The following is a 42,546-nucleotide window of genomic DNA, read 5'->3' as shown; positions in this document are numbered from 1 at the left end:
CTCGCTTCCCTGCCCCGCCTCCGCAATCACCCGCAGCGGCAAGGGCGCGCATCTTGACCCCCTTTCAAGGGATTGGGAAGTCTTGATTTCCTCGGCTGAATGCGGCTATCGCGTGCGCATTCAGGCAAATCGCCGCGATCAGCCGGCCTGCAATAGCCGCACGCGGGCAAAGTTGCGCTTGCCCACCGCCAGCACGCCCTCGAAGCCGGGCGCGAACAAGCGCGCCGCGTCCTCGAACACCTCGCCGTCGATGCGCACCGCGCGCTCCTTGAGCTTGCGACTGGCTTCCGAGTTGCTGGGCATCAAGCCGGCCGCGACCAGCAGCGCGGCGATGCGCAGCCCTTCGGCCGGCACCGCCACCTCCTGCAGCGGCAGCGCGGAGAGGTCACCTTCGCCACGCACCGCCGCGTGCCAGCCGGCGATCGCCTGCTCGGCCTGGGTCGCGTCGTGGAAGCGCGCCGCCAACTCGCGCGCCAGGCGCAGCTTGACGTCGCGCGGATTGAGCCCGGCCTCGACCTCGGCGCGCAGCCGCGCGGCCTCGTCGATGCCGATCTCGAAGCTGAGCAGATCGATCCACTTCCACATCAGCGCGTCGCCGATCTTCATGGTCTTGGTGACGATGTCGATGGCCGGCTCGGCGATGCCGATGTAGTTGCCCAGCGACTTCGACATCTTGTTGACGCCATCCAGACCTTCGAGCAGCGGCATGGTGAGCACGATCTGCGGCGGCTGGCCGTGGTGCTCCTGCAAGCCGCGACCCATCAGCAGGTTGAACTTCTGGTCGGTGCCGCCAAGCTCGACGTCGGCCTTGAGCGCCACCGAGTCGTAGCCCTGCACCAGCGGATACAGGAATTCGTGGATGGCGATCGGCTGCTGCGCGGCGTAGCGCTTGGCGAAGTCGTCGCGCTCGAGCATGCGCGCCACCGTGTGCTGGGCCGCCAGGCGGATCATGTCGGCGGCGCCCATCGCGCCGAACCACTCGCTGTTGAAGCGCACTTCGGTGCGCTCGCGATCCAGCACCTTGAACACCTGGTCCGCGTAGGTCTGGGCATTGGCCAGCACATCCTCGCGGGTCAGCGGCTTGCGGGTGACGTTCTTGCCGGTGGGGTCGCCGATCATCCCGGTGAAGTCGCCGATCAGGAAGATGACCTGATGGCCCAGCTCCTGGAACTGGCGCATCTTGTTGAGCAGGACGGTGTGGCCGATGTGCAGATCCGGCGCTGTGGGATCGAAGCCGGCCTTGATCCGCAGCGGCCGGCCGCTGTTCGTCGAGGCGGCCAGCCGCGCCGCCAGCTCCTCGCGCTTGAGGATTTCATCGCTGCCGCGGGCAATCAGGTCCAGGATGGGCTGCAGGTCGGCAGGGGACTGTGGGGACACGGGCACTTCTCTCCAGCGGCGAGCCTGTCGCCGCATTCATGTTTGTGGCGGACCACGTTAACCGCGCGTTAAACCGTGAGCTGGAAAAACATTCGAAGATTCAACGGGTTGACGCAGGTTCCTAGCATGCCTATGGTAGCGCGTTGACGCTTTCTACACAGGCAGGGGACGATCATATGACGGATTCGAATCACGACGCCGTGCGTCGCGAGAATCTCGAACGTGCCCGCGTCAACGCGGACCGATCCGTCTCCACCCCTGGTCTTCCCTACGGCGGCCGCTGGACGCGCCGCCATTGGGCGCATGCCAGCGTCGTCACCACCATGGGCGTGCTGCTGGCGGCGATCGTGCCCGGCTTCTCCAGCGTGCTGGAGCATCCCGGCGACATGCAGATGCAGCGGATGACGCTGGCGCTGTCGCTGCCCAAGCTGGACAAGCGCGCCGCCAAGAGCACCGACGACCAGTGGCAGTCGGTCACCCTCAAGCCGGGCCAGACCCTGAGCGGTGTGTTCGAGGAGCTGGGCATTCCCTACGACCAGCTGGCGCGGGTGATGCAGCACCCGAAGATCAAACCGACCCTGCGCAAGCTGCGGCCCGGCACCGAGCTCAGCTTCAACCTGCCGGCGGACGGCAGCGTGCGGGCCATGCGGCTGGAGGCGGGCCCGGGCATCGGCGATACGCCCATCGAGCTGGAGTTCGCCGGCGACACCCTGCGCGAGCGCGCGGTGCCCGTGGAGATCACCACCCGCACGGTGGTATTGACCGGTGAAGTGGGCAAATCGCTGTTCGCCTCGGCGCGCAAGCTGGGCCTGGGGAGCGCACAGCTCAACCAGCTCACCGACGAGATGTTCAAGTACGACATCGACTTCGACTCGGATCTGGGCGAGGACGACCGCTTCAGCGTGGTGGTCGACCAGACCTGGAAGAACGGCCAACTGGTCAATACCGGCCCGGTGCTGGCTGCCACGTTCACCGTCGACGGCAAGCTCAAGAGCGCGTTCCGCTATATGCGCGACGGCAAGCCGGAATACTTCACCCCGGACGGCCGCTCGCTGCGCCGCCCCTTCATCCGCATGCCGATCCCGTATGCGCGTCTGAGCTCCGGCTTCGGCGGCCGCAGGCATCCGGTGCTGGGCCGCTTCCGCCTGCACAAGGGCGTTGACTACGCCGCCGGGACCGGCACCCCGATCCAGGCCGCGGGCGACGCGCGCGTGGAGTTCGTCGGCCGCAAGGGCGGCTACGGCAACACCGTGATCCTCAACCATGGCGGCGGCAAGACCACGCTATACGGGCACATGTCGCGCTTCGCCAAGCTGCGCCCCGGCCAGCGCGTGGCCCAGGGCACGGTGATCGGCTACGTCGGCAGCACGGGCATGTCCACCGGCCCGCACCTGCATTACGAATTCCGGGTCAACGGCGTGCACATGAACCCGCTTAAGATGACCCTGCCGCCGCCGGCGCCCCTGTCCGGCAGCGCACTGGCCGCTTTCAGGAGCGAGACCCACCGTGCGCTGGAGAAGATCCGCGAGGTCGAGGACGTGGTGTTCCAGCTCGATGACGGCAGCCGCGTCGCCAGCGCCGCCAAGCCCACGCCGGCACGCAAGAAGGGCTGAGCCCGCGCGTGGCGATGCGATACTGCATCGCATGAACGAACTCCCCAGCGGCCGGACTTTCCTCGGCCTGATGTCGGGCACCAGCGCCGACGGCATCGATGCCGCGCTGGTGCGCTTCGACGAGGGCGACGCGCACGCAGCGCCCATCCTGCTGCACGCTCGCACCCACGCCTGGCAACCCGCATTGCGCGAACGCCTGCTGGCCCTGGGCCAGCAGGCGGCGATGCTGACCCTGGACGAGGTGGGCGAGCTGGACGTACGCATCGGCCAGGCTTTTGCCGCAGCGGCGCTGGCGACGCTCTTCGAGGCCGGACTCACGGCGCGCGATGTCGCCGCGATCGGCTCGCACGGGCAGACCTTGCGCCACCATCCCGACGGCGACGCGCCGTTCACCCTGCAGCTGGGCGATGCGCACGTGATCGCCGAGCGCTGCGGCATCCCGGTGGTGGCGGACTTCCGCCGCCGCGACGTGGCCGCAGGCGGCCATGGGGCGCCGCTGGTGCCGGCCTTCCACGCCGCCACCCTGCATGACGCGGGGGAGGACCGCGCGGTGCTGAACCTCGGCGGCATCGCCAACCTCACCCTGCTGCCGGCCCGGGGCACAGTGCGAGGTTTCGATACCGGCCCCGCCAATGGATTGATGGATGCCTGGTGCCAGCGCCATGTCGGCACGCCCTGCGACATCGGCGGCAGGTTTGCCGCGCAGGGGCGCATCGATGGCCCACTGTTGGCGCGCCTGCTGGCCGAACCCTGGTTCGCCGCGCCGCCGCCCAAGTCGACCGGCCGCGACCGCTTCCACCTCGATTGGGTGGAGGCCGCCTTGACCGGCACCGAAGCGCCTGCCGACGTGCAGGCCACGCTGCTGGCGCTGACTGCGCACAGCGTGGCGGCGGCGCTGCATGCCATCCAGCCGGGCACGCGCCGCGTCATCGCCTGCGGCGGCGGCGTGCACAACCCGATGCTGATGGCCGCGCTGGCCGAAGCGATGCCGGAAGCGGTGATCGAATCCAGCGCCGGTCACGGGTTGGACCCCGATTTCGTCGAGGCCATGGCCTTCGCCTGGCTGGCGCGCGAGCATCTGGCCGGCCGGCCCGGCAACCTGCCCGCCGTCACTGGCGCGGCGGGGCCACGCGTGCTGGGCGCGCTCTACCCTGCCTGAGCGGCGGGGCCGGCGATGCGCATCCGCCGCGACAGCCACAGGCACAGCAGCAGCGCCGGCAACCCGGCCAGCGCGGTGCCGAGGAAGAACAGCGCGTAGCCGTCCAGCAGCGTGCGGCCCACCGCGAGCTGCTCCACCGCAACCCCGGAGAAGCCTTTCAGCAGTTTGCCCAGCAGCGCGTAGAAGGAGCTGAGCAGCGCGTACTGGGTGGCGGTGTAGCCGATGCTGGTGAGGCTGGACATGTAGGCCACCAGCGCGGTGCCGGCGAAGCCGGTGGAAAAACCGTCGATCGCCATCGCCGCCACGAACACCGCATGGTCGCCGCCGGCATAGGCCACCCAGGTGAACGCCGCGTTCGAGCCTGGGCCCAGGATGGCGCCGGCCAGCAGCGTCGGCACGAAGCCGAAGCGCACCGCGCTGATGCCGGCGGCGGCGATGCCCAGCAGCGAGGTGGCCAGCCCGATCGACGCGCGCACCTCGCCCACGAATGCCTTGCTGATGCCGATGTCCGCATAGAACGGGTTGTTCATCGGGCCCATGACGAAATCCGGCAACCGGTACAGGCTGATTGCCGCCAGCATCAGCAGCGCCCACTGGCCGTGGGTCTTGAAGAACGCGATGAACGGCCCGGCAATGGCGTCCCACAGCCCGGAGACGGTCCACATCGGCGCGTGCGCGGCCACTTCCGGGCGCTGCGATGCGGACGGCTCGCGCGCCAGGAACAACGCCGCGCACAGGCCCACGCCCATCAGCGCCGCCATCGCCCAATACGACAGCGCCCAGCCGGCGTAGGTGGCCAGGATCAGGATCAGCGCGTCTGTCACCAGCAGCGCGGTGCGGTAGCCGAACTGGGTGCCGGAGGTGAGCAGGCCCAGCTCTTCGGCGTCGTCGGCGATCTCGATGCGCCAGGCATCGATCACGATGTCCTGGGTGGCCGAGGCGAACGCCGCGGCCAGCGCCAGCGCGCCGAACACCAGCAGGTGCTCGATGGCGAAGCCGGCCAGGTGGAACTGGCCACCTTGGGGCTGCACCATCGCCATCCCGGCCAGGCCCAGCGCCACCACGACCTGCGACAGCACCATCCAGCCGCGGCGGTGGCCAAGCCGGCCCAGCAGCGGCACGCTGGTCTTGTCGATCACCGGCGCCCACAGGAACTTCAGCGTGTAGGCCAGGCCCACCCACGACAGGAAGCCGATCGCCGACAGTTCGCTGCCGTTCTCGCGCATCCAGTAGCCCATGGTGTTGCCGACCAGGTACAGCGGCAGGCCGGAGGAGAAGCCCAGCAGCAGCATCGCCAGCACCTTCGGCCGGCGCAGCGCGCGCAGGACGTCGCGAGTGGTTTTCTTGGGAGAGGCGGCGCTTCCGGACATCGGGGTTCCTGTGACGGCGCCTGCCGGCGCGACGACGTTGCGGGTGGGTGATCGCGCCGAGCGACTACGCGCCGTAGTCGACCAGCACCGGCGCGTGGTCGGAGAACTTCGGCTCGGGGAAGATCTCGGCGGCGCGGGCGGTGGCGGCGATGCCGGGGGTGGCGATCTGGTAGTCGATGCGCCACCCCACGTTGTTGGCGCGCGCGCTGCCGCGCTGCGACCACCACGAATACTCGACCGCATCGGGCTTGACCACCCGGAAGGCGTCCTTCCAGCCGCGCGCGGGCGGCGTGATCAGGCCGTCGTGGCAATCGTCGGCGATCAGCCCGCTGAGCCAGGCGCGCTCGTGCGGCAGGCATCCGGAATTCTTCTGGTTGCCGGTCCAGTTCTTGATGTCGTTGCGCGCGCGGACGATGTTCCAGTCGCCGCACAGCACGTACTCGCGGCCGCTGGCCAGCCAGCCGTCCATGATCGGCTTCAGCCAGGCCATCACCTCCTCCTTGAAGCCTTGCCGGAGTTCGCCGGAACTGCCCGAGGGGATGTAGAAACTGACCACCGACAGATTGCCGAAGCGTGCCTCGATGTAGCGGCCCTCGTCGTCGAACGGCGCCCAGCCCAGCGCGGTGCGCACCTCGTCGGGCTCGCGCCGGCTGTAGATGGCGACCCCGCTGTAGCCCTTCTTCTGCGCATCCTTGAACCACGCCCGGTAGCCATCGGGCCGGAACGCGGCATCGGCCAGCTGGTGTTCCTGCGCCTTGGTTTCCTGCAGGCAGAGCACGTCGACGTCACGCGCGGCGAACCAGTCGAAGAAACCCTTGGAGGCGGCCGAACGCAGGCCGTTGGCATTGAAGGTGAGGATGCGCATGGATGGGGTCGTGGGCCTCGAAGCCGGGGTGTCGGCAGCCGCGCGCGCAGTGCGCCGGCGGCACGCAAGGATACCTGCCCGGGCCCGGAGGTTCGGGCGCATGCGGTACGCTTTCCTCCCGAACCCCACTCCGATCGACCCGCCGTGCCCGACCACCGCCACCGCTTCCTGCAGCTTGCGCTGCGCGCCGATGCGCTGCGCTTCGGCCAGTTCACCCTCAAGTCCGGCCGCAGCAGCCCGTACTTCTTCAACGCCGGGCGGTTCGACTCCGGCGCCGCGCTGGCCGGGCTGGCGCAGTGCTACGCCGATGCGACGGACGCGGCGGGGCTGGACTTCGACCTGCTGTTCGGGCCCGCCTACAAGGGCATACCGCTGGCCACCGCGCTGGCCTGCGAATACGCCCGCCGCGGGCGCGACCTGCCGCTGGCGTTCAACCGCAAGGAAGCCAAGGCGCATGGCGAAGGCGGCAGCCTGATCGGCGCAACGCTGGCCGGCCGCAGGGTGCTGATCGTGGACGACGTGATCACCGCCGGCACCGCCATCCGTGAGGCGCTGGCGATCATCCGCGAGGCCGGCGGCACGCCGGCCGGCATCATCATCGCGCTGGACCGCCAGGAACGGGTGCGCGAGGATGCCGCCGAGTCCGCCGGGCAGGCGGTGGCAGCCGAGCACGCCATCCCGGTGGTGGCGGTGGCCGGCCTGTCCGACCTGCTTGCCTTCGCGGGCGAGAGCGCGGCGCTGGCCGCCCATCGCGAGGCGCTGCTCGCCTATCGCGCGCGCTACGGAGTCGTCTGATACGCTGACCGGCAGCCACGGGGGGCCGTCAATGCCGCACCAGTTCCACTTAATCGCCGCGATCGCGGTCGCGCTGGCCGGCGCCGGCAGCGCCGCGGCGCAAACCGCGCCGCCGGCGCAGAAGAAGATCTACTGCTGGGACGAGGGTGGCCGCCGGGTTTGCGGCGACGCGCTGCCCGCCTCGGCGGTGGACCGCGCGCGCACCGAGATCAGCGCCAAGAGCGGCATGGCCACCGGCCAGGTGGGCCGGGCGCTGACCGACGAAGAGCGCAGCGCCGCCCAGCAGGCCGCCGAGGTGGCGCGCCGGCAGGCCGAGGCAGAAGCGATGCAGAAGCGCCGTGACCTGGCCATGGTCGAGTCCTACATGACCGAGGACGACCTGCGCCGCGCCTACGGCGAGCGCACCGCGCTGCTGGACGAAACCCTCAAGGCCAGCCGGCTGGGCTTGGCCAACCTGCGCCTGAGCCTGCTCTCGCTGCTGCGCCAGGCCGGCGATCTGGAGCTTGCCGAAAGCCCGGTGCCACGCAAGCTGACCGATTCGATCCGCCACCAGCACGCCGAGCTGCTCCGCCAGCGCCAGATCCTGCAGGCGCAGGAGGCCGACCGTACCGAGCTGGACCGGGAGCTGGCCGATTCCCTGCAGCGCTATCGCAAGATGCGCGGCGTCGATACCGCCGACGCGCCACCCGCCCCGGCGGGCGAGGCGGCGCCCACGCCGGCGTCGAACTGACGCCGGCCGGGCGTTCCGTCGGCTTCGCGCCGATGGTCCAAGCGGCCGCTCGGCTCAGAACGGCAGCTGCAGGTCCGGCTCCAGCCGCAGCAGGTTGTCGCGGAACGCCTGCTGGATGCGCGCCATCGCCGCGCTGCTGTCGGCGTCGAAACGCATCACCAGCACCGGCGTGGTGTTGGACGCACGCACCAGGCCCCAGCCGTCCGCCCAGTCCACCCGCACGCCGTCCAGGGTGGTCTGGCGCGCGCCTTCGAAGGTGGCGGCCATGCGGAAACGCTCCACGAACGCATGCGGGTCGCCCTCCGGCGCCTCGACCTTGATCTCGGCCGTGGACACGCCGTCCGGCAGCGCATCGAACACCGCGTCGGGGGATTCCTCGCGCGCGTCCAGGATCTCCAGCAGCCGCGCCGCGGCGTAGATGCCGTCGTCGAAGCCGAACCAGCGCTCGGCGAAGAAGAAGTGGCCGCTCATCTCGCCGGCCAGCGCCGCGTCCACCTCGCGCATCTTCGACTTGATCAGCGAATGCCCGGTCTTCCACATCAGCGGGCTGCCGCCGTGGCGCAGGATCTGCACCGGCAGCCGCCCTGTGCACTTGACGTCGTAGACGATCACCGCGCCGGGGTTGCGCTCCAGCACGTCAGCGGCGAACAGCATCAGCAGGCGGTCGGGGAAGATGTTCTTGCCCGCCTTGGTGACCACGCCCAGGCGGTCGCCATCGCCATCGAAGGCGATGCCGAGGTCGGCGTCGAGCCGCTGCACCATCTGCACCAGCGCCTCGAGGTTGTGCGGCTCGCTGGGATCGGGATGGTGGTTTGGGAAAGTGCCGTCGATGTCGCAGAACAGCGGGGTGACGTCGGCGCCGATGGCCTCCAGCACGCGCGGGCCCAGCACGCCGGCCACGCCGTTGCCGGCATCCACCACCACCTTCAGGCGCTGGCCGATCTGGATGTCGCCGGCAATGCGCTGGACGTAGTCCTCGCCGATGTCCCGCTCTTCCAGGTTGCCGGGCGTATCCGCGGTCAGCAGGCGGTCCTCGGCGATCCGCGCGTGCAGGTCCCGGATCGCATCGCCGGACAGGGTTTCCCCGCCGACGACGATCTTGAAGCCGTTGTAATCGGGCGGGTTGTGGCTGCCGGTGATCGCCACCCCGCAGCCGGTGCGCAGGTGGTAGCCGCCGAAATACACCACTGGGGTGGGCGCCATGCCGATATCGATGACGTGGCGGCCGGCCTTGCGCAGGCCCTCGATGAGGCCATGCGCAAGTTCCGGCCCGGACAGACGCCCGTCGCGGCCGACCACGATCGCATCCAGGCCCTGTTCGGCCATCACCGAGCCGATCGCCTGCCCGATCAGCTCGGCCACGCCGGCGTCCAGCGACTGGCCGACCACGCCGCGGATGTCATAGGCGCGGAAGATGCGGTGGTCGATCACCACCGGCACCCTGGCCGCCGGCTTGACGGCGTCCTGCTCGCGCGACTTGACCCGCGCCACCGGCTCCACCGGCGGCAGGGTCTGCTGCAGGTCGGACAGGGTGGGCCCGGCCTCGACCTCGCCGACGCCGCCGGCCGCCAGCAGGCGCGGGCGCAGCACGAACCACAGCGCGCCGCAAAGCACCAGCAGCACGACGCCCAGGACCAGCGACACCAGCCCATCCAGCGCGAACGGGGTGGCCGCGGCATCCGGCACCGCAGCGGCAACGCGCAGTTCGCTGTCGGGCACCTTGGCGCCCAGCGCCTCGGCGGACTCGCCCAGCTCGATCTCCCCGCGCTGGATCACGCTGCGCTGCCCCTGGCGCAGCGCGAGATAGGTGCCGCCCGGCAGCGCCGGGCTCTCGACGGCGCTTTCCAGGCGCGTCACCGGCAGCTCCACGTACGCCACCATCGCCGTGGCGCCGCGGACCGGCACCGCCAGCCCGACCCTTGCGCCATCGGCGGCATGCACGATCCGCACCGCCATGCCATTGCGGATCAACGCATCCTCCGCCGCCGCCAGGCTGCCGAACCCGCTGCGCGGGAGCTGCTGGTAGCGCGCGTCCAGGTCCGCGGGCCACAGCTCGGCGCGGCGGAGCTCACTCCACCCCTGCTTCAGGGCCGCGGCCGCAGCGGTGGCATCGCCAGCGGCCAGCGCCGTGGTGAACGCCTTCGACGCCAGCCGCGCACTGAGCTTCTGCCGGTGTTCGTTGAGGGTGCGCCGCACCGCCACCACCACGTCGTCGCGCGCGAACTCGAGCACTTGCTGGCGGCTGTCGTCGCGCAGCCGCAGGCCGCCGGCGATCAGGCACCAGAGTCCCAACGCACCCAGCAGCGCGACCAGCCACGGCAGCGCGCGCGCCGCCTGCAGCGGGTCGTACGCCAGCTTGTTGCCGCCGTCCGCGCCCGCGTCGGCCGCGCCCTTCTTCCCGCCCAATCCGAACAATGCCATCGCGTTCCCCCGTCAACGCACGCCGGTGTGGCCGAAGCCGCCCTGCCCACGCGCGCTCTCCTCGAAAGTATCCACCACCTGCAATCCCGCGCGCACGACCGGCATCAGCACCAGCTGGGCGATGCGGTCGCCCGGCGCGACGGTGAAGGCGGTGGGGCTGCGGTTCCACAGGCTGACCATCAGCGGCCCCTGGTAATCGGCGTCGATCAGGCCGGTGCCGTTGCCCAGCACGATGCCGTGCTTGTGGCCCAGCCCCGAGCGCGGCAGGATCATCGCGCACAGCCCCGGATCGCCGATGTGGATGGCCAGGCCCGACGGCACCAGCACCGCCTGCCCGGGCGCCAGCGCCAACGGCGCGTCCAGCGCGGCGCGCAGGTCCAGCCCGGCGCTGTGCGCGGTGGCGTAATCGGGCAGCGGCCATTCGCCGCCGATGCGCGGATCCAGCACTTTCACCTGCAGCGTGCGTTGGCTCATGCGGTCCCCCCGGCCTGCAGGCGTTCTCCTATGATATCCAGCAGCACCGCCGCCAACTCGGCCTTGGACGCGGGCCCGAGCGCACGCTCGCCGTGGGCGTCGATGACCAGCAGCGCGTTGTCGTCGCTCTCGAAGCCGCTGCCCGCCAGCCCCACCCGGTTGGCGCAGATCATGTCCAGCCGCTTGCGCTGCAGTTTGTCGCGCGCGTAGCAGGCCACGTCGTCGGTTTCCGCGGCGAAGCCCACCACCAGCCGCGGCCGCCGTGCGTGCGCGGCCACCTCGGCCAGCACATCGCGGGTCTTGACCAGCTCCAGCAGCAGGGTGTCCTGGCCCGGCTGCTTCTTCAGCTTGCTGGCGGCGATCGCGCGCGGAGTGAAGTCCGCCACCGCCGCCGCACCGATGTAGGCATCGCACGGCAGCGCGGCCATCACCGCATCGAACATCTGCGCCGCGCTGCGCACGTCCACGCGGGCGATGCCCGGCGGCGTCGGCAGCTGCACGGGCCCCGCCACCAGCACCACCTCGGCGCCCCGCCGTGCCGCCTCGGCGGCGATGGCGAAGCCCATCTTGCCGCTGCTGCGGTTGCCGAGGAAACGCACCGGGTCGATGTCCTCGAACGTCGGGCCAGCGCTGACCACGAGGCGCAGCCCCGCCGGCAACGCGCTCATGCGCCCACCGCCAGCGCGGCCACGATCTCGTCGGGCTCGGCCATCCGCCCGGGGCCGGATTCGCCCTCGGCCAGCGGGCCGTCGTTGGGTCCGACCATGCGCACGCCGCGCGCCAGCAGCGTGGCGACGTTGGCCTGGGTAGCGGGATGCCGCCACATGCGGTGGTTCATTGCCGGCGCCACCAGCAGTGGCGCTTCGGTCGCCAGGCACAGGGTGGACACCAGATCATCGGCCAGGCCGTGGGCCAGCTTCGCCAGCGTGTTGGCGGTGGCCGGCGCCACCACCACCCGCTGCGCCCAGCCGGCCAACTCCAGGTGCCCCATCGCGGCTTCGGCCTCGGCATCCCACAGGGAGGTGCGCACCGGTCGGTGCGAGAGCGCCTGAAAGGTCTGCGCGCCGACGAAGCGCTGCGCGCTGTCGGTCATCGCCACCTGCACCTCGGCGCCGGCATCGCGCAGCCGCCGCACCAACTCGGCGGATTTGTACGCGGCAATGCCACCGCAAACGCACAACAGCACGCGGTTGCCGCCGGCGGGGGAAAACGTAGCCTGCATCGGGCCATTCCCTGACCACTAGAAGAAGCAGCAGCTTACCCGATGCCAGGGCTGCTTCCTTCGCCCCCCGGCGCCGGCTGGCGCACGCTGGACCCATGCATATCCGCGACTGGCCCGAAACCGAACGCCCCCGCGAGAAGCTGCTGGCGCGCGGCCCCGGCAGCCTGTCCGATGCCGAACTGCTGGCGCTGTTCCTGGGCTCCGGCATCGCCGGCAGCGACGCCGTCGCCAGCGCACGGGCCCTGCTCGCCGGCCAGGGCGGATTGCGCCGGCTGCTGGATCGGGATGCCAAGGCGCTCACCCGCCTGCGCGGCATCGGCCCGGCCCGCGCCTGCCTGCTGGCGGCGGCGCTGGAGCTGGGCCAGCGCCATCTCGCCGCCCAGCTGGAACGCGGCGAAGCGCTGGGCGACCCGGCCTGCGCGGGCCGCTACTTCGCCCAGCGCCTGCGCGGCCAGCCGCACGAGGTGTTCGCGGTGCTGTATCTGGACACCCGCCACCGCGCGCTGGGCTTCGAGGAGCTGTTCCGCGGCGGCATCGACGGCGCCGAGGTGCACCCGCGCGTGCTGGTGCAGCGCGCGCTGGCGCACGGGGCGGCGGCGGCGATCATCGGCCACAACCACCCCAGCGGCAGCCCCGAGCCCAGCGCCGCCGACCGCGCGGTGACCGCGCGCATCAAGCAGGCGCTGGCGCTGGTGGACGTGCGCCTGCTGGACCACTTCGTGATCGGCGACGGCCCACCTACCTCGATGGCCCAGCGCGGGCTGGTGTGATGCCGGCCTCGCGTACAATGGCCGGTCGTTTCAACCGCAGCATTCCCGCACGTGAAAACCCAGCTCCGCGCACTGATCGAACAGGGCCTGTCCGCCCTGCGCAGCGCAGGCATCCTGCCCGCCGACCTTGCCTCGCCCGAGTTCGTGATCGAGCGTCCCAAGGAGCGCGCGCACGGCGACTTCTCCACCAACGCGGCGATGCTGCTGGCCAAGGCCGCGCGCAGCAACCCGCGGGCGCTGGCGCAGCAGTTGGTCGACGCGCTGCCGGCCTCGGACGCGATCGCCAAGGTCGAGATCGCCGGCCCCGGCTTCATCAACTTCCACCTCACCCCCGCGGCGTGGCAGCAGCAGGTGCGCGACATCCACGCCAGCGGCGCCGCTTTCGGCCGCAACGCCAGCGGCGGCGGCAGGACGGTGGGCGTGGAGTACGTGTCCGCCAACCCGACCGGCCCGCTGCACGTGGGCCACGGCCGCGCCGGCGTGATCGGCGACTGCATCGCCCGGGTGATGGCCGCCAACGGCTGGGACGTGAAGCGCGAGTTCTACTACAACGACGCCGGCGTGCAGATCAACAACCTGGCGATCTCCACCCAGGCCCGCGCCAAGGGCTTGAAGCCGGGCGACGCCGATTGGCCCGCCGACGCCTACAACGGCGACTACATCGCCGATGTCGCCGCCGCCTACCTGCGCGGCGACAGCGTGGAGGTCGAGGGCCACGTGGTGACCGGCAAGGACGACGCCGACGACCTCGACGCCATCCGCAAGTTCGCCGTCGCCTACCTGCGCCGCGAGCAGAACGCCGACCTGCAGGCGTTCGGCGTGAGCTTCGACCGTTACTTCCTGGAGTCCTCGCTGTACACCGACGGCAAGGTGGAGGAAACCGTGCGTGAGCTCATCGCCAACGGTCATACCTACGAGGAAGGCGGCGCGCTGTGGCTGCGCACCACCACCTTCGGCGACGACAAGGACCGGGTGATGCGCAAGTCCGACGGCACCTACACCTACTTCGTGCCGGACGTCGCCTACCACCTGTCGAAGTGGCAGCGCGGCTACCAGCGCGCGGTCACCGAGCTGGGCGCCGACCACCACGGCTCGCTGGCACGGGTGCGCGCCGGCCTGCAAGCGCTGGACTGCGGCATCCCCGCCGGCTATCCGGACTACGTGCTGCACCAGATGGTCACGGTGATGCGCGGCGGCGAGGAGGTGAAGCTGTCCAAGCGCGCCGGCTCGTACCTCACCCTGCGCGACCTGATCGACGAGGCCGGCCGTGACGCCACCCGCTGGTTCCTGGTCGCGCGCAAGCCGGATTCGCAGCTCACGTTCGACATCGACCTGGCCCGCTCGCAGTCCAACGACAACCCGGTCTACTACGTGCAGTACGCACACGCCCGCATCTGCAGCCTGCTGCGCCAGGCCGGCGAGAAGGGCTATGGGTTCGACGCCGCCCACGGGCAGGCGTCGCTGTCCGTGCTGGAGGACGCCCCGGCGCAGGACCTGATGCGCGAGCTGTCGCGCTTCCCCGAGGTGGTGGAAGCCGCCGGCGCCACGCTGGAGCCGCACCTGGTCGCGCAATACCTGCGCGAGCTGGCCAACGCCTTCCACGGCTGGTACCACGCCAGCCCGGTGCTGGTCGAAGATGCCGCCCTGCGCAACGCGCGCCTGGCGCTGGCCCTGGCCACCCGCCAGGTGCTGGCCAACGGCCTGGACCTGCTGGGCGTCTCCGCCCCGGAGAGCATGTGATGGCGGCGCGACGCGGAAAATCGCAGGCCAGGCGGAATGCGTCCAACGGCCTGCCGGGCTGGGCCTGGCTGGTCATCGGCATCCTGTTGACCCTGCTGGCGGTGCTGCTGGTGCCGCGCTACCTGAAGTCAGACGGCGGCGACGGCTTCTTCCGGCCCAAGCCCAATCCCGACGCGCTGCCCGCCGCGGTCAGCGACGAGGGCGAGGCGATCGCGCCCGATACCGCACCGGCCGGCGAGGCCAAGCCGGACGCGGACAAGCCGAAGCCGACCCAGTACGACTTCTACACCCTGCTGCCCGGCCAGGAGGTGGCGGTGAGCGACGCCGAGCTGGCCGCCAGCGCCAAGGCCGAAGCCGAGGCGCAAGCCCGGGCCGCCGCGACGCCGGCCGAACCGGCGAACGCCGCGAGCGCCGCTGCGCTGCCGGCCCCGCTGGGCGACACCGCGACGGCCACCGCCACGCCACCCGCACCGACCGCTGCAGCCACCGCACCGAAGGCGGCCGCGGACGGCGGCAGCACCCGCTACCTGCTGCAAGCCGGCGCTTTCGGGGCGTCCGGCGACGCCGAGGCGACGAAGGCCAAGATCGCCCTGCTGGGCCTGAACGCCCGCGTGGAGTCGGCGCAGATCGACGGCAAGACCGTCTACCGCGTCCGCATGGGACCTTACGGCAGCGCCTCCGAACTGGCCGAGGCCAAGGCCAAGCTGGCCGGCGGCGGCCTGCCGGCGATGGCGGTCAAGACGAACTGAGGCATTCCGGTGGTTGGAGACCGCCCCCGGGCGTGGGTGCCGTCGGCAGAGATGCCGGTCTCCGGATAGCGCGGCGGGCTGTTCGCGCAGCATCGCACCCCCTGAGATGGCCCCGTGGCATCCTCATCGGACAGCGAGGATGCCCCGGATGCCGATCGAAGCCGCCCTGATCAAACCCGTCGTGGATGCGCTGATGGCGCTGCTCCAGCGTGGCGAGAAGGCCACCCTCAAGCGCAATGCCGAGGCCGCGCTGCGCGAGGCGATCCGCGAGCTGCTGCTGGCCAACCCCGACGAGAACAAGGCGCAAGCGCGGATCGCCATCGCCAAGGCCGCCGGGTTGCTCAGCGAGGACGTGCTGCTGGCCGAAGACATGCTGCAGAAGCACCGCGCCACCAAGACCAAGACCGCCGGCAAGGCGGGCAGCGGGCGCAGGCGCAAGCCAGCCGCCGCGGCGCCGGCCGCGCCAGAGCCGAAGAAACCCGCCGCGCGGCGCAAGCCACCGGCGAAGCCGGGCGCCTGACCCGGGCGGCGACAGCGGCCGACCGCGCGCGGACCGCTAAAATACCGGCATGGACACCCACGCCCCCCGCACCGCCCTCATCACCGGCGCCACCGCCGGTTTCGGCCGCGCCGCTGCGCGCAAATTCGTCGACGCCGGCTGGCAGGTCATCGCCACCGGCCGCCGCGCCGACCGCCTCGACGCCATGCGCGCCGAACTCGGCGACGCGCTGCACCCCGCCTGCTTCGACATCCGCGACGAAGCCGCCATGCGCGCCGCGCTTGACGCGTTGCCGGAGCGCTTCCGCGGCATCGACCTGCTGGTCAACAACGCGGGCCTGGCGCAGGGCACCAAGCCCGCGCAGGATGCGCAGCTGTCCGACTGGAAGACCATGATCGACACCAACGTCACCGCGCTGGTGACATTGACCCACGCGCTGCTGCCCACGCTCATCGCGCGCAAGGGCGCGATCATCAACATCAGCTCCACCGCCGCCACCTATCCCTACACCGGCGGCAATGCCTACGGCGGCACCAAGGCCTTCGTCAGCCAGTTCTCGCTGGGCCTGCGCAGCGACCTGCACGGCACCGGCGTGCGCGTCACCACCATCGAGCCGGGCATGGCCGAAACCGAGTTCACCGTGGTCCGCACCCATGGCGACCAGGCCGCGTCGGATGCGCTCTACGGCGGCGCCAACCCGATGACCGCCGGCGACATCGCCGACACCATCTTCTGGGTCGCCACCCTGCCGCCGCACCTCAACATCAACCGCATCGAACTGATGCCGACCTCGCAGTCGTTCGCCGGCTTCCAGGTCCATCGCGGCGCATGAACATGCTCGGCGCCTTGCTGGTCGCGGTGCTGATCGGCGCGATCCTGCCGCTGCAGGGCCTGGTCAACGCCCGCCTCGGCACCCACATCGGCGGCCCGGTGGTCGCCGCCTTCGTCTCGTTCCTGGTCGGCACGGTCATGCTGGGCCTGTACCTGCTGGCCACCCGCACGCCGATCGCATTGCAGGGCAGCCTGAAACTGCCCGCATGGATCTGGGCCGGCGGCGTGTTCGGCGCGATCTACGTGGCCTGCTTCACCCTGCTGATCCCGCGCATCGGCGCGGCCGGCATGGTCTGCCTGACCGTGCTCGGCCAGGTCACCGCGTCCTTGCTGCTGGACCAGTTCGGCGTGTTGCAGGCACCGAAACCGGTGGATGCGATGCGCGTCGCCGGCGCGCTGCTGGTGCTGGCCGGCGTGGTGCTGGTGGTGGCGCCGTGGCGCGCGTCACCGCCCACGAAGGCGACGGTCACGACGACACGCTGAGCAGTGCTCCCCGCCTCAGCCGCCTTGCGAGGCGAGGAACTCCATCAGCCCTTCGGTCGGGAACACCGTGTCCTTGCGCTGCGCAAGGCAGGCAAGATCCGGTTGCTTCGACGGCGCATCGAGGAAGGCGTGGGCGATGCCGCGGGTGCAGTCGTCCAGCGTGAACGACGCATGCGACGCACCCTTCACGTACACCAGCGTGCCATTCGACAGGTTCTTCGCCGCCAGCACCGCATCGTCGTAGGGCGTGGCCGGATCGAACTCACCGCCATACAGCAGCGTCGGCACCTCGCTGCGGACCGGCGCATGGAAGTCGACCGACGCCCGCACCGGCTGCCAGGTGGCGCACAGCTCGTCGTCCTGGCTGGGGATCATGTCCTGGGCGGTCAGGTACGGATGCCGCCGCCGGACGACCCGGCGACTGTCCGTGGTGCTGCCACCGAAGATTTCGTAGCACGCGGACGCGAGTGACTGCCCCTGGCTGATGTTGCCGAAACCGCCGTCGATGCCGCCGAACAGCTCATCCAGCTTGCGGATCACCGCTTCGTCGCCGGCGGCTGCCCGCTCCAGCGCCAGCGGCACCCACGGTGCCGTCTTCGTGCGCACCAGCATCATCCACATGATGTCGCGGAACGTATCGCCGGTAATGCGACCGCCTGCGGGCCGCGGCAACGGCGCCACGTTCAGGCGTTCCACCGCTTGCCGCAACGCACCCAGCACGTCCGGGAAGCGCGCGCTGCAGCCCGGGTCCAGCGCGCAGGCGCGTTGCACCGCCTGGTAGGCCGACGCGGTGGTGCCGACCTGCTCGGCCCCGACCGCCGAGTTGGGCGGGAACACCGAATCCACGATCGCGCTGCGCAGGCTTTCCGGGTGCCGGCGCAAGTATTCCAGCCCGACCAGGCTGCCGTAGGAAATGCCGTAGACATTCCACTGCGCGATACCCAACGCGCGGCGCAGGTCCTCGGCATCCTCCACCGTGACCGTGCTGTTGAAGTTGGTCAGGTCCACGCCCTGCGCCTGCATCTTCGGGCGGCAGGCGGCGTAGGCGGCCTTGCCGCGATCCAGCGCCTCGCGCGCGGGCGGCGCTTCCTGCTGCACCTGCTCCAACGTCTTGTCCAGCTCGGGACAGAACGCTGGCTCCGATCGCCCGGTTCCGCGCTGGTCGAAGAACACCAGGTCGCGATCCTTGCGGAAGGCGGGCCATGTCTGGCTCTTGGGGAAATGCGGAAAGACGTAGTCCACGGTGGCGACGCCCGGGCCACCGTTGATGTAGAGGATCGGATCGTCGCGCTTGTCCGCGACTTCAGCGCGCGCGATCGCCACCCACAGCTTGATGACGCGGCTGTCGGGCTTGTCGCGCGATTCGCGTACCTGTAGCCAGCCGCAGTCGATGCGGTGCTGCTTCGCCCAGCTCGCCTTCACGCCTTCGAACTTGCATGGCGCCGGCGCGAATGCCGCTGGTGATGGTGCCGCCACGGCGGGTGCTGCCAATGCCGCCAGCACGAGCAGCAGGATCGATCGGATCATCGCGTTTCCCCCTTGATCAGTGGAAACAACGCGATCACCCGCCGGTAACGGTCACTCCAGCGGTTCGTCGCTGAGGTAGGTGTAGGCGGTCAGCCCGCGCTCCAGCGCTTCGTTGAGGCGATCCGCCTCGGCCTTGCCGATGTCGGCGGCGCCGACCAGGGCGCGGTAGCGGCGGCGCAGGTCGTCCAGCTTGTAGCCCACGTAGTCCAGCATCACGTCGGTGGTGTCGCCGCGGCGTTGCTGGCCGATGGCGTAACCATCGCCCGTGCAGCGCACTTCGATGGCGTCGGTGTCGCCGAACAGGTTGTGGATGTCGCCGAGGATTTCCTGGTAGGCACCGACCAAGAAGAAGCCCAGCCGGTAGCTCTCGCCCTTGCGCAGCTCGTGCAGCGGCAGCGAGGAATCGAGGTCCTCGTTCTCGACGTAGGTGTCGATCTTGCCGTCGGAGTCGCAGGTCAGGTCGGCGATGATGCCGCGCCGCGTAGGCGCCTCGTCCAGCCGTTCGATCGGCACGATCGGGAATACCTGGTCGATCGCCCACACGTCCGGCATCGATTCGAACACGCTGAAGTTGACGAAATACTTGTCCACCAGTCGCTCATTGAGCTCGTCCAGCAGGTCGCGGTGACTCTTCTCGTCATAGGTCAGGCGCGCCTTCACCGCGTGGGCGATGGCGTAGAACAGGTCATCGATGCGCGCGCGCTGCACCAGGTCCAGCTGGCCCAGCGCGTACAGGCTCTGGCCTTCGGCATGCGCTTGGCTTGCTTCGTGGAACACTTCCACCGCCGGGCGGCCGGTCATTTCCTCGTGCAACTCGCGCAGCTGGCGCACGGGGTGCGATTCATCGGCGTGCGACTCCGGCACGCGGCCCTCCGGCGCACGCTCCACTTCGCTGACATTGGCCACCAGCACCGCATGGTGCGCGGTCATCGCGCGACCGCATTCGGTGAGGATGCGCGGCGGCACCAGCCCTTCGCTCCGGCAGGCATCGGCCAGCGGCTGCACGATGCTCAACGCGTAGTGGTGGATGCCGTAGTTGACCGAGTTATAGGAACGCGAGCGCGTGCCTTCGTAATCGATGCCGAGGCCGCCGCCGACGTCGACGTGGCTGATCTTCGCGCCGAGTTGCGAGAGCTCGACGAAATAGCGGGTGGCTTCGCGCATGCCGGCGGCGATGTCGCGCACATTGCTGATCTGGCTGCCCATGTGGAAGTGCAGCAGCTGCAGGCAATCGCCCATGCCGGTGTCGCGCAGCTCCTTCCACAGCGTCAGCAGCTGGCGCGGGTCGAGGCCGAACTTGGCCTTGTCGCCGCCGCTGTTCTGCCACTTGCCCGCGCCCAGCGACGCCAGCCGCATGCGCACGCCCAGGCCCGGCTTGACCCCGAGCTTCTCGGCCTCTTCCAGCGCGACCTTCAGCTCGGAGGGCTTCTCGATGACGATGAAGGTCTCCAGCCCCAGCTTGCGGCCGATCAGCGCCAGCCGGATGTATTCGCGGTCCTTGTAGCCGTTGCAGACGATCAGCCCACCCGGCCGGCTCAGCGCCAGCACCGCCATCAGCTCCGGCTTGCTGCCCGCTTCCAGGCCGAAGCCCTCGCCGTGGTGCGAGGCCAGCGTCCCGGCCACGCCGGCGTGCTGGTTGACCTTGATCGGATACACCGCGGTATAGCCACCGGCGTAGTCCCAGTCCTTCTGCGCCTGCGCGAACGCGGCCTGCAGCTTGCGCAGGCGGTCGCCGAGGATATCCGGGAAGCGCACCAGCACCGGCAGGTTGCCGCCCTGCGCCAGCGAGGCATCGACGACTTCGGGCAGCGCGATCACCGGGCCATCCGCGCCTTTCGGCCGCACCAAGATGCGGCCCTGCGCGTCGACGTCGAAATAGCCGTCCGCCCAGTGCGGGATCGAATAGGTCTTGCGGGCGAGGTCGGGCGACCAGTCGGTCATATCGGTAATGCCTACGTGTGGAGCCGGCATTCTAGGGCCTGCGGCGCGCAGTGCCGGTGACGAAGGCGGGGCAGCGGCCGCCCGGCTCCGTGCAGCCGGCGGCGCCGTTCGCATCGGAACCCGGCCCCATCCGATACAATCCGCGCCCCGCAACATTTTCCGGAACCACCGCCATGACCGCATCGACCTGGCTGCACGAGAATTTCGACAAGGCCGGCTCGTCGATCGGCTTCCGCATCGTCCGCAAGCTGGACGAGGTGCAGTCGCCGTTCCAGCACATCGAGATTTACGAATCGACCGACTGGGGCAACGTCATGCTGATCGACGGCGCGATGATGCTGACCAGCCGCGACAACTTCCTCTACCACGAGATGATGTCGCACCCGGCGCTGTTCACCCACGCAGACCCCAAGCGCGTGGTCATCATCGGCGGCGGCGACTGCGGCACCCTGCGCGAAGTGCTGCGCCATCCGGGCGTGGAAAAGGCCGTGCAGTGCGACATCGACGAGCAGGTCACGCGCATGGCCGAGAAGTACTTCCCCGAGCTGTGCGAATCCAACAATGATCCGCGCGCCGAGCTGCTGTTCGACGACGGCATCGCCTACATGGCCAACTGCGAGCCCGGCAGCGTGGACATCGTGATCGTGGATTCCACGGACCCGGTGGGTCCGGCCGAGGGCCTGTTCAACAAGGCCTTCTTCGCCAGCTGCCACCGCGCGCTGAAGGACGACGGCATCCTGGTCCAGCAGAGCGAATCGCCGCTGGTGCTGCTGGACCTGATCAAGGCCATGCGCGCGGAGATGGGCAAGGCCGGTTTCCACAGCTTCCAGACCCTGCCGTTCCCGCAGCCCTGCTACCCCACCGGCTGGTGGAGCTGCACCATGGCGAAGAAAGCGGCGGGCGCCGGGTTCGACTTCCGCGAAGCCGATGCCCGCGGCAAGGGTTTCGCCACGCTCTACTACACCGCCGACATCCACAAGGGCGCGCAGAGCCTGCCGCCTTTTGTGACGGCCGCCCTGAAAGCCTGACCCCCCGGCGGCAGCCCCCCCACTGCCGCCGGAAAACCGCATACCATCGCTCCGCCGCAACCCGTCGGCAATGGTGTGCATGGGCCCGGATGGAAATGACCCGGTTGCTACGAAAGGCACTCCTGCTGCTGGCACTCTTGCTGTCGGCAACCGCTGGCGTGTCCGCGCAACCCGTCGCGGCAGTGCCGTCGGCAAACCTGTTCGATGCGGTGTTCGCCAAGGTCATCGGTCCGGAGTCGATGGACATGACCTACGAGGAGTACGAGGCATACCTGCAGCAACTGCGCGCGCTGTTGCCGCAGGGGGATCGCAAGCGCGAAGTGCAGTTCCGTTCGGTCTACTGCACCAGCGAGTACTGGAAGGATCCGAAGCAGGGGCTGGCCTATGCCGATGAAGCCCAGCGGCGCGCCCAGGCAGCGGGCGACCTGGCCTCGCAGGGACGCGCGCAGTTCTGCCGGATCGGCTATGTGCAGGAACTCGAAGGTGCCGGGCGGGCCATCGGCGAAGCCGAGCGCATGGTCAGCCTGCTGGAGGATTCGGCGGAATCTCAGCTGCTTGGCGAAGCATTGATCCAGCGCGGCTCGCTGCTTTCCCAGCAGGGCGAGCAGGCCAAGGCGCTGCTGGATTTCCAGCGCGCGCGCGCCAGCTTTCGTGCAGCCGGGATCGACCACGAAGTCGACACGCTGATGCTGTGGATCGCCATCACTTATCGCCGCATCGGCGACTGGGCGCAGGCCGAACGATATTTCACGCGCTCGGTGGAACGGATGCAGGACAAACAGGATTGGGATCGGGTGATCACCGACCTGGTGCAGCTTGGTTACCTGTATGACGAATCGGGCAAACCCGAAAGAGCGAAAGCCTCGTTTGCCCGCGCGATCGAAGTGGCCACGGCCCACAAGGAGCCGCTGAGCGCCGCCAATGCGTGGTTGGGATTGGCCTCTGCGCAGGTATCACTCGGCGAGCATGACGCTGCCTTAGCCAGTCTGGCGCAGGCAGGTGCGATCTTCGGGGCGGAAGAGCGCCACGGCAGCGACGACATGCTGCTGCTGCTCACCGGCCAGGCGCTTGCCGGCAAGGGCCAGCACCAGAAGGCGCTGGCCAACTACGCGCAAGCGCTGCCCTTGATCGAGAAAGACGGCAACCAGCGCTACTTGGCTCTGCTCCACCAGGCGCGTGCGGCCAGCCACGAAGCGCTGGGCAACGCCACCCAGGCACTGGCCGACTACAAGCGCTACGCGGCCCTGCAGGCCTCCCTGCACGGCAAGATGCGGCTGGAGCAGAGCCGGCTGCTGGAATACGAGTACGAGATCCGCAAGCGCGAATTCGAGAACCACCGCCTCCGCGCCGAAGCCAGCTCCCGCAAATCTCAGCTGCAGGCGCTGGAACGGATTCGCCGCTGGCAAACGCTGGCCCTGCTGCTGGGCGTGCTGCTGGTCGCGGTGCTGGCGGCGCTGGCCCTGCGCCAGCGCAAGCGAACGCGCCGCCTGCGCACGCTGGCGATGACCGACCCGCTGACCGGCGTGGCCAGCCGCCGTGCCATCGAAAAGATCGCCGAGCGCGCACTTGCCGACGCGACGCAGCTGCAGACCCCGGTGTCCGTTCTGCTGTTGGACCTGGACCACTTCAAGACGATCAACGACCGCTATGGCCATGCCGCTGGCGACGAAGTCCTGCGAGCCACCACGCAGGCCTGGCAAGCGCAGCTGCGCGGGCGCGACCGGTTGGGACGGATCGGCGGCGAGGAGTTCGCGGTGGTGTGCATGGATACCAATCGCGAACAGGCGCTGGCCATCGCCGGCCGCCTGCTCGCCGCCACCCGCTCGCTGGAACTGCCAGGCATCGATCCAGCGCTGCACGTGCGCACCAGCATCGGCGTTGCCCAGGCAAGCCCCGGCGATACCCGCGAAGCGTTGTTCGCCCGAGCCGATGCCGCGCTCTACCGCGCCAAGCACCAGGGCCGCGACAGGGTGGAGGATTAGCGCCGGCTACAGGGCGTCGCCATCCAGCTCGCCGGTACGGATGCGCACGACCTGCTCCAGGTCCCAGACGAAGATCTTGCCGTCGCCGATCTTGCCGGTGCCGGCGGCGCTGATGATGGCCTCGGTCACCGCCTCCACGCGGTCGTCGGTGACCGCGATCTCAAGCTTGATCTTGGGCAGGAAGTCCACCACGTACTCGGCGCCTCGGTACAGCTCGGTATGGCCCTTCTGGCGGCCGAAGCCCTTCACCTCGGTCGCGGTGATGCCGGCCACGCCGACCTCGGCCAGCGCCTCGCGCACATCGTCCAGCTTGAACGGCTTGATCACCGCCATCACCATTTTCATCATCGACTCTCCTGCATGATGGAGTGAGCATATCGCGGGCGATGTGGGCATACTGCACCGGCAGGACCGGACTTTCCCCACCCTGCGCCGGGTTCCGCGCCGACGGCGCCCGCACCCGCCTCCGCGCATGCTGCAGGCACCCGCAGCAGGAGGCCCTTCCGATGACATCCGCACGCATGATCGACCTGGCCCAACTCGACGAACTCGCCCGCCGCCTCAGCAGCCTGGTTCCGCCGGGCCTGCGGGAAAGCCGCGAGGAGCTGCAGCAGAACTTCAAGTCGGTGCTGCAGGCAGGCTTGGGCAAGCTGGACCTGGTGACCCGCGAGGAATTCGACGTGCAGCGCGCGGTGCTGGCGCGCACGCGCGACAAGCTGGAAGCGTTGGAGCGCCAGCTGGCCGAGCTGGCCAACGCCGCCAAGACCGACGACGCCCCGCGCCACTGAGGGCCGCCGCCATGAGCCTTGCGATCGTGCACAGCCGTGCGCGGGTGGGCGTGCGTGCGCCCGAAGTGCGGGTGGAGGTGCACCTGGCCGGCGGCTTGCCGTCCATGTCCATCGTCGGCCTGCCGGAGGCGGCGGTGCGCGAGGCCAAGGACAGGGTGCGCGCCGCGATCCAGTGCGGGCAGTTCGAGTTCCCCGCCCGCCGCATCACCGTCAACCTCGCCCCTGCCGACCTGCCGAAGGACGGCGGGCGCTACGACCTCGCCATCGCGCTGGGCATCCTGGCCGCCAGCGGCCAGCTGTCGGTGGAGGCACTGGACGGCTGGGAGTTCATCGCCGAGCTGGCGCTGACCGGGGAGCTGCGGCCTGTGGATGGCGCGCTGGCCGCGGCCCTCGCCACCGGAGCCAGCGGGCGGCGCCTGCTGGTGGCGCCCGGCAACGGCGAGGAAGCCGCGTTGGCGGCGGCCAGCGTGGAGGTCCGCACCGCGCGCACCCTGCTGGAAGTCTGCGCCGCACTGGAGAGCCGCAAGACGTTGCCGCTGGCCTGCCCGCGCAGCTGCACGGAAGCACCGATGCCGGACCTGGCCGACGTGCGCGGACAGGCGCAGGCGCGGCGCGCGCTGGAGATCGCGGCCGCCGGCGCCCACCACCTGTTGCTGGTGGGTCCGCCCGGCAGCGGCAAGACCCTGCTGGCGTCGCGACTGGGCGGCATCCTGCCGGAACCCGGCGATGCCGAGGCGCTCGAAGCCGCCAGCATCGCTTCCGCCAGCGGCCGCGGGCTGGACTTGGCGCGCTGGCGGCAGCGGCCGTTCCGCGCCCCGCATCACACCGCCAGCGCGGTGGCCCTGGTTGGCGGTGGCGCGGACCCGCGGCCCGGCGAGATCTCGCTGGCCCACCACGGCACCCTGTTCCTCGACGAGTTGCCCGAGTGGAGCCGGCACGCGCTGGAGGTCCTGCGCGAACCGCTGGAGTCCGGCAGCGTGAGCATTTCCCGCGCCGCCAGGCAGTGCGAGTTCCCGGCGCGCTTCCAGCTGGTGGCGGCGATGAATCCATGTCCGTGCGGCTGGGCCGGGGACCCCTCGGGGCGCTGCCTGTGCAGCGACGAGGCGATCCGGCGCTACCGCGGGCGCATTTCCGGGCCGCTGCTGGAGCGCATCGACCTGCATGTCGAAGTACCGCGGCTGCCGCCCACCGCGCTGCGCACCGACGGCCCGCCGGGCGAAGCCAGCGCCTTGGTGCGCGCGCGCGTGGTCGCGGCGCGCGCCCGCCAGCACGACCGCTGCGGGCAGCCCAACGCCCGCCTCGACCAGGCCCAGACCAATGCGTTCTGCCGACTGTCGCCGCGCGATACCGCCCTGCTGGAGCGCGCCGTCGACGGTCTGCAATTGTCCGCGCGCTCGCTGCACCGGATCCTGCGCGTGGCCCGCACCATCGCCGACCTGGCCGGCAGCGAGGCCATCGAAACACCGCACCTCTCGGAAGCGATTGGCTACCGCAAGCTGGAGCGCGGGCGTGACCGGGCCGCGGCGTGAGGTCTCTTTCTAGCGTGGCCAGGCACGCCGGTTGGGATCCAACTCGTACGTTTCCATCCGGTCGGCACGGGGTCCGATTCCGCAAACCGCCAACGGACTTTCGGACCAGGGCTCCAAGCCAAACGCGCGCTCGATGTCGACTTCGTTGATCGCGGCGGTCACGAAGCTGCCCAGCCCGGCTTCCGTGGCGCTCAGCAACAACGTCTGCGAGAGATGACCGACGTCGAGAATGCAGACCCGATAGGCCTTCGGGTGGCGGCGGTACTTCCAGAAATTCCGATAAAAGCGCGGCGCGAGCACGCAGAGGGCATGGGCTTCCGCGAAATATTGCTGTCCGCCAACGGCTATCCACGCCAGATAGTCGAGCGCCGTTTTCCCCCGCGCGGCGGGATGCTTCCCCGCATCCGCGAGGATCCGCGCGTCGTCCATCGGCAAGGACTGCAGCGCGTGGCGGGCAGGCAGATAGTGGTAAAGCCCGGGCGCTAGACCATCGACCCGGCGGGCGAGGAGGTAGCATTCGGTGGGATGGAGGGCACCGCCCGAGGGGCTGGTGCGCTTCAGGACATCGAATTCGTCCGCGCCGCGCACGCGCCCGCGCTCCCCGAAGGCCCGCTCCAGGACCTGTGCCAGGCTCGCCAACGGCAGCATCCGTCCGGCATCGAAATTTCGACAACTGGCGCGCGCGTCCAACAGGTCGTCATACGCAGAACGCGAGGCGGGGGGCAGGGCAGTAACCGCGTCGCCATCGCCGCGTTGGTGCAGCATGGGCGGGGGCACGCCATAGGCTCGACGCAACCCTTCGGCATTGTGCAGGCCAGCGTCTTCGACCTCGCCCGCGGCATCGATGCCGCTCCAGCGCGAGGCATGATGGTAATCCGCGGCAGCCCCATGCCAGTGCAGGGCACGCACGCGCTCGTCTTCCCTGCGCCAGTGCGCCCACGCTGCGGTGCTGCCCACCAGCAGTCCCGCGCGAAGCAGGCGCCGCACGCGCGCCGCGCCGTGGCGCATCCTTAAGGGCGCTGCACTCACCCAATCGCTGGGACTGGTTTCGCCGAGCAGCGCGACTTCCGCTGCGTCCACCTCCACCTCGGCCTGCAGCGCTGGCGCATGCGCAAGCCACCGCATGTGGCTGAGGACCCCGGTATCCCCGGATAACAGCGCCGACAAGTCGAAACGGGTCTCCTCGCGGGACTCGAGTCGTAGCAGCGCACATCGCCTGATACGCATGGGTTCATCCAGCAAAAAATCCGATCTTGCCGCTTGCTGCCGGGCAGCGACAAGGGTAGCGTCGCCGACACGCATGTCCGACCACCACAGGGGATACCACCACGATGGCCACCAAGAAGGGCGCCAAGCCCGCGCCGCTCGACCCGAAAGTCACCAGGAAGCTGCTGGACAAGCTCGCCACTGACAACGATTTCCGCCGCCTGTTCAAGAAGGATGCCCATGCGGCCCTGCAGCAGGTCGGATACAAGGTGGAAGCAGGTGCAAATTCCGCGGGCGCCTGCATGCAACTGGCGCCGACCGACCGGATCGCGCCCAAGGCCAAGATCGCCCGCGACCGCGCAAAGCTCGAAAGCGCGCTGAACGTGCCGGTCAGCTTCCTCTGTGCGAAGGAATTCAGCGCGGACTGAGGCACCTCGCAGCCGATCGACAACGGCCGGGGCGCATGCAAAGCGCCCCGGCTTCGGTCGGATGTCCGACTCCGGATCGCCGGAGGACGGTGCAATACGACTGAAGGCGCTGCGCTTCGACGCTATCCGATGCAGCGCGCCATGCGGATGCCTGTCAAGGCGCTAACGGCGGTGCGACTGCGGGTCACCGATTCGCCGCGGCTGCATGCGCGACATCACGTTCAGGGCGTCTTCGTTGCCGCCTGCTGCCGGGACCGTGCGACTTCCGCCGAGACCGACACGTTGAAGAACCGCAGCACGTCGGAGGTGGTGCTTTCCGCGAAGACGCGCCCGCGGTGCGTCGCAAGCCAGTCGGCCTGGGCATTGGCGACATCCTCCTCCCGGGCCGCTCGCGCTGCCCGCATGAGCGCCCAATGCGTCGCCACCAAGGCGGTGTCCTGGCGCACCAGCGGCGCAAGCCGCGCCATCGCCAGGCGGGGCTGGCCGCCCAGGCGCTCCTGCTCGGCCTGCAGGACCTCGTGCAACTCCCGGATGGTGGGGTAGTCGCGGACGACGGTGCTGCCCTGGGTGCGACGCAGCGCCTCTTCCACACCCGCCCGATCATCGCGGTACGCCGACAAGAGCCCCGCGTACAGCCGCAACTCCGTCGAAACGGGGGGATAGAGATCGTCGCCCATTGCGCCCTTGGCCTCGACCAACGCCAGCAGCGCCTGCCGGGCACGCGCGGCATCCCCCTGCCCGTGCAGCACCGCCATGCTGGCCAGCGCCGCATGGGCACGCAGCAACTCCAGCACGTCGCCGCTGGCGTCCGCCTTTTGCGCCCAGTCACGCACGGCCGCCGCCGCCTGCGCCGGCTGGCCGCGATCGATCCAGACGATGGCCCCCGTCTCGCCGTGCCATCCGTTCCGCCCGGCAGTGCCGGCGAAGTAGGTCTTGTCGGCTTCCGCGTACTGCCCGCGCGCTTCATGGAGCAGCGCATACAACTCGCCCGCGCCCACGAAGCCCGCCTCCCGCGCAAGTCGGAATTCGGTCTGCGCCGCGTCATAGCGCTCCTGGCCCAGCAGCATGATCCCGAGGCTGTAGCGCACCGAACTGAAGCGCTCGTTCTGTGGCTTCAGCGCGCGCCGGCTGAGCGCCTCGGCCGCGCGGAAATCATTGCGCTGGTGCCACTGGTTGCTGGAGAGCCGGCCAATGGTCTGGTAATCGTCCGGATACAGCGCCAGGTACTCGTCGGCCTTGCGGAAGTAGGCCTGCGGGCCGGTGTGCTGCATCAGCATCAGCTCGATCATCTGGCGCTCCTGCGGCGACAGCCGCTGGGGCAGCGCCAAGGCCTTGCGCCATTCGTCGCGGGCAGCGCCCGGCTCACCCAGGGTCGCGTGCAGGCGCGCCATGTCCGCATGGGCCAGCGCGAATTGGGGGTCAAGCTGCAGCGCGCGCCGGTACAGGCCCAGCGCCTGCTCGCGATCGCCCGTCGTGTTGGCCACGCGACGGGCCACCGCGAAGGCCTTCAGCGCATCCAGGCTGGGCGTGGCTACGTTCGGCAAGGGGACCGACGTCTTCTGCACGTTCTGAAGCGCCTCGCCCAACTTCGCGCGCAGCTGGTCGGTGACCTCGTCGATGGAGGCCAGCGCGGACTCGACGCCCTTGCCGTCGGCCGAGACGGCGTAAACGGTGGTCTGGGTGTGCGGGTCGATGACCTCGGCGCTGACCCGCAGGCGGCCACCGACCTCGGACACCGTTGGCAACAGCACGGCGCGGGCGCCATCGCGCAGGGCGATTTCCGACCCCAAGGCGCGGTCCACCGCCGTGTCCGGCTTGCGCTGCATGCGCTGCAGGGTGTCGCGCACCTTGAGCTCGCCCACCACGTTGACGTAGCGGGACTGCTCCAGGCTGATGCGGAAGGCCTGCTCCAGCGCATCCTCCAGACGGGGATCGCTGGTCAGGTTGCGCAGGTCGCCAACCACCACCCAGTCCCGCTCGTTGAAGGCGATGGCCGGCTTCGGCTGGGCCAGGAACCAGGCACCGATGGCCATGCCGGCCACCAGCAGCGCTTCGGCGGTCAGGGCCACCGGGCGCCGCCACAGCGGCAGGTCGCGCCAGGCCTTGGGGGTGTGTGAGGGGATGCGCAGCGGGGCCAGCCCGGGCTCGCCGACCTCGTGGACTTCCTGGGCCTCGGGAATGCCCTTGAAGCGCCAGCGCCCGTAGGACTTCCAGACCAGCAGTTCGCCGCGCTCGCCCAGTTCGCGGGCGGCGCGGTGGGCCAGCGGCTCGGCGGTGGCAGACAGCAGGATCTGGCCCGGCCGCGCCAGCGCCATCAGGCGGCCGGCCAGCGGCTTGGCCAGGCCCTCCACTTCCAGCGACTTCGCGCCCTGGCGCACGGCTTCCGGGCTGTTTTCCCAGACGAGCACTTCGCCCACGTGCAGGCCGGCGCGTGCCTGCAGCGGCTGGTTGAGCTGCATCTCGCGGCCCAGGTCGCGCAGGCCGCGGGCGTAGTCGAGGGCGAAGGCGAGCCCGTCGATGGGGCGCTCGAACAGCAGCAGCAGGCCGTCGCTGCGGTCGATCAGCCGGCCGCGCCAGCGCTGCTGCAGCTCCAGCACCAGGCGGTCGTGGGCACGGAACAGCGCAGCGGCGGCGGCATCGCCCAGGCGCTCCACCAGATGGGTGGAATCCACCAGATCGGTGAGCAGGATCGTACGGACCTGTGGCGCGCCGGCATCCTGCATGCGCGCTTCAGTCCAGCCACTCGACACAGTCGCCGCCATTGCGTTTGGCCCGGTACAGCGCATCGTCCACCTGCGCGTACCAGTTCTCCCAGCCGGCATGGGTGCCCTTGCCGATCAGGCAGGCGCCGATGCTGAGGGTAGTCATCTGGGGCGGCCGGCTGTGCATGCGCTCCAGCATGCGCGCGCTGTCGGCGATGTAGCCGGCGATCCGCTCGGCTTGGTCGCGCGTGTGGCCGCGCAGCAGCAGGCAGAACTCGTCGCCGCCCAGCCGGCAGACGATGTCGTCGGGACCGGCCACGGCACGCAGCAGGTTGGCCACGCTCTGCAGGACGCGGTCTCCGGCCAGATGGCCGTAGGTGTCGTTGATGGACTTGAAGCGGTCGCAGTCCACCAGGACCAGCACATGTCCTTCCAGATCGCCGGCCTGCTGGCGCTGCTCCACGTCCGCGGCGAAACCCCGCCGGTTGGTCAGGCTGGTGAGCTCGTCGGTGCGGGTCAGCGCCTCCGACTGGTCGAGCCGGTGGGTGGTCGAACGCAAGGCGTCCAGCGCTTCCTGCAGCTCCTGGTTGCGCCGGCGGAGGCGCGCGATCAGCGCCTGTTCGTTGAGCACCACGCGCATGATCGCGCGGCGGAGGAACTGCGCCAGCAGCGCCGGGTCGCGCTGGGCCAGCAGTTCGAATTCATCGCGACCCAATTCCAGCAGCTCGCCGGCTTCGGCCACCACCGCGTCGGCACTGCGGGCGTGGTCGCCGATCAGCAGGCCCAGCTCGCCGAAAAAGGCGCGCGCGCCCAGCCGCTTGCCGATCAAGTCATCGCCGAAGTCCAGTTCCACTGCACCGTTGGCGACCACGTACATGGCGGCGCCGTGGTCGCCCCGGCGGAACAGCCGCTGCCCGGCCTCCACCTGGCAGGACCGGGCGACCTGTGCGAACAGCGCGTACTCGTCCGGGTGCAGCGCGGACGTGCTGTCGTCCACCCCGGTCCGGGCATCGATCATGTGCGCTAGTGCTGCCACGCGCTCCCCTGTGCGGCTCCGGCCCCTCAGATCCTGCCGCAGGATACCATTGCATCCGCTGCCGTACTGCGGCGGCCGCAACGGGGCCGCCGCCGGCGGCCAGGCCCCGCTCTGGCCCCGCCCCGCCCGTTTTCGGGCGATGGCGGGGACGGGCGTCAGGCGGCCGCGCGGGTGCCGGCGTGGAACTGCTCTTCCTCGGTGCTGCCCTTCAGCGCCACCGTGGACGACTTGCCGCCCTGGATGGTCTGGGTGATGGCATCGAAATAGCCGGTGCCGACCTCGCGCTGGTGCTTGACCGCGGTGAAGCCGCGCTCGGCGGCCGCGAACTCCTTCTCCTGCAGCTCGACGAAGGCGCTCATCTGCCGGCGCGCATAGCCGTGGGCCAGGTCGAACATGCCGTAGTTCAGCGCATGGAAACCGGCCAGGGTGATGAACTGGAACTTGTAGCCGTAGCTGGCGATCTCCTTCTGGAACTTGGCGATGGTGGCGTCGTCCAGGTTCTTCTTCCAGTTGAACGACGGCGAGCAGTTGTAGGCCAGCAGCTTGCCGGGGAACTTCGCATGGATCGCCTCGGCGAACTTGCGGGCGAACTCCAGGTCCGGCTTGCCGGTCTCGCACCAGACCAAGTCGGCATACGGCGCGTAGGCGAGGCCGCGGCTGATCGCCTGGTCCAAGCCGTTCCTGGTCTTGTAGAAGCCTTCGATGGTGCGCTCGCCGGTGCAGAACGGCCTGTCGTTGTCATCCACGTCGGAGGTCAGCAGGTCCGCCGCCTCGGCGTCGGTGCGGGCCACGATCAGGGTGGGCACGCCCATCACGTCGGCGGCCAGGCGCGCCGCGGTCAGCTTCTCCACCGCCTCGCGGGTGGGCACCAGCACCTTGCCGCCCATGTGGCCGCACTTCTTCACGCTGGCCAGCTGGTCCTCGAAGTGCACGCCGGCGGCGCCCGCCTCGATCATGCCTTTCATCAGCTCGAAGGCATTGAGCACGCCGCCGAAGCCGGCCTCGGCGTCGGCCACGATCGGCTGCAGGAAATCGATGCTGTCGTCGCCCTCGGCGTGGTGCAGCTGGTCGGCGCGCAGCAGGGTGTTGTTGATCCGCTTGACCACCTGCGGCACCGAGTTGGCCGGGTACAGCGACTGGTCGGGGTACATCTCGCCGGCCAGATTGGCATCGGCCGCCACCTGCCAGCCGGACAGGTAGATGGCCTTCAGCCCGGCCTTGACCTGCTGCATGGCCTGGTTGCCGGTCATCGCGCCCAGCGCGTTGACGAACGGCTCGCTGTGCAGCGACTTCCACAGTTTCTCGGCACCCAGCCGGGCCAGCGAGTGCTCGATCTGGACGGTGCCGCGCAGGCGCACCACGTCCTCGGCGGAATAGCTGCGGGTGATGCCGGCCCAGCGCGGGTTGTTGGCCCAGTCCAACTTCAGTTGTTCGGCGGTCGGCAGATGGTTCTTCATGGGGAAACCTCGTGGGGTTGGCGGCGGCGGAAGGAAGGCGACAGGTGGATCAGTCGATGCGTTCGTAGGCGGGCAGCGTGAGGAACTCGGCCAGCTCCTCGGCATGGGTCAGGCGGTCGAGCAGGCCGATCGCCTCGGACACCCGCGCCGCGCCGGGGATACGGCGGGGATCGCCCAGCCGGCTGGGCAAACCGATCAACGCGCGCTCCAGCAGCACGAAGTCGACCGGGGTGCCGTCGTCCAGCGACAGCGGCGGGCCGCCGGCATCGGCGAAGTGCAGCCACTGCCACAGCTGGGCGCGGGCGATCTCGGCGGTGGCGGCGTCCTCCATCAGGTGGTGGATGGGCACGCAGCCGTTGCCGTCCAGCCACGCGGCGAGGTAGCGCACGCACACCTCGACGTTGTTCTCGAAGCCGGCGCGGGTGATGGTGCCCAGCGACGGCCGCAGCAGGTCCTCGGCCTCGACGTGCACGTCGTCGCGGGCGACATGGCGCTGGTGTGGCCCCGGCATGCGCGCGTCGAACACCTCGCGGGCAACCGGGATCAGGGCCGGATGCGCCACCCAGGTGCCGTCGTGGCCCGCGCCCACCTCACGCAGCTTGTCGGCGCGCACGCGCGCCAGCGCCGCGGTATTGGCGGCCTCGTCGCCGCTGACCGGGATCTGCGCCGCCATCCCGCCCATCGCATGCGCGCCGCGGCGGTGGCAGGTCTGCACCAGCAGTTCCGCATAGGCGCGCAGGAACGGCTGCACCATGGTCACCTGGCTGCGCTCCGGCAGCACCCGGTCGCGGTGCCGGCGCAGGGTCTTGATGTAGCTGAAGATGTAGTCCCAGCGTCCGCAGTTCAGGCCGACGATGCGGTCCTTCAGCGCGAACAGGATCTCGTCCATTTCGAACGCCGCCGGCAGGGTCTCGATCAGCACGGTGACCTTGATCTGCCCATGCGCCAGCCCCAGCCCGTCCTCGATGGCCGCCAGCGCCCGCTCCCACAGCGCGGCCTCCTCCATCGACTGCAGCTTGGGCAGGTAGAGGTAGGGGCCACGGTCGCGCCCGGCCAGCGCGTGGGCGTTGTGGAAGGCGAACAGACCGGCATCGAACAGCGAGGCCGACATTCGCTGGCCGTCCACCAGCACGTGCTTCTCGTCCAGGTGCCAGCCGCGCGGCCGCACGATCAGCACCGCCTGCTCGGCCTGCGGGCGCAGTTCGTAGCGCTTGCCGCCCGCCTCGTGCACCAGCGCGCCGCTGATCGCCGCGCGCAGCGCCTGCTGGCCGGTGAGCAGATTGGCCCAGGTCGGCGCGGTGCTGTCCTCGAAATCGGCCATGTAGCAGTTGGCGCCGGAGTTCAGCGCGTTGATGACCATCTTCGGGTCGACCGGGCCAGTGATCTCGACGCGGCGATCCAGCAGCGCCGCCGGGGTTGGCGCCACCGTCCAGTCGCCGCGGCGGATGTGGGCGGTGTCGGCGCGGAAATCCGGCAGCGCGCCGGCGTCGAAGGCCTGCTGGCGGGCGCGGCGGGCCGCCAGCCGGTCCTGCCGCTCGCCCTCGAAGCGGCGGTGCAGGCCGGCCAGGAAGCCAAGCGCGGCAGGGGTCAGCAGGGCGTCCTGCCCGGGCACCCGGCGGGCGATCTCCACGCCCTCGCCGGGGCGGTCTTGCAGCACTGCGGACATCGGCGGCTCCGTGGCACGTGTGGGGAAGCCAACCATCCGCCTGCGTGTTGTATTTGACAAAGCAGATTTGTCAATGCTTAGTATTAATTTTTCAAATATCCAATTGAGAACATGGCGAAAACCCCTGCCAGCGCGCTGCGTTTCGCCTACAAGGGCTCGCGCCTGAAGCCATTGCGGGCGTTCTGCCAGGTGGCGCGGCTGGGTTCGATCTCGCGCGCCGCCGAGGCGCTCTACCTCAGCCAGCCGGCAGTGACCCTGCAGCTGCAGGCGCTGGAGCGCGAACTGGGGGTGCGGTTGCTGGAACGGGTCGGCCGCCGCCTGGTTCCCACCCGCGAAGGCGACCTGCTGTACGAGATGGCGCGCCCGCTGGTGGAGGGGCTGGACAACTTGGCCGCCGGTTTCCGCGAGCAGGTGCGCGGGCTGGACGCCGGCGAGCTGCACGTGGCCGCCGGCAGTTCCACCATCCTGTACCTGCTGCCGGGGATCGTCGATGCGTTCCGCCAGCGCCACCCCGACGTACGCCTGAGCCTGCACAACGTCACCGGCGCCAGCGGGCTGGACCTGCTGCGCAGCGACGGCGTGGACCTGGCGGTGGGCTCGATGCTGGACGTGCCGGCCGACCTGACCTACGCGCCGGTGTACCGCTTCGAACCGATGCTGATCACCCCGCCCGACCATCCGCTGGCCGGCAAGCGCCAGCTGTCGCTGGAGGACCTGTCGCCCTACGGGCTGATCCTGCCGCCCAAGCGCCTGACCACCTACCGGTTGGTCGACCTGGTGTTCCAGCAGAATCGCGTGCCCTACACCGTGGCGCTGGAGGTGGGCGGCTGGGAGGTGATCAAGCAGTACGTGGCGATGGGCCTGGGCATCAGCATCGTGACCGCGATCTGCCTGACCGATGCCGACCGCCAGCGGCTGGCGGCGCGCTCGCTGGCGCGCTGGTTCCCCTCGCGCAGCTACGGCATCGTGATGCGCAAGGGCAAGTTCCTGTCAGCGCAGGCGCGCGCCTTCGTCGAGCTGATCCAGCCGGCGGCGCTCACGCCGCGCGGCTACGACGAGAGCGGGCATTCGGAGCGGTAGAACGTCAGTGCGTGCGCGGCGTGGCCAGCGCGTCGGTCTTGTAGATCGCGACGTGCGGCACGCCGTCCGCGCCGATCCAGCCGCGGTACATGCCGCCGGTGTTGAACGGGAAGGCGATGCTGCCGTCCGCGCCCAGCGCGATCGCACCGCCGTCGCCACCGGCCTTGGGGATGTCGCGGTTGATCACGCCATCGGCAGCGCGGGCCAGCGGCTGGCCGTCCAGGCGCACCCGCGCGCAGATCTCGTGGGCGGCGGCGGCGCGGATGTAGAACTCGCCCCAGCCGGTGCCGGAGACCGCGCAGCGCGCGTCGGCCCAGGTGCCGGCGCCGATGATCGGCGAATCGCCCACGCGCCCGTAGCGCTTGTTGGTCATGCCACCGGTCGAGGTGCCCGCCGCCAGTTGGCCCTGCGCGTCCAGCGCCAACGCGCCGACGGTGCCGAAATACGCCTTGCCCGGCAGCACCAGCGGCGTGTTGCTGGCCTGCGCCGCCTTCTCCTGCTGCAACGCGCGTTGCAGCCCCTTCCAGCGCTTCTCGGTGCGGAAATAGGACGGGTCGACCAGAGTGATGCCCTGCTCCTTCGCGAACATTTCCGCGCCGTCGCCGACCATCATCACGTGCTTCGACTTGTCCATGATCGCGCGCGCCAGCGTGATCGGGTTGCGCACGCGGTGCAGGCCGGCCGCCGCGCCGGCCTTGCCGGTGGCGCCGTCCATGATCGAGGTGTCCAGTTCGTTGCGGCCGTCATGGGTGAACACCGCGCCGCGGCCGGCGTTGAACTGCGGCGCATCCTCCAGCACGGTGATCGCGGCGGTCACCGCGTCCAGCGACGAAGCGCCGCCCTGCAGCTTGGCGTGGCCGGCACGCAGCGCTGCTTCCAGCGCGCGCTTCACCACCACCTCCTCGTCGGCGGTCAGGTCTCCGGGCTCCACCCCGGCGCCGCCGTGGATGACCAGCGTGGGCGTGTCCAGCGCCACCAGCACGCCGTCACGCACCGCGTAACTGCGCTGCGCCAGCGGGCGTTCCACCCGGCCCTCGGGCAGGTGCAACACGGACTCCGCGCCGGCGACCACGGTATCGACGCGATCGAGGTTCATCGCCTCGTCCTCGGCCTGCTTCTGCTTGAAGCCGCCGCGCACCACGACGGCGCCGGCGCCGGGCGCGGTGGCATAGATACGCGCACGGCCGTCGCCCTCCACCGCCACCGCGGCATCCTCGTCCACGCCCAGGCCCAGCAGCGGCCGGCCGGCCATGTGCTCGGCCTTGGCGAGGAAGGCGACCAGCCGGCCCAGCCGGGCGCGCTCGCTGAAGTGGGTGTCGGTGACGATGCCCTTGAGCAGCGCGACGTGCAGGAAATCCGTCTCGATGGTGTTGCCATCGCCCAACGGGTCGGCCAGCGCGCGCGGGCTGGTCTGGCTGCCGCCGTCCATCGCCCCGTACAGGTATTCGCCCAGCATGGCCAGGCCAGCGCTGGTGCCGCCGAGCGGCTTGCCCGCCTTCACGTGGGCATCCAGCGCGGCGCCCACCGGGGTGCCGCGCCAGTAGCGGACGTAGCGGGACTGGTCGCCGCCAGCCAGGAAGATGCCGTCGGCGCGCTTGAGCGCGGCCAGGATCTTCGGGTCGGTCGCCGCCTCGCGGTCCTTGAACACGAAGGTTTCGACCGACTTGATCCCGCCGACCTCGTTGAAGAACTCCTCGCCGATCTCGCCGCCCTGCGAGGCGCGCAGGACCACGATGTGGCCGTTGCCGGCCTTCTTCATGAACCAGTGCATGGCGTCGAAATTGCGGTCGCCGCCGCCCATCAGCAGCAGGCCCGGCTGCACCTTGCCCGGCGTCCTCGCCTGCAGGTCGCCCAGCACGTAGTGGCCGACATCGGCGGCCAGCGCCGGCAGGATTGGCGCCGCGGCCAGCACCGCGGCCAGCACCGCGGCGAGCATCATCGACCAGCCGGCACGTCCCTTCATCATCCACTTCCCCTTCATTCGCAGATACGTCATTAGACGAACGTACACCGGTTTTCCCTCGCTCGCGGGCAGCGGCTTTCGCTATGGTACGCGGATGCAGACGGAGCTCGACCGCTGGTTCGTCCACGAAGTCCTCGTCCACGAGGAGGCGCTGATGCGCTTCCTGCAGCGGCACTGGCCGCACCGCGACGAGCTGCCCGACCTGCGCCAGGAGCTCTACGCGCGCATCTACGAGGCAGGCGCGAAGTCGCGCCCCACCCAGCCGCGGGCGTTCCTGTTCGCCAGCGCGCGCCACCTGATGACCGACCGGCTGCGCCGCGGCAAGGTGGTGTCGATCGAGCCGATGGGTGATTTCGAGCCCTCGCTCGTCTTGGTGGATGAGGTCTCGCCGGAACGCTGGTGCGGCGGTCGCCAGGCCCTGCGCCGGCTGGCCGACGCCTTCGACCGGCTGCCCGACCGCTGCCGGGAGGTGGTGTGGCTGCGGCGGGTGGAGGAGTTGTCGCAAAAGGACGTGGCATCGCGCTTGGGCATCAGCGAGAAAACCGTGGAAAAGCACATCGCCAAGGGCATGCGCCTGCTCGCCGACGCGCTGTATACCGGCGAGGTGGACGCGCGCGCGCAGGCCGGCACGGCGGATGCCGGCGCACGGCGGCAGGCGGACTGATCGATGCGCGGCGACAGCATGGCGATCGAGCAGGCGGCGGCGGGCTGGCTGGCGCGCCGCGACGGCGGGCGCTGGAGTGCGGATGACGAAACCGCGCTGCAGCGCTGGCTGGACGCGGATATCGGCCACCGGGTGGCGTTCCTGCGGTTGCAGGCGGCCTGGCAGGAAAGCGGGCGGCTGCAGGCGCTGGGCGCCGGCTGGCAGGACAGCGCCGCGCCCGCGCGCGGCCACTGGCAGGCCACGCCCTCAGGCCGCCGCGAACAGATGCTGCAGGCAATGGCGCAGCGCCCCGCGACGGCGCGGCCGGCGCGGCAGCGGCGCCTGGCTCGCTTCGCGATGGCGGCGACCCTGGCCGGCTGCGCGTTGGCGCTGGCCTGGGGCTGGCGCAGCCAGACCCGGGTCGATACCGCCGCCTACCGCACCGCCATGGGCGAGGTGCGCACCCTGCCGCTGGCCGACGGCTCGCGTGCCACGCTGGCCAGCGCCACCGGCATCGAGGTGCGGCTCTCGGCGCGCGCGCGCGACGTGGCGCTGACCTCGGGCGAGGCGATCTTCGAAGTGGCCAAGGACCCGCGCCGGCCGTTCGCGGTCGCCGCCGACGGCTATCGCGCGGTGGCCGTGGGCACGCGCTTCTCGGTGCGCCGCGACGTGGCCGCGCTGCGGGTGGTGGTGACCGAGGGCACGGTGCGGCTGGACGCACCGCCGACCGCCGCCGGCGCCACGCCCTCGGTGATGCTGCCGTCCGGCAGCGTGGCGCTGGTGCGCGGCAACGGCCTGCTGGTGCGCAGCCTGCCGCTGGCCGATGCGCAGCGGCTGCTGGATTGGCGCGACGGCCTGCTGGCCTTCCGCGATGCGCCGCTGAGCGAAGTGGTGGCGGAGTTCAACCGCTACAACGCGCGCAAGCTGGTGCTGGCGGACGCGCAGGCCGGCGCCCTGCGGATCGGCGGCAGCTTCCGCTGGGACAACACCGAAGGCTTCGTACGCCTGCTCGAAGCCGGCTTCCCGGTGCGCGCGGAAGCCGACGCGGAACGCATCGTGCTGCACTCGCGCTGAGCAAAGGCGCGCCGGCAACGCGGTTGCTGACGCAGCCCCACGACCGGCCCGTATCGCGAGCCGCAACCGGGACCCAATTGCCTGCCGTGCGCGCCTGCCATCGTGATCGCAGGCCGATGCATGCCGGAAGTCGCCGCGAGGGGTGCCGAAAGGCCCGGGGGGATTTCCTGCGGTCGTTCGTCATGCATTTGTAACGGCGTCCAGTCCGGGCGCCCCGGGGGAAAAACCACACCATGAAACCGTCTCGCCCGCTCCGCGTCCTGCTGCTGTCGCTGGCCTGCTCCGCCGCCCTGGCGGCGCAGGCGCAAACCGCCCGCCTCGACATCCCAGCCGGCGACCTCGCCAGCGCGCTGGATGCGTACGCCCGCCAGACCGGCACCCAGCTGGTGTACCGCGCCGACCAGCTCAAGGGCGCGCGCAGCGCCGGCCTGAGCGGACAGGCGGCGTCGCCGCAGTCGCTCGACGCGCTGCTCAAGGGCAGCGGCTTCCGCGCCCAGCGCGATGCCTCCGGGGCCATGCTGATCGTGCCCACCGGCGCCGCGGCCAAGCCGGCCGCACCTACGCGTCCGGCGCCGCAGGCACGGCCCGCACAGGCCGCGGCCGACGCACCGGTGACCAACATGCAGGCCGTGCAGGTGACCGGGTCGCGCATCCCGCGCACACAGGTGGAGGGCCCGGCGCCGGTCACCATGATCACCGCCCAGGACATCCGCGCCAGCGGCTTCACCAGCGTGCCGGAGGTGATGCAGTCGCTGACCCAGAACGGCGGCGAGACGCAGAGCCAGCAGTCCGCCGGCGGCGCCGATTTCTCTCCCGGCGCGCAGCAGGTGGACCTGCGTGGGCTTGGGCCCAACCACACACTGGTACTGGTCAATGGTCGCCGCATCGCCGACTTCCCGCTGCCGTTCGGCGGACGCAGCAACTTCACCGACATCTCCAGCATCCCGCTGGGCATGATCGATCGCATCGAAGTCCTAACCGGTAGTGCCTCGGCGATCTACGGCTCGGACGCGATCTCCGGCGTGGTCAACTTCATGCTCAAGAAGCAGGCCGACGGCACCACCATCGACTATCGCTACGGCTGGAACGAACACGGCGGTGGTGAATCGCATGTGCTGAATATCTCCAGCGGTTTTTCGCGCGGCGCGTTCAACGCGGTGGCGGGCCTGGAATACCGTGACCAGAAGCCGCTGTGGGGCTTCCAGCGCGCGCAGCAGGATTCCAGCTTCGATGCGCCCAATCCCGCCCGCTATGGCTATCCGTCGCGCAACTTCCTGATCACCGACTGGTGGGACGACTACATCGATCCGGGCAAGGCCACCTGTGACGACCTGTCAGACCTCAACGAAGGCACGATGCAGTACGCCTACCGGCGCAACTACGGCAACTACTGCGGCAGCGACCGCGCGGTCGCCTATCGCACCATGGTCAGCAAGCGCCAGGGCGTGAACACCTACGCCTCGCTGAACTACACTTTCGACAACGGCAGCGAATGGTTCGCCGATATCCAGGCCGGTCGCCACGAGGTCTCGCTGTTCCGGGCTCCACGCAGTTGGTCGCTGATGATGCCGGACGGCAATGAAGAGGGTTATTTCTACAACCAGGCCACGGATCAGATCGAATACTGGCAGCGCCAGTTCAGCATCGAAGAAATGGGCGGCCTGGGCAACGGCACCGTCAACACCGTGCAGAATACCTTTGCTGTCACCACCGGCTTCAAGGGCGTGTTCGGCAACGACTGGGACTACGAAGCTGCCTTCAGCCATTCGCAGTACACGGCCCGGACCAGCTGGCCGCAGATCGTGGCATCCAAGGCCAACGCGCTGTTCCTGGGCCCGCAATTGCCGGGCGAGTACATCTTCCGCGGCGCCGCATATCCGATCTTCAACGCCCCGCACGAACGCATGTACACGCCGCTGACCCGCGCCGAGTACGACAGCATTTTCGCCTACACCACCTACCACCCGCAGTCGGCCAACCAGACCCTGTCGTTCTCCGTCACCCAAGCCGACCTGTTCCAGTTGCCGGGCGGAGCGGCAGGCTTCGCCGCCACCGCCGAGGTCGGCCACCAAAGCTACGACCTTAAGCCAGATCCGCTGGCCACCCAGTACTACTACTACAGTTGGAAAGACTCCGATGGCCATGGCAGTCGCAACCGCTGGGCGCTGGCCAGCGAGCTGCGCATGCCGGTGCTGGACGCCTTGAACCTGAGCGTGGCGGGGCGCTACGACCAGTACCGTTTCGCCGGCCGCACCGTGGGCAAGCCCACCTGGAGCGCAGGCATGGAGTGGCGGCCGCTGGAGAGCCTGCTGGTGCGCGGATCCTACGGCACCGCGTTCCGCGTGCCCGACCTGCATTACGTGTTCACCGGTCCCGGCAACGATGAAACCTCGGTCACCGATTACTATCTGTGCGACACCGAGGAACCGGACGAAAGCTACGATGATTGCAGCTACGGCGGCGAAGGCATCATCCGCAGCCGCGTCGGCAACCACGATCTGAATCCGGAAACCAGCACAGCCTGGACCGCGGGCTTCGTGTGGTCGCCTTCGCACATGTTCGACCTGTCGGTGGACTATTTCGACATCATGATGAAGGACCAAGTGCGCGACATGAGCGCCAACGAGGTGATGCGACAGGAGCGCGACTGCCGGCTCGGGGTGAACGGCGCTGCCATCAACTCTGCCACCTGCCAGGACATGCTGGCGCGCATTACCCGCAGCCAGAACGGCAGCATCTACGGCGTCCACGTCAACCCGATCAACATCGCTAACGAGAGCACCAGTGGCGTCGATGCCAGCGCCAACCTGCGCTTCGACACTCGCCTCGGCAAGTTCACTCTCAGCGGCAACTACACTTGGGTGCGCCACCACGACGTGCAGGACTACCCGGACCAGGCGGTGGTGGACAAGTTCGCAGTCAACAGCGGCTACGACATCCCACGCAACAAGGCCAGTGCACGCCTGTCGTGGGAGCGCGAGGCATGGTCGGCGTCGCTGCAGGGTCGTCGCTTGGGCCGCCTGCCGAACGGCTGGTCCTACGACGAAGTGTGGGAGGACGGCGACCCGGGTCCGTGGGTCGAAGCGACCTACCGCTACAACGCCAACCTGCAATACAAGTTCAGCGAGCGCATGCAGGTCTCGCTGACCGCCAACAACCTGTTCGACAAGAAGCCACCGGTGGACCCGACCTACACCAGCTATCCGTACTACGACATCTCCTGGTTCGACACCCAGGGCCGCAGTTTCTACCTGCAGCTCACCTACAAGTTCGGCGACAAGCCGCTGTAATCGCAACCATCTGCTGCACACGCAACGCCCCGGCATCGCCGGGGCTTTTTTTCGGTTCATCTCCCAACTCCGGGGAATGCGGCGCGGATCTTGAGGAAGAAGTAGGTG

General features: G+C 69.8%; 32 protein-coding genes and 3 pseudogenes. 19 read left to right on the top strand and 16 right to left on the bottom strand.

The genetic code is table 11. The features are described 5' to 3' along the window. Nucleotides 1–138 precede the first annotated feature (138 nt). A complete protein-coding gene (tyrS, locus tag SPK54_RS10840) occupies nt 139–1,377 on the bottom strand; it encodes a tyrosine--tRNA ligase (RefSeq protein WP_330947913.1) in 1,239 nt (412 codons plus the stop codon). A gap of 176 nt (nt 1,378–1,553) precedes the next feature. Between tyrS and SPK54_RS10835 the strand changes: the two genes are divergently transcribed. Together SPK54_RS10835 and SPK54_RS10830 are read left to right on the top strand one after the other, a co-directional pair. Then, a complete protein-coding gene (locus SPK54_RS10835; protein ID WP_330947911.1) occupies nt 1,554–2,990 on the top strand; it encodes a peptidoglycan DD-metalloendopeptidase family protein in 1,437 nt (478 codons plus the stop codon). A 31-nt stretch (nt 2,991–3,021) separates the two neighbouring features. After that, nucleotides 3,022–4,149, top strand: a complete 1,128-nt coding sequence (locus SPK54_RS10830) for an anhydro-N-acetylmuramic acid kinase (RefSeq protein WP_330947910.1) — start codon at nt 3,022–3,024, stop codon at nt 4,147–4,149. Here the strand turns inward: SPK54_RS10830 and SPK54_RS10825 are convergent. Next, entirely contained in the window at nt 4,137–5,519 is a 1,383-nt protein-coding gene (locus SPK54_RS10825) for an MFS transporter (RefSeq protein WP_330947909.1), read from the bottom strand. The genes SPK54_RS10830 and SPK54_RS10825 overlap by 13 nt on opposite strands. Before the next feature lie 64 nt (nt 5,520–5,583). Then, nucleotides 5,584–6,384 (bottom strand): exodeoxyribonuclease III, encoded by an 801-nt coding sequence (locus SPK54_RS10820; protein WP_330947908.1) that lies wholly within the window; start codon nt 6,382–6,384, stop codon nt 5,584–5,586. Between the two features lie 144 nt (nt 6,385–6,528). Between SPK54_RS10820 and pyrE the strand changes: the two genes are divergently transcribed. Beyond that, nucleotides 6,529–7,179 carry an orotate phosphoribosyltransferase gene (pyrE, locus tag SPK54_RS10815; RefSeq protein ID WP_330947907.1) on the top strand — a complete coding sequence of 217 codons (651 nt, stop codon included), beginning with the start codon at nt 6,529–6,531 and terminating at the stop codon, nt 7,177–7,179. Between the two features lie 31 nt (nt 7,180–7,210). Beyond that, on the top strand, nt 7,211–7,909 hold the full coding sequence (locus SPK54_RS10810) for a hypothetical protein (protein WP_330947906.1): 699 nt from the start codon (nt 7,211–7,213) through the stop codon (nt 7,907–7,909). A gap of 54 nt (nt 7,910–7,963) precedes the next feature. Here the strand turns inward: SPK54_RS10810 and SPK54_RS10805 are convergent, their stop codons facing one another. The 3 genes and pseudogenes from SPK54_RS10805 to coaBC all read right to left on the bottom strand — a co-directional run bounded on the left by SPK54_RS10805 (nt 7,964) and on the right by coaBC (nt 12,026). Continuing rightward, nucleotides 7,964–10,330: a phosphomannomutase/phosphoglucomutase gene (locus tag SPK54_RS10805; protein WP_330947905.1), complete on the bottom strand. Its 2,367-nt coding sequence runs from the start codon at nt 10,328–10,330 to the stop codon at nt 7,964–7,966. A gap of 12 nt (nt 10,331–10,342) precedes the next feature. Next, the gene (gene dut / locus SPK54_RS10800) at nt 10,343–10,804 is read right to left on the bottom strand and encodes a dUTP diphosphatase (RefSeq protein WP_330947904.1); all 462 of its coding nucleotides are present in this window, start codon (nt 10,802–10,804) and stop codon (nt 10,343–10,345) included. Further along, nucleotides 10,801–12,026 (bottom strand): annotated as a pseudogene (gene coaBC / locus SPK54_RS10795) (bifunctional phosphopantothenoylcysteine decarboxylase/phosphopantothenate--cysteine ligase CoaBC). The gene dut and the pseudogene coaBC overlap by 4 nt, the downstream one beginning before the upstream one ends. Nucleotides 12,027–12,121: 95 nt before the next feature. Between coaBC and radC the strand changes: the two are divergent. From radC to SPK54_RS10765, 6 genes are all read left to right on the top strand, one after another. After that, the gene (gene radC / locus SPK54_RS10790; RefSeq protein ID WP_330947903.1) at nt 12,122–12,796 is read left to right on the top strand and encodes a DNA repair protein RadC; all 675 of its coding nucleotides are present in this window, start codon (nt 12,122–12,124) and stop codon (nt 12,794–12,796) included. 51 nt (nt 12,797–12,847) lie between these two features. Continuing rightward, complete coding sequence (gene argS / locus SPK54_RS10785) at nt 12,848–14,536, top strand: arginine--tRNA ligase (RefSeq protein WP_330947902.1); 1,689 nt, start codon at nt 12,848–12,850, stop codon at nt 14,534–14,536. Further along, complete coding sequence (locus tag SPK54_RS10780) at nt 14,536–15,285, top strand: SPOR domain-containing protein (RefSeq protein ID WP_330947901.1); 750 nt, start codon at nt 14,536–14,538, stop codon at nt 15,283–15,285. Before argS ends, SPK54_RS10780 begins: the two co-directional genes overlap by 1 nt. Before the next feature lie 148 nt (nt 15,286–15,433). Beyond that, nucleotides 15,434–15,805 (top strand): hypothetical protein, encoded by a 372-nt coding sequence (locus SPK54_RS10775; protein WP_330947900.1) that lies wholly within the window; start codon nt 15,434–15,436, stop codon nt 15,803–15,805. Between the two features lie 49 nt (nt 15,806–15,854). Continuing rightward, a complete protein-coding gene (locus SPK54_RS10770) occupies nt 15,855–16,616 on the top strand; it encodes an SDR family NAD(P)-dependent oxidoreductase (RefSeq protein ID WP_330947899.1) in 762 nt (253 codons plus the stop codon). After that, nucleotides 16,613–17,098, top strand: coding sequence for a DMT family transporter (locus SPK54_RS10765; protein ID WP_330947898.1), 486 nt, complete (start codon nt 16,613–16,615; stop codon nt 17,096–17,098). Before SPK54_RS10770 ends, SPK54_RS10765 begins: the two co-directional genes overlap by 4 nt. 15 nt (nt 17,099–17,113) lie before the next feature. Here the strand turns inward: SPK54_RS10765 and SPK54_RS10760 are convergent, their stop codons facing one another. Together SPK54_RS10760 and speA are read right to left on the bottom strand one after the other, a co-directional pair. Further along, the gene (locus tag SPK54_RS10760; RefSeq protein ID WP_330947897.1) at nt 17,114–18,625 is read right to left on the bottom strand and encodes an alpha/beta fold hydrolase; all 1,512 of its coding nucleotides are present in this window, start codon (nt 18,623–18,625) and stop codon (nt 17,114–17,116) included. Nucleotides 18,626–18,676: 51 nt separating this feature from the next. Next, nucleotides 18,677–20,566 (bottom strand): arginine decarboxylase, encoded by a 1,890-nt coding sequence (gene speA, locus SPK54_RS10755; RefSeq protein ID WP_330947896.1) that lies wholly within the window; start codon nt 20,564–20,566, stop codon nt 18,677–18,679. A gap of 173 nt (nt 20,567–20,739) precedes the next feature. On the opposite strand from speA, the gene speE reads away from it, so the two are divergent. Both speE and SPK54_RS10745 read left to right on the top strand, forming a co-directional pair. Then, nucleotides 20,740–21,594 carry a polyamine aminopropyltransferase gene (speE, locus tag SPK54_RS10750; RefSeq protein WP_330947895.1) on the top strand — a complete coding sequence of 285 codons (855 nt, stop codon included), beginning with the start codon at nt 20,740–20,742 and terminating at the stop codon, nt 21,592–21,594. Between the two features lie 158 nt (nt 21,595–21,752). Beyond that, nucleotides 21,753–23,576: a diguanylate cyclase gene (locus SPK54_RS10745; RefSeq protein WP_330947894.1), complete on the top strand. Its 1,824-nt coding sequence runs from the start codon at nt 21,753–21,755 to the stop codon at nt 23,574–23,576. Between the two features lie 6 nt (nt 23,577–23,582). Here the strand turns inward: SPK54_RS10745 and SPK54_RS10740 are convergent, their stop codons facing one another. Then, entirely contained in the window at nt 23,583–23,921 is a 339-nt protein-coding gene (locus SPK54_RS10740; RefSeq protein ID WP_330947893.1) for a P-II family nitrogen regulator, read from the bottom strand. 176 nt (nt 23,922–24,097) lie between these two features. Here SPK54_RS10740 and SPK54_RS10735 point away from each other — a divergent pair, with 176 nt between their 5' ends. Both SPK54_RS10735 and SPK54_RS10730 read left to right on the top strand, forming a co-directional pair. Then, nucleotides 24,098–24,364, top strand: coding sequence for an accessory factor UbiK family protein (locus SPK54_RS10735; protein ID WP_330947914.1), 267 nt, complete (start codon nt 24,098–24,100; stop codon nt 24,362–24,364). Nucleotides 24,365–24,375: 11 nt separating this feature from the next. Then, nucleotides 24,376–25,893, top strand: a complete 1,518-nt coding sequence (locus tag SPK54_RS10730) for a YifB family Mg chelatase-like AAA ATPase (protein WP_330947892.1) — start codon at nt 24,376–24,378, stop codon at nt 25,891–25,893. Between the two features lie 9 nt (nt 25,894–25,902). On the opposite strand, the gene SPK54_RS10725 is transcribed toward SPK54_RS10730, so the two are convergent. Beyond that, a complete protein-coding gene (locus SPK54_RS10725; RefSeq protein WP_330947891.1) occupies nt 25,903–27,195 on the bottom strand; it encodes a putative peptide maturation dehydrogenase in 1,293 nt (430 codons plus the stop codon). A gap of 29 nt (nt 27,196–27,224) precedes the next feature. On the opposite strand from SPK54_RS10725, the gene SPK54_RS10720 reads away from it, so the two are divergent. After that, nucleotides 27,225–27,527, top strand: a complete 303-nt coding sequence (locus tag SPK54_RS10720) for an NHLP-related RiPP peptide (RefSeq protein ID WP_190282060.1) — start codon at nt 27,225–27,227, stop codon at nt 27,525–27,527. 221 nt (nt 27,528–27,748) lie between these two features. Here the strand turns inward: SPK54_RS10720 and SPK54_RS10715 are convergent, their stop codons facing one another. From SPK54_RS10715 to aceB, 4 genes are all read right to left on the bottom strand, one after another. After that, nucleotides 27,749–30,250 carry a putative peptide modification system cyclase gene (locus tag SPK54_RS10715; RefSeq protein ID WP_330947890.1) on the bottom strand — a complete coding sequence of 834 codons (2,502 nt, stop codon included), beginning with the start codon at nt 30,248–30,250 and terminating at the stop codon, nt 27,749–27,751. A gap of 7 nt (nt 30,251–30,257) precedes the next feature. Next, a complete protein-coding gene (locus SPK54_RS10710; protein ID WP_330947889.1) occupies nt 30,258–31,247 on the bottom strand; it encodes a diguanylate cyclase in 990 nt (329 codons plus the stop codon). Nucleotides 31,248–31,420: 173 nt separating this feature from the next. Continuing rightward, the gene (aceA, locus tag SPK54_RS10705; RefSeq protein ID WP_330947888.1) at nt 31,421–32,722 is read right to left on the bottom strand and encodes an isocitrate lyase; all 1,302 of its coding nucleotides are present in this window, start codon (nt 32,720–32,722) and stop codon (nt 31,421–31,423) included. A 49-nt stretch (nt 32,723–32,771) separates the two neighbouring features. Further along, nucleotides 32,772–34,388 carry a malate synthase A gene (gene aceB, locus SPK54_RS10700; RefSeq protein ID WP_330947887.1) on the bottom strand — a complete coding sequence of 539 codons (1,617 nt, stop codon included), beginning with the start codon at nt 34,386–34,388 and terminating at the stop codon, nt 32,772–32,774. Between the two features lie 111 nt (nt 34,389–34,499). On the opposite strand from aceB, the gene SPK54_RS10695 reads away from it, so the two are divergent. Further along, nucleotides 34,500–35,468, top strand: a complete 969-nt coding sequence (locus SPK54_RS10695) for a LysR family transcriptional regulator (protein ID WP_330947886.1) — start codon at nt 34,500–34,502, stop codon at nt 35,466–35,468. Nucleotides 35,469–35,472: 4 nt separating this feature from the next. On the opposite strand, the pseudogene SPK54_RS10690 reads toward SPK54_RS10695, so the two are convergent. Beyond that, a pseudogene (locus SPK54_RS10690) lies at nt 35,473–36,432 on the bottom strand (isoaspartyl peptidase/L-asparaginase); the annotation flags it as partial. Nucleotides 36,433–36,666: 234 nt separating this feature from the next. Then, a pseudogene (locus tag SPK54_RS10685) lies at nt 36,667–37,227 on the bottom strand (cyanophycinase); the annotation flags it as partial. A 298-nt stretch (nt 37,228–37,525) separates the two neighbouring features. On the opposite strand from SPK54_RS10685, the gene SPK54_RS10680 reads away from it, so the two are divergent. The 3 genes from SPK54_RS10680 to SPK54_RS10670 all read left to right on the top strand — a co-directional run bounded on the left by SPK54_RS10680 (nt 37,526) and on the right by SPK54_RS10670 (nt 42,438). Next, nucleotides 37,526–38,095: a sigma-70 family RNA polymerase sigma factor gene (locus SPK54_RS10680; RefSeq protein WP_330947885.1), complete on the top strand. Its 570-nt coding sequence runs from the start codon at nt 37,526–37,528 to the stop codon at nt 38,093–38,095. Nucleotides 38,096–38,098: 3 nt separating this feature from the next. Further along, on the top strand, nt 38,099–39,148 hold the full coding sequence (locus SPK54_RS10675; protein WP_330947884.1) for a FecR domain-containing protein: 1,050 nt from the start codon (nt 38,099–38,101) through the stop codon (nt 39,146–39,148). Between the two features lie 233 nt (nt 39,149–39,381). Continuing rightward, nucleotides 39,382–42,438 (top strand): TonB-dependent receptor, encoded by a 3,057-nt coding sequence (locus SPK54_RS10670; protein ID WP_330947883.1) that lies wholly within the window; start codon nt 39,382–39,384, stop codon nt 42,436–42,438. The last annotated feature ends 108 nt before the right edge of the window (nt 42,439–42,546 follow it).

The organism is Thermomonas sp. LB-4, from assembly GCF_036409385.1.
GTDB lineage: Bacteria > Pseudomonadota > Gammaproteobacteria > Xanthomonadales > Xanthomonadaceae > Thermomonas.
The sequence above is the reverse complement of the archived record's forward strand: the minus strand, read 5'-3'. Positions and strand labels throughout refer to the sequence as shown.

Coding starts and splice junctions, on each gene's coding strand:
- SPK54_RS10835 (WP_330947911.1), top strand. CDS start 1,554: ATGACGGATTCGAATCACGACGCCGTGCGTCGCGAGAATCTCGAACGT.
- SPK54_RS10830 (WP_330947910.1), top strand. CDS start 3,022: ATGAACGAACTCCCCAGCGGCCGGACTTTCCTCGGCCTGATGTCGGGC.
- SPK54_RS10825 (WP_330947909.1), bottom strand. CDS start 5,519: ATGTCCGGAAGCGCCGCCTCTCCCAAGAAAACCACTCGCGACGTCCTG.
- SPK54_RS10820 (WP_330947908.1), bottom strand. CDS start 6,384: ATGCGCATCCTCACCTTCAATGCCAACGGCCTGCGTTCGGCCGCCTCC.
- SPK54_RS10810 (WP_330947906.1), top strand. CDS start 7,211: ATGCCGCACCAGTTCCACTTAATCGCCGCGATCGCGGTCGCGCTGGCC.
- SPK54_RS10805 (WP_330947905.1), bottom strand. CDS start 10,330: ATGGCATTGTTCGGATTGGGCGGGAAGAAGGGCGCGGCCGACGCGGGC.
- dut (WP_330947904.1), bottom strand. CDS start 10,804: ATGAGCCAACGCACGCTGCAGGTGAAAGTGCTGGATCCGCGCATCGGC.
- radC (WP_330947903.1), top strand. CDS start 12,122: ATGCATATCCGCGACTGGCCCGAAACCGAACGCCCCCGCGAGAAGCTG.
- SPK54_RS10780 (WP_330947901.1), top strand. CDS start 14,536: ATGGCGGCGCGACGCGGAAAATCGCAGGCCAGGCGGAATGCGTCCAAC.
- SPK54_RS10775 (WP_330947900.1), top strand. CDS start 15,434: ATGCCGATCGAAGCCGCCCTGATCAAACCCGTCGTGGATGCGCTGATG.
- SPK54_RS10770 (WP_330947899.1), top strand. CDS start 15,855: ATGGACACCCACGCCCCCCGCACCGCCCTCATCACCGGCGCCACCGCC.
- SPK54_RS10765 (WP_330947898.1), top strand. CDS start 16,613: ATGAACATGCTCGGCGCCTTGCTGGTCGCGGTGCTGATCGGCGCGATC.
- SPK54_RS10760 (WP_330947897.1), bottom strand. CDS start 18,625: ATGATCCGATCGATCCTGCTGCTCGTGCTGGCGGCATTGGCAGCACCC.
- speA (WP_330947896.1), bottom strand. CDS start 20,566: ATGACCGACTGGTCGCCCGACCTCGCCCGCAAGACCTATTCGATCCCG.
- speE (WP_330947895.1), top strand. CDS start 20,740: ATGACCGCATCGACCTGGCTGCACGAGAATTTCGACAAGGCCGGCTCG.
- SPK54_RS10740 (WP_330947893.1), bottom strand. CDS start 23,921: ATGAAAATGGTGATGGCGGTGATCAAGCCGTTCAAGCTGGACGATGTG.
- SPK54_RS10735 (WP_330947914.1), top strand. CDS start 24,098: ATGATCGACCTGGCCCAACTCGACGAACTCGCCCGCCGCCTCAGCAGC.
- SPK54_RS10730 (WP_330947892.1), top strand. CDS start 24,376: ATGAGCCTTGCGATCGTGCACAGCCGTGCGCGGGTGGGCGTGCGTGCG.
- SPK54_RS10725 (WP_330947891.1), bottom strand. CDS start 27,195: ATGCGTGTCGGCGACGCTACCCTTGTCGCTGCCCGGCAGCAAGCGGCA.
- SPK54_RS10720 (WP_190282060.1), top strand. CDS start 27,225: ATGGCCACCAAGAAGGGCGCCAAGCCCGCGCCGCTCGACCCGAAAGTC.
- SPK54_RS10715 (WP_330947890.1), bottom strand. CDS start 30,250: ATGCAGGATGCCGGCGCGCCACAGGTCCGTACGATCCTGCTCACCGAT.
- SPK54_RS10710 (WP_330947889.1), bottom strand. CDS start 31,247: ATGATCGATGCCCGGACCGGGGTGGACGACAGCACGTCCGCGCTGCAC.
- aceA (WP_330947888.1), bottom strand. CDS start 32,722: ATGAAGAACCATCTGCCGACCGCCGAACAACTGAAGTTGGACTGGGCC.
- aceB (WP_330947887.1), bottom strand. CDS start 34,388: ATGTCCGCAGTGCTGCAAGACCGCCCCGGCGAGGGCGTGGAGATCGCC.
- SPK54_RS10695 (WP_330947886.1), top strand. CDS start 34,500: ATGGCGAAAACCCCTGCCAGCGCGCTGCGTTTCGCCTACAAGGGCTCG.
- SPK54_RS10680 (WP_330947885.1), top strand. CDS start 37,526: ATGCAGACGGAGCTCGACCGCTGGTTCGTCCACGAAGTCCTCGTCCAC.
- SPK54_RS10675 (WP_330947884.1), top strand. CDS start 38,099: ATGCGCGGCGACAGCATGGCGATCGAGCAGGCGGCGGCGGGCTGGCTG.
- SPK54_RS10670 (WP_330947883.1), top strand. CDS start 39,382: ATGAAACCGTCTCGCCCGCTCCGCGTCCTGCTGCTGTCGCTGGCCTGC.